We start from the raw sequence: 57,671 nt of genomic DNA on the forward strand, positions 1-57,671 counted from the left end.
ATATACTTTTGATGCGTTAATAGATTTTCCGGGACGAACTTTCGAAATCGAGAAAGTGATTCCGTATAGCAAAAATGAAATGAAAACGCAACTCGCCAATCAACAGGCAAATATTACTACACGAAATTTTCCGGACACGGTAGAAAACATTCGAAAAAAGTGGAAAATAAAAAATGGTGGAAATTTGTATTGTTTTTTTACAACTGATAAAAATGATAACAAAATAGTTTTAATTTGCAGAAAAATTATTTAAAAATGAAACCACTTATTACACTAACTTTTTTTTTATTAACCCTTACCGCGTTTGCTCAAAAACCATGTGAATACAGCGCAAATGTAAACGACTCGATTGGTACTTATAAAATAACCAACGAATATCTGATGAGCGAAAAATATTTTGGAGGCACGTTCAACTATGTTTTCTTTGCTCTGGCAAAAACGGATGGTATGCCAACCTTAAATTTACAGCTTATCCAGAAAAGTAAAGATTTTATAAAAGCGAATTGTTTTGACAAAAACTCAAAAGTCTTTTTGCAATTAGAAAACGGAAAAATAATAACACTTATCCATATCGACAGAGAAAGCTGTGGTACGCTTATTCATGACGACAAAGGTTTTGATAATCGTATAAATACCGGGATTTTTATGTTTATGAAAGAAAATTTCGAAGAGCTGAAAAAATCTCCTGTTGCCATTATGCGTATAAAATACCTGACTACTACAGAAGATTATATTGTAAAAAGAGAATTAACCTCTGAGTTAAACGGTAAAGTTTACAATCCGAATACGTATTTTATGGATAACATAAGATGTGTTGAATAATTATTCACAATTCCATTTTTGATTCGAGACTTTATCTTTTAAACCTGTTTTTAAATTATAATGCCACCACTCTGAATCAAATGAATTAAAGCCATTTTTTATCATTACTTTCTTCAGGTATTTTCTACTTGATTTTACATCGTTAGAAAGCATTGTATAATTATGACTGGCACGACTGCCAAAAAAGTCAAAAGGAGTTCCCATATCAACTTCTTTTCCATTAATATCAACTAACGAAATATCAACGGCTCCTCCTCTATTATGGATGGAGCCTTTTTTAGGATCTGCCACATATTGCGGATTCGAAACAATCTCCCACATTTTTTTCTGGATTGATAGTGGTCTGTAACAATCGTATAATTTTATTTTAAAACCTTTTTGCATAAAATCTTTATTGGCAGCTATTAAGGCCTGAACGGTTTTATAACGCAAGAGGCATTCTGCACAATCATATACTTTTGCTTTTAGAAAATTATCTTCGGTTGCATATTTCATATCGTAGATAAAATCATTACTGTAATCTCTTAAGTTTACAAAAGTCGTATCTGCAATTTCTTGATTTGCAGGGCTTGTATACATCTCATTTTGGGCTTTTGAAGAAACCAGCCAGAAAAGTGATACTATAAAAAATAAAGTTTTTGTGAATTGCATGTTGAGAGAGATTTTCTATAAAGTAAATATAGAAATAAAATAAGGATGCTAAAAAATAATAAAGAAATAAGATTTTCTCACTTATTCTAAATCTCTCCTGTCAGCATAATATTTTCTTTTACTCCTTTATTTTTTAACATTCTAAAGTGGGAACGAACTGCATGATAAAATGGATATGAAGTATACGGAAGATTATATTGCTGGGCATAACGCCGTATTATTGGCGTTATATAAGGGTAATACGTGTGCCCAACTCCTGGAAAAAGATGATGCGCGACATGATGCGTAAAACCTCCATATAAAAAATTGGCAAGTTTGCTGTTTGTGCTAAAATCTTTAGTCACAATCATTTGGTGCATTGCCCAGGTTGCCGAAAGATTTCCGTCATGATCTGTTTCGGGAAAGTGAGCATCTTCATCTACATGTGTAGATACAAGTGCAACAACGCCCAAAATACTTCCGCATAAATGCATCGCAAACCAAGCCGCTAAAATCACATACCAACGCTGATTTAGTGCAAACATTGGGATAAAAAGCAAATAAAACAGATTGATGATTTTTGCCGTAAACAACATAAAAATTTCCTTTTGGGGAATTTTGTCTACTACTTTTTTTACGTAATTATTTTTCCTGCCAAAAAAGTCTTTAAAGTCTCGTATATAAATCCAGTTTAAACTGTAAAACGGATAAATCAGCCACATATAAATATGCTGGTATTTGTGATAATTAAACAACGGACTATTGGGAAAAATCCTGATGATGTCACTTTGCTTAATGTCGATATCCCAATCCGGAACATTGGGATAAGCATGATGAAGATTGATATGCCGTCGTGTCCAGAGCCAGTGATTACCTCCAAAAAGTTCTAAAACATACATAAACCATTCGTTGTGTTTTGCTTTTTTGAAGAGTGCTCCATGTGCAGCATCATGAAATGCATTTATAAAAAGCATAATCATGGTGACACCACACAAAATATAAAAAAGGAATAATAACAGTGTGCTGTTTCCAAACAACAAAATGCAAGAATAAAATAGAAAGAAGAGCAATAAAAGCCCTAAAGACTTTATAATGTTGAATAGGTACAGGGATGAATTTTGTAAAATAGTTTCGTTCACTTCTGTGCGCATCTTTTTAAAAAAATCATCGGTACCGGCTTTGAGATAAACTGGTCGTTTTAATTTTTCCATAACAATTGTTGCTAGAAATTGGTACAACAAATTTAATAAAATTTCTTAAAACACAGAAAAACAAAATGTTACAAAATTCAACCTTGTGATAAATTCATTAATCCTGCTTGATAAAATATAATTTTTGCTCATAATTAGCAATCCTGATCAAAGCATTATAGATGTACCTTGTAACCAGAGCGCCGCCATCTGTATTAATTAAATCTATATCATCTTCGGGCGTGTGATATTGCGGATGTCCTCCTGTATGAAACCCCACAACCGATATACCGGATTTGTAAAACGAGACATGATCAGATCCACCCACTTCGCCAGCATGAATAACAGGATTTAGTCCGCTATTTTCGCCTAATTCCTTCATGAGCTCAACTCCACCCGGAAAAGTTCCGGCACCGCCCATGTATATTTGTTTTTCGGTATTTAATCGTCCAACCATATCCATGTTTAGCATTACTTTTACCGCTTCTTTTTGAACGGGCAAATGATTTACAAAATATTTAGAACCTATTAATCCTTCTTCTTCACCGCTAAACGAAATAAAAATGATGCTTCTTTTGGGTTTTAAACCGGATTTAGATAATTCCTGTACCATACAAAGTAAAGCCGAAACTCCGGAAGCATTATCATCTGCGCCATTATGAATTTCGACAGCTTCCTTTTTTTTGCTGCTCGATCCAATTCCGCCCCAACCCCAATGATCGTAATGCGCACCTATTACTATAAATTCGTTTTTGAGATCGGGATCTGAACCTTCAAGATATCCAATAACGTTTTGGGTTGAAACACTATCAGATTTCATTTTGTTTATTCCTTCTTTTACAAATACTTTAAAAGTCTGATCATAACTTTTGTTGAATTGTTTTAGTCCGTATTTTTTAAAATGGGTTCTAATATATGCTGCTGCTTCATTATTGCCTTTTGTACCCGGAAAACGTCCTTCCAGTTTATCTGATGAAAGATATTTATCGTGTTTATAAAAGGTTTTGGCGTTGATACCATCTTGGGCATTTGTAGTAATACAAGAAAATAGCACGCTTATAAAAAAGATTTTGAATGCTGAATATTGAAAAGATTTCATTTTTTATTGTCCAATAAATTAATTGAGTTTTATTTAAGTTCGAAAATTTTATCCATTAAGATCCATTTTTCTCCCGGTTTTGCCTCCGGTAAGGCTTGTTGAAATTTCCACATTAGGGTTTCCCATTCTTGTACTTTGGGATTTTTGGCATCTAATATTGACTTTTTTTCAAATGTAAAATCTGCATCTGCCTCTATAATCATAAACAAGCGATCTGCGAGATTATAGATTTCAAGAGAAATAATTCCTGCTTCTTTAATGCTTTCTTTGATTTCCGGCCAAACGTTCTGATGAAGCTTTATATATTCATGAATTAAATCAGGATCATTTTTTAAATCTAAAGTAAGGCAGTGTTTTTGCATAATTTCTTGTGTTTTATAGCTTCTAATTTTCAAATTAAAAGTTTTTTACACAAGTTAGGAATTATTTCAAAACATATTTACCTCATTCCTTCAATTCAAATGTTACATGCTTAATATATTTTCTGTTATAGGTATACAATACATGAATTTTATGATCTGAGGTTTCGATAATGGCAGGATAACTGAATTCGCCTTCGGTTTGGTTTTCGAGATCAAAAAGTTTTTTCCAGTCTGTACCATTTTTTGAATATTCTACATCTAATACATTTCGCCCATTAAACCAGTCTTTGCCTTGACGAAGGGGATTATTGACCAATAAAAAAGACTTTTTAGTCAATGCTACGGCATCGATTCCGGAATTAGAATTTACTACGTTGATACTGTCTGTGCGTTGCCAGGAGTTTCCGTTATCTGTAGACCAGCTCGAAATTATTTTGTTGTGTTTACTTCTGGACAACATCTGAATTTCATTTGCAGCATGAATAAGAAATGTGGGCTGGATAATCTCAAATTCTTTTTTGTCATCGATCTCTATTTTTTCCCATTTATCAGTTGCTTCTGTATATTTTTCTACATGAACTCTCCATTTGTTATCGCTGACACTTTCTGTGCTGCTGCCGCATAAAATAACTCCGGGAGTTGTTTCTACTGGTTTGTTTCGAATTGGTCCAAGTATATCTTTTGGAAGATATTTGGGAACGCTCCACGTATTTCCGTTATCTTTTGAAACGATCATTGCACCAAACCATTCTCTGGGATTTTTTCCAACCTTATAAAATAAATACAGTTGCTGGCTTTTACTTTTAAATAAAACCGGATTCCAACACGGCAAAGTATCTTTTTGAGTGATTAAGGGTTCTACAAGGTTTTTGGGCACGGACCATTTATTTTCTTTATATACAGAAAAATAAATCCCTACATCTTTTGCGCCTTCATATTTGCCTCCAAACCATGCCGCCATTAATTTATTGGGTTCAAGTTCTACTATTGTCGATGCGTGGCTGTTTATAGTTACTGGCTGATCTGTAATAAAATTTTGAGTGATATTAATGGCTTCCTGCTTTTTTGTCGAAGAACAGGAAACACATATTAAAGCTAATAAAAGTAACAGATATTTGAATTTTGAAATCATTGCAAAGGGTAAAAAATTAATAAAACACAACAAATTATTTTTTATTTAAACCAGCTTTATGTCCAATAATGGCATAGAATAAAATAAAAACATAGCAAGGCAGTAAGATCCAATATCCTTCTGTAGTTGCTTTTGCAGTAGCTGTAACATCGTTCATACCCTGAAGCAATAAATCTGCTTTGTTTAAATCTACAAATTTTCCGTATAATGGCGGAATTATCGCACCTCCAGAAATAGCCATAATCAATAATGCCGAAGCAGTTTTTGTAAACTTACCCAATCCTTTTAAGGTTAAAGGCCATATTGCCGGCCAAACCAGAGCATTTGCAATACCTAAAGCGGCAACAAATAAAATTGAAGTAAATCCGGTGGAAGCTACAATACAAAACGAAAGTAAAATTCCTAAAACTGCACTTGCGCGTAATGCCAGCGCCTGAGTAATATATTTTGGAATTAAAAATGCTCCTAAACCATACGTTATAACCATTGCCAATAAGGTAAATGTGGTGAAAAATTTAGCATCGCCAGCCGGAAAACCTAACGCAATACCATATGCAATAATAGTATCTCCTGCAATAACCTCAACACCCACATACATAAAAAGCGTTAAGACTCCCAACCATAAATGCGGGAACTGAAAAATACTTGTTTTAGTTGTTTCGCCTTCTTTAGCTTCGGCAATAGGTTCTGCTTCAACATCAGGCAAAGGTGCTTTTCTAATTAATATTCCTAAAATAAACAAAACCACAGCCATTGTTATATAAGGCGTTACAACGCTGTCTGCCATTGTATCTAGTAATTTTGCTTTTTCGACGGTAGTAACGACGCTTAATTTTTCTTTGATTTCATCGATTCCGGATAATAAGATAGATCCAAAAATAAGTGATCCCAAAGCACCCGCTATTTTGTTGCAAATTCCCATAATTGCAATTCGTTTTGCCGCACTGTCTATGGGGCCCAAAATAGTAATGTAAGGATTTGATGCTGTTTGCAATAAGGTCATTCCTGCACCCTGAATAAATATACCGGTCAAAAACATCCAATAGGTTCTTGCCTCAGCAGCCGGAATAAATATTAAAGCTCCAAAACCCATTATGAATAAGCCTAAGGACATTCCTTTTTTATAGCCAATTTTTGCCAGAATATACGATGCCGGCAATGCCATTACCACAAATGAAATATAAGATGCCGATGCCACTAAAAGTGACTGCGCAGATGTTAATTCGTTGATTGTTTTCATAAACGGAATCAAAGCGCCGTTGATCCAGGTTACAAAACCAAAAACAAAAAACAAACTCGCTATAATTAAAATTGGAATTAATGTTTTTTTCTTGTCAGAAGAAGGGGAAATAGTACTGCTAACCATAATTATTATATTTGATGATCCGGCAATTATGATATTGTCTTAAATAAAAATCAGTCTTGCCGTCCCTAATTAAAATGCTGTTTTAATTTGTTCTCTTTATTCTCTTTTCTCTTTTCTCTTTTCTGTAAAATCGTAATTATCATATAAAACAAAAGGAGAGTTACCTCTCCTTTTGTCAATTTAAGTAACGAACCTCTTTATCTTTACTTATCTTATTTTGTATCCCACCAAAGTTTTGTTCCTCCGGTATCAGGTCCTTTTAATTTTGTGATTCCATCAGTAACAGCATCTTTGTTAGAAGAATATTCATTTGTTGTATAAATAATTCTTTTCATCAGGCTTTTACCTACTCCCGCATCATTATTATCTGTATTAAGTGGTGCATAAATTACTTTAGCATCACTTCTGCGTAAGTCAGCCCAAGATTCCCATGATTCAGGAAAAATAGCTAAATACTTTTGAACTGCGATTTGTGTACGTTGACTAGTAACAGCAGCAGACCATGCAACAGGCAATTTAACCGGTATATCCTGCAAGTCTAAAGTTGGATAAACTGTTAAGATATTTGGTAAAGTTGGCAATGTATTTCCGGCAACATAAGCATTGATTGCCGCAGTATCAGTAATTCCCCATTGTCTTAGAGACAATCTGATACCTTCTTCGTATAAACTTTGAGCACTTCCGCCCATGTTCCATCCGTTCAATGCACCTTCGGCTCTGCTGAAATAGTTTTCAGAAGCCATGAATACCTCGATATTTTTAGTGTCACTAAGATTTCCTGCAGCACCATTACCCATGATGTCATTGTTAAAAGCAGAGAATTTAGTAGTTCCAAACTGATCTTCTAAACCTCCAACAGGCTGACCACGGTAAACACCAGTATCAATTTTAGCAAACCATTTTGCTAACCTTGGATCATTATATCCTACCAGGATACTTTCCATAGAAGCCGTCATAGTATATCCCCAACTGTTTACAATCATGTTTAAGTTGTTTGGCGTGATATTACTAGCTTTAAAGAAAGCTCCTTGCTCATTTGTTTGCATAACACCCGCAGCTACTGCAGCCTCGGCTTGTGCTTTTGCTTTCGCAGGTTCAATATCAGAAATTCTTAATGCCAAACGTAATCTTAAACTGTTTCCAAATACTTTCCAGTTCGCAACATTTCCTGCATACAAACGGTCATTTGGCTGAAATGAAGCAACTGTAGTTACAGCAGAACCACTAAGTGTAGCATTTGCCTCATCTAATAATTTAAAGAAATCTTCGTAAATGAATTCTACACTATCATAAGGTACTTTTTCTTTCTTGTTACCTGCTTCTGTGTACGGAATTGGCCCGTAAGCATCTACCATTTGGTTGTACATAAAAACTTTCCAGATTTTAAGAATTGCCAAAGCTTCAGCATTTCCTTCAGATGCTTTTACAGCATTGTTTAAAGCCGGAACAGCAACCGTGTAAAATCTTGTCCATCCACGTCCTTCGTAACCGTTAACGAATGCATTTCTTTCTGTACCATATCCACAATTTAAATAGTGAATAAAAGTAGAAGACAAAATACCTGTTGCAATACCCCAGGTTCCCTGGTCATCTACACCCGGTGAAGAGTAAGATCCGTTGTGAATTCCCGCATAAAGCGCAGATGCAAATGATGGTCCCGCCATTGTAGCATCTAACTGATCTTCTGTAAGCGAATTAGGATCAGTATTTATATGATCGAAGTCGCTTGTACAGCTTGATAAAATAGAAACTGCCATTAATGCAATTCCCAGTGTTTTTATTTTAAAACTATATTTCATGATGTCTCTTTTTTAATTAAAATCCGAATTTAACATTAACCCCATAATCTCTCGTTGAAGGAATGTTGAAAGATTCTATACCTTGTAAGTTTCCTGTACCAGCACCTGCTTCCGGATCAAAATATTTAGCTTTGTTCACAAAGAAGAATAAATTTCTTCCTACTAGTGAAAAGTCAATACTTGTAAAACCTGAACTGCCTAATACACGTTTTGGAAGAGAGTATCCAAAAACAAGTTCTCTTAATCTAATGTTTGTAGCATCATAAATAAAAGGTTCTGCAATAGGAGTTCTTTGTCCAATTGCTGTCCAGTATTGTTCTGCATTAATGCTTACGGTATTTTGAGTGTATGTTCCGCCGGCACCAGCAACAACACCATCAACAACGATACCGCCTTCTCTTCCTGCCAAAGTAACATCGCTAACCCCTAAACCTGCTTGTCTTGCCTGAGTGTATGAAATAACTTCACCACCAATTCTAAAATCAACAAGGAAGCTTAAAGAGAAATCTTTGTATTTAAAATTATTTTTTAAACCTGCAGTCCAGTCCGGGTTAAAGTTTCCTGCGCGAACATCAAAACTATTTGTTGCAAGGGGAATACCTGCGCTGTTTACGATAATTTTTCCGTCAGGAGATCTTTGGAAACCTTTAATATATAAATCTCCATATTCACCACCCTGAATAACTTTACTTCTTACCAATCTACCTTCACCAAGAACTAATTCTTCTCTTCCTCCATAAATAGATTTTACTTCAGATTTGTATGTTGCGTAGTTTGCAGTTACGTCCCACGAGAAGTTTTCTGTTTGAACAGGAGTTGCCGTAAGAACAACCTCGATACCTTTGTTTTGAATTTCTCCACCATTAACTACCGCTCTTGAAGTCGAAGAAGACTCTGGTGTATTAATGTAGAAAATCTGATCTTTTGTATTCGTCTGGAAATAAGTTACGTCTAATCCTAAACGATTTTTTAAGAATTTAAGCTCACCACCAAACTCAACAGAACTTGACATCTCTGGTCTTAAATTTGGATTTGCAGCTGTAGTTTGAGAATACAGCATACCACCATTACCACCAATATAAGATAATCTTGAACTTGTTTGGTAAGGATCTGTATCATTACCCACTTTTGCATAAGAACCTCTTAATTTTGCATAGCTAATAACTTCCGGAAGTGTAACCATATCAGAGATTACTCCTGATAAACCTACAGATGGATAAAAGAAAGATCTGTTTGCAGCCGGTAAAGTAGAAGACCAGTCATTTCTTGCCGTTAAGTCTAAGAATAAGTAGTTTCTAAAACCAATTTGTGAGAAACCATAAACAGAGTTAATTTGTTTCTCTGAAGCTGTAGATGTTGATTGTACAGTTGATACATTTGATAAGGCAAAAAAGTTTCTTTTACTTAAAACCCCGCCTGAATATAATGAAGAACTATTTTGTTGTAAGGTATTAGCACCGGCGTTAACCCCAATAGAGAAATCACCAAATTTCTCGTTATAAGAAAGTAAAGCATCCGTATTAAATTCGCTTACTGTTTCATAAGATTCGCTGTATGAACCCAGATTGTTATTAAAAGCTACAGTAGCATATCTGTTTCTAACATTCTTATTTGTCATTTGGTCTAAACCAGTTCTAACTTGTAAGCTTATAGTATTTGTAAAATCATATTTAAGAGAGGCAAGACCTATAAATCTGTTTCTTTTATCTTTACGAGCATCATCACGCAATGCAGACCAGAAAGGGTTTCCACCAGGAGATCCCGCTTCGTCTAAGAAATAGTTCATTTGTCTTTGTCCTGCAGCATCAAAATATTCAAAATCTTTATAGTCATTATATTTAATACTACGTGGCAATAAATAAGCAGATGTACCAATAGATTCCTCACCCGTTCTTAACAAGTTATCAATGTTTTGAACGATGTAGTTCGTTTTTACGTCTAATGATAATTTATCAGATATTTTACTTGTCAATCTTAAGTTAAGATTATGTCTGTCTAATTCGTTTCCTCCCACGATACCTTCAGCACGTGTATTTGTATAAGAGAAATAACCTTGTGCTTTTTCATTTCCTGTTGTTACAGTTAATGTATTTGCTAAGTTATATCCTGTTTTATAAAAATCGATAACGTTATTTGGCTGTGCACTATAACTAGATGTTGCAGGACCGGAATAATTAGGATTACGAACTAACTGCCATGCAGAAACCTGACTTCCGTCTAATTTACCTCCCCAGCTTGAGCTTGATGTTGGGTTGTAAGCTCCTAAAGTTCCTTGTCCGTATTCATTTTGTAAATTCATCAAATTATAAGCAGATGAAGCCATAAAGTTAGACGATAACGAAACCGAAGTTTTTCCTGCTTTACCTGATTTTGTAGTAATAACGATAACACCATTACTCGCTCTTGTACCATAAAGTGCTGCTGCAGATGGTCCTTTAAGAACTGTCATAGAAGCAATATCTTCCGGGTTAATGTTCGAAATACCATCAGGCTGTGTAGTTCCACCTGTATCGATATCCGGATTTGTATTTGTTGTTCCGTTACTAATTGGCACACCATCTACCACATACATCGGTTGGTTATTACCGGTAAGTGATCTGTTACCCCTTAAGGTAATTCTGGAAGAAGAACCAACCCCGTTTGAAGTTGTAGAAAAGTTAAGACCCGCAACTTTACCTGAAAGTGAGTTGGCAACGTTTAAGGATCTTGCTTCTGAAAGTTCGTCTACAGAAATGTTCTGAGCAGAATAGGTAATTGCTTTTTTCTCTCTTTTGATACCCAGAGCGGTTACAACTACTTCACCTAATTGTTGTGTAGCGGCACCTAAAGCGGCATTAATTGTTGTTTGCGTTCCTACGGCTATCTCTTTTGGAGCTGAGCCAACATAAGTGAAAACCAAAACTGCTGATTGATTTGGAACTGAGATACTGTACTTACCATCAAAATCTGATGATGCACTTGTCTTTGTTCCTTTAACCACAACATTTGCCCCCGGAATCGGAATTCCCGTTGAAGCATCTGTTATCGTTCCTTTTACTGTAGTTTGTGCTTGTAAGCTTTGGAATGCAAACAAACAAAACAGAAACAGTAATTTTAGTACGTCCTTAATCATATTAGTTGTTTTTTTAGAGTTAATAACATGTTAAACTTAAGAATACATTTTGTTAACAAAATATTATTTCGACAAATGACAATTTTGAAAAGGTGTTGGGTAAACTTTAACATTTAAAAACAACAAAAGGGTTTATTTTGTAATATAAACCCTCTTTATTTGAAGAAGTCACTCTTAATTAAATCTAACCAATTTATCGTTTTTTTAAAAGTATTCTTTGCTTAATACTTAAAACGCTAAACATTTTATTCGTTTTTACCAAATTACTGTAAAACCTTAAAATTCGTTTTTTGTAAATCAACGGAGTTTCCGCCTACCATCACTTCAAAATCTCCGGGTTCCACAACTCTTTTCATCTCGCGATTCCAAAGAGATAATTCATCTGGGGTTAACGTAAATTCTACTTTTTTAGTTTCTCCTTTTTTAATAAACAATCTCTTAAAACCTTTTAATGTTTTTCTTGGAGTTGTAACACTGCTGTAAACATCATTTATATACAACTGCACAACTTCGTCTCCGTCGAACTTACCAGTGTTTTTAACATCGATGCTTACTTTTAATTCTCCGTCGGTTTTGATTTCTTTCGCACTGATTGCAAGATTCGAATATTCGAAAGTGGTATAACTTAACCCGTAACCAAAGGTGTATAACGGATTTTCGCTTTCACTCACATATTTATGAATCGCAGATGGTTTTTGGTTATAATATATAGGTAGCTGTCCAACAGATTTAGGAACCGTAATTGGCAATCTTCCACCCGGATTATAATCTCCAAATAAAACATCGGCAACAGCCCTTCCTCCTGCTTCACCGGGAAACCAGCCTTCGATAAGTGCCGGAATGTTTTCGCTGATCCAGTTTGTAGAAAGCGGACGACCGTTTAATAAGACACAAACTACCGGAGTTCCTGTTTTCTGGATTGCTTCGATCAATTCCTGTTGCATTCCGTGTAAATCTAACGAGGCAACATCTCTGTTTTCTTCAACCAATTCATTTGATTCTCCTAAAACTACAATCGCAACATCTGCTTTTTTAGCAATGTCGATTGCAGGCTGAAAGTTTACTTTTTCCAGATTCCAACGCAAATGCGCTCTGGCTCCCCAGCCACCTTCCCACATCTCAATGCGGACTTTGTATTTTTTTCCTGCTTCGATATTTTTTGGCGTCGTAACCATACTTGTAGCACCTTTTGTCCAGTTGTCGATTACCAATTGATCGTCGACCCACATTCTGATTCCGTCATCAGAACTTAAACCCAACCAACCATCAAATGATTTTTCTGACTGAATATAACCTGTCCAGCGAATAGAGAAATCATCATCTGTAACTCCGTCACCGGGAGACCATGGCCAGTCAAATTCTAATTGATTGTCAATACGCGTTAATACCGGATTTCCTTCTACGTTTCTGTTATTGAAATATTCTCCTTTTAGTCCGTTTTGAGATCCGTCAGGCGTAAACAAAAATTTCGACGGAATAATTTGTCCTTTTACAATTAACGAAACACCTTCTTCATAAAGCACATTTGTTTTTGCGCCCGCAACTTGTTTAATTCCTTCAAGAACCGTTGTTCCTACTTTATTTTTTACAGTATATCCGCCCAATCTCGATGCATCAGCATTTGGTCCGATAACTGCAATAGTCTGAATGTCTTTTTTTAAAGGCAAAATGTTATTATCGTTTTTCAATAAAATCATCGATTTACGAGCTGCTTCAAGAGCAACATCCTGATTTTCTTTTGTATGAAAACGTTCTTTGATTAAGTTTTTATCTGTATATGGATTTTCGAATAATCCCAATAAAAATTTAAGTCTTAAAACTCCGCCCGCAGCACGGTCAATTTGCTCTATTGTCAGTTTCTTTTCATTTACTAGTTCAATGATACTTTGTTGCCAAAACTCATTAGTAAAATCATAAAACTGCATATCGACACCGGCAGCAACAGCTTCTCTAATGCTTTCTTTTGGAGAATTAGTTACATAATGAGTTGTTTGAAGGTATTTTATAGCCCCTAAATCTGAAACTACAATACCTTTAAATCCCCATTCTTTTCTTAAAACATCTGTTAGCAGCCCGTGATTTGCCGCACATGGAATTCCGTCTAATTCAGAATACGCACACATGGTTCCCAAAGCACCGCCTTTTCTAAATGCTTTTTCAAATGACGGAAGATGATCTTCGCGCGCTGAACGTTCTCCCACTAAAATTGGAGATGAATTTCCTCCTGCTTGCGGAATACCGTGAACAGCAAAGTGTTTTGGTTCTGAAATTATCGTACGATCTGATGTTAAATCATCGCCCTGCATTCCCTTAATCATTGCCAGACCAATCTCGCTGTTTAAATACGCATCTTCACCAAAAGTTTCAGCAACCCTTCCCCAACGTGGTTCGCGGCCAAGATCTAAATTTGGTCCTAAACCAAAATGAACCCCGTGTGCTCTGGCTTCTGTAGCAATTACTTTACCCACTTTGTCCATTACGCTGGTATCCCAGGTTGCGCCTAAACCTATGTTCATAGGGAAAGCCGTACTTCCGTCATCCAGATATCCGTGCAGCATCTCGCACATAATAAGTGCAGGAATTCCCCATTTGTTATTTTTAATTACTTCGCTCTGAAGATCATTAATCATTTTTGCCGAACGCGGATAAAGATCATGAATCGCTCCAATTCCTAAATTTCCAATTCTGGGACTTGATTTAGATTTCGAGAAATCTTCTTTTTCTTTAAAAAGTTCCCCTCTGTACATGTCCATTTGGCGCGCTTTTTCCTCCAGGCTCATTCGGCTTAACAAGTCTTTTACCCTTTCTTCTACAGGTAATTTCGAATCTTGATAAGGGTATTTCTTCTGCGCATAACTCTGGTTAAAAAAACCTACAGCCATTACGAGTATAATGGCTGTTTTTTTCATTCTTAATTGTAACATAGTTGTGTTGTTTTTAATTTTGAATCACTTTCATTGTTTTTCCATTCACAAAATCTTCGTGCGAAATAAAAAAGCTATTATGTGGTTTTCCGTTTACCTCAATCGAATTGATTTTCCCATCATTATTTTCTTGTCTTTCGATTACAATGCTTTCTTTTTTATAATATCTTAGATCTAATTTGATTGTAATTCTATGAAACATTGGCGTTGTAATGGTGTAAATTGGATCTCCCGGCGATATTGGATAAATCCCCATCATCGAATAAACCAACCAAGCCGACATTGTTCCGGTATCATCATTGCCCGGTAATCCTTTTGGTTTGTTCTGGAAATATTCCTGTACCAGTTTTTTAACCATTTCCTGACTTTTCCATTCTTGTCCTTTTACATAATTGAATAAATATGGATAAGCAATATCCGGTTCGTTTGCCATATCAAATTGTTTGAGATCAAATACTTTTTGTAACTGATCTGAGAAAACTTTATCGCCGCCCATTAATTTTATATATCCCCTCATATCATGCGGAACCATAAAAGCGTATTGCCAGGCATTACCTTCGATAAAACCAACATTTGTCTGGAAATTTGAACCTGCTTCAGGATCAAAAGGTTCATACCATTTTCCGTTAGCTGTTCTTGGTCGGAGTAATTTTAAATCCTTATCATACAATTTTTGGTAGGATAAGGAACGTTTTGCAAAACGCTTATAATCATCTTTTTCGCCCAATGCTTTCGCTAAAAGTGAAATGGCATAATCAGAAGTATTATATTCTAATGTTGTAGAAACCGGACCGGCATAATTAGTCGATAAATATCCTTTCTCGATATATTCTTTAAGTCCCGGACGCAACGGATTATCCTCTGTTTTATCTGCACCTTTCAACATTGCATAATAAGCTCTGTAAATATCAAAATCCTGAATTCCTTTTAAGCAAGCGTCAACTATAACAATACTTGCCGGATCTCCAACCATTGTAAATGTTTCAGTCGAATTTAATTCCCATTTGGGTAACCATCCGTTTTCATCATACATTTCCAACATGCTTTTTATCATATCAGATTGTTGCTTGGGATAAACCAAAGACGTTAACGGATGCATATTTCGATACGTATCCCACAATGAAAATACGGTATAACGTGTGCCATCTGTTTTACCAATTTTAGTTCTCTTGATTTCCGGATATTGTCCGTTATAATCATTTAAAATATTGGGATGAATTAACGTGTGATACAACGCCGTGTAAAAAATCGTTCTGTCATCATTTGAACCGCCTTCTACTAAAATCTTCGAAAGTTCTTCGTTCCATTCGTTATAGGTATCTTTATAAACGTCATCAAATGATTTTTTTCCGGTTTCTTTTTCTAAGTTTTCACGGGCATTTTCGATACTAACATAAGAGATTCCAACTTTAACTTCTACTGTTTCCTGTTTCTCGAATTTATAGGTAAAATAACTTCCAATACTATCGCCAACAACTGTTTTGATAGTGTTTTCCATCATTCTGGTTTTTCCGTTATAACCCATCCATTGTGCTTCAACACCATTGTATTTTGGTGTTTTTTTCCAAACTCCAAATTTGTCTGCAGGTTTAGAAAATTTAGCTACAAAATAAACGGGATAAGCATCTTCCGGACTATTATAACAAAATGAACCTACGCTTCGCATACCTTCAATCTCTGTTGATGAAACGACTTTTATCATCGCTCCTTCTTCATTGGTTAATCCTAAACCCAGGTTTAATAAGATATTCGATTGTCCTTTTGGGAAAGTGAATCTGCTTACGCCTACTCTTGTCGAAGCTGTAAATTCGCCTTTTACTTTATACTTGTCAATATTTACACTGTAAAAAGCTGCTTTTGCAATTTCATTCGAATAATTTGAACCGTATTTTAAATGATCGATTTCTACTTTTCCTGTTGTTGGCATTAGTAAAATAACGCCCAGTTCTGGACAGCCAACTCCACTTAAATTAACCTGACTAAATCCGGTTAAAAAATTATTTTCGTTTACGTAAGGATTCGACAACCATTGGCTATCTTTTTCCATTGGGGTATTTTTTTTCCCCGCCACATTAAACGGACTAATACTTGCCATACCTCGTGGTGCAATTGGCCCCGGAAAAGCAGCTCCATAATTAGATGTTCCAATAAACGGATTCACATAATCTACCGGACTCTGTTGCGCAAAAATACTTATGCTAAAAAACAGCATGTAAAAAATACATACTGTTTTAAGGGTTTTTGTTTTATTTAAAAACATAATAATTTCTATCTGTTAATAGCTTCAATTTTTAAAGTCCATGCCTCTTTACACGGCAAATTTTTTCTAAGGCTTTCCGGAATTATTACTTTAAATCCTTCTGCTTCTTTAGTCCATTTTAATGCCGTTTTAGAACCTAACATGGTAATTTTTGTTCCTTTTTTAGGATTAATCGATTTTACAACCACTTCTGCAGGAATTTTATCTTCGCCTTCTTTTGCTAAATAAAATGCGAATACATTTCCTGTTTTATTTTGTGTAAAACAAATGTTATTTTCTTTAAAAGGTTCGATTGGTTTCGTCTCATAAATTGCTGAACTGTTTACTTTCATCCAGTCTGCATAAGCTGCTAATAAATCATAAGCACCTTGCTGCCATTCACCTTCAGGACTTGGCGCAACGTTCAATAATAAGTTTCCGCCTTTTGCCACAATATCAACCAACATATGAATACCTTGTCTTCCGGTCATGTAGGTAGCATCTGGAGAATACGACCATCCGCCGCCAGACGTAATACAAGATTCCCAAGGATAAGGAAGCGTTTTTGCAGGAACACGACCTTCCGGTGTTAAGTAGTTTTGATTTTTACCGTGAACAGCTCTGTCAACTACAATTAATCCCGGTTGTTTTTGACGTGCTTTTACAACCAATTCATCCATTTTAGGATCCTGATCTACAACTCTGTGTTTGATAAAACCATTTTTAGATTCGTTTTCAGCAAACTTTTCATCGTAGTTTTCTTTTAGGTTTTGTTGGTCTCTTTTTCTAACCCATCCTCCGTCTAACCAAAGAATATCTACTTTACCGTAATTCGTTAGGATTTCTAAGATTTGGTTGTGCGTGAAATCAACATATTTCTGCCATTTTTCAGGATATAATGACGGATCATAATTTACGTTTCTGTCGAAAGGAGGAAAATAAGGATCCCAGTAATTTTCGTTATGCCAGTCCGGTTTAGAAAAATATGCTCCGGTTGAGATATTCTCTGCTCTAAAAGCATTAAAAACTTCTTTCAAAATATCTGCTTTTGGATCAACGCTGTAAGGACAATCTTTGTCTGTTACTTTATAATCAGAATATTTCGTGTCATACATATTAAATCCGTCATGGTGTTTTGTGGTAAAAACCATGTATTTCATTCCGGCTGCTTTTGCTGCTTTTGCCCATTTTACAGGATCAAATTTGGTTGGATTAAATGTTTTTTTCAATCCTTCATAATCCTTTACATATTGATTATAATTTGCAGGATTACTTCCTTTTTTGCGTTCGCACCATCCATAATCCTCCGGACAAATAGACCATGATTCTACAATTCCCCATTGGCTGTAAGTTCCCCAGTGCATCAACAATCCAAACTTCTTGCCTTGCCATTGTTCTAAATTTTTCAACACCAATGGATCCGTTTCCGGTACATAGCGCTCATCTTCATAAATGGCCTGCGAAAACATTTGAACTGAAAATAATATTGCTATTATGAATATTCCTCTTTTCATTTTTACTCTATTTTATGGTTTTTGTTTTGTTTTTTTTGTTTTTGGTTTGTTTTTTTGTTTGTTTTTATTTCAAATGGACTTCTCAAAGTTTGTCATTTCGACGAAGGAGAAATCTTCGCAAGAAACTCCTCAGCAGTTCGTCCATCTTTGTCGAGCTGCTAACGAAGATTTCTCCTTCGTCGAAATGACAATATTGTGCGTAATATTATGAGCGTAAAACTTGGTCGAGTTTCTCGTGTGATCCCTCGTTCCTCGGGATGACAAAATGCAGTTAATTCACTAAAATCTCATCTACAAACAACCACGAAGATTCTCCTTTTGGGCTTTTCTTCAGGTTAACGGCGATTACTTTTACGAATCTCGTATTTACTTTTACAAAATCAACTTTGAAATCTTTCAATTCAGATGTTACATTTGGGGCATATGGTCGTGAAATTTTCCCTACTTCCTGATATTTTATTCCGTCATTAGAAATCAGGACTTTGATTTTTACCGGAAAATTAACTCCTGAACCCTGACTTTCTAAAGTTCCCACAATTACCTGCTCAATACTTTCCTGTTTGCCCAGATCCACAACAACTTCCATATCATTAACCAACCATGCTTGCCATTGTCCGTCATGGAAATTTTTAGATCCCCTAATGGTATTGGCTAAAGTAAAAGGTCCGTCGCCTTTGTAATTATCATTAAATGGCGTTAGATAATTTACTTTATGTGCCACCGCTTTATGAAATATAATCGTATCTGTAAAGGTTTTACCAATTGGTTTTTCGTTTTGAAACAGAGACGCTTTTAAAACTGTTGTTCCGGTAAACTGAATTGGATTTATATATTTTAATGCATTTTGATCGATATTTTTATCCCCCAAAACATAACGGATATCCGGATTTGGGAATTCATTTTTTAAAGTGACATTGATTTGTTTTTTACCCAAATCTGCGCTTGAAGAAGCGGTAACCAGGTAAGCACTTTTCGCATAATTGATTCCCTGATAATCATAACGTTTCAACATTGGTGGTAATCTCGTCGTGAAATCATTCCAGTTTCGGCTTTCTTTCGAACTCCATAAAACCTCAGCCATTGCAGCCAATCTAGGAAAAATCATATATTCTGAATCCCTTGGTCCAGCAAGATGTTCTGCCCATAAATTAGCTTGTCCGCCCAGGACATGATTGGCTTCTACAGGTGACATTGTAGGCACAACCGGATCAAATTCGTACACTTTGTTTAATGGCGTATAACCATCAAAAGCCAAAGGTTCTTCGTTTTGTGGTCCCTGATAAAAATTAAAATAACAATGAGATTCCGGAGTCATAATCACATCGTGCCCCTGATCTGCTGCTTCAATTCCGCCTTTTGTGCCTCTCCAGCTCATAACGGTTGCTTCCGGAGCTAAACCTCCTTCGACAATTTCATCCCAGCCAATTACTTTTTTACCTTTAGAATTAATGTATTTTTCAATACGTTTTACAAAATAACTTTGCAATTCATTTGTGTTTTTTAAACCTAAATCCTTCATTCTTTTTTGGCAATGCGGACATTTATCCCAATTGGTTTTTGTGGCTTCATCTCCGCCAATATGAATGTATTTTGAAGGAAAAATTGTCATTACTTCGTCTAATACATTTTGCAAAAACTCAAACGTGTTTTCTTTTCCTGCGCAATAAATATCTGTAATAGGCCATAATCCGCCTGACGGAACGCCAATTCGCTGATCAAAACAAGCCAGTTCCGGATATGATGCAATTGCAGAACTTACGTGTGCCGGCATTTCGATTTCTGGAATTACTTCGATGTTTTTTGTTGCCGCGTATTTTACGATTTCTTTTAATTCTTCCTGAGTAAAAAAGCCTCCATAAGTTCCCTTTTCATCCGGATTTGTTGTTAGTCGTGCATTCCACGAAAGATTTTCCTGATCTACTCTCCAAGCACCCACTTCTGTAAGTTTTGGGTATTTTTTGATTTCGATTCTCCAGCCCTGGTCGTCTACTAAATGCAAATGCAAAACATTCATTTTATGCATTGCCAAACGATCGATTGTTGCCAGAATATAATTTTTATCAAAGAAATGACGTGATAAATCGAGCATTAAACCTCTCCATTTAAAACGCGGTTCATCTGTAATGGTAAAATTTGGAATCTGCCATTTTTCTGATGTTATGGCATATTTACTTTCAATAGCAACCGGAAGCAATTGCCTGATGGTTTCTAATCCGTAGATAAAACCGGCATTTCCGTTTGCTGTAATCGTAATATTAGCATTGTTTACTTCTAGTTTATAAGCTTCCTTATGAAAAGTTGGATCAGCCTTGAACTGAATAAAATTTCGCTGCGGTGCTTTTACTCCCAAAACGGGACTAAATCCTGCTGCAACCTGAAACTTACTGATTAAAGCATTCGAAATCTCTTTTTGAAAATCTGTATTGGCAACAAAAACAGTGTTTTTAGAAAACTCAAAAGTTCCTGTTTGCAGCAGCAATTGATTTGGTTTTGGGATAATTTGAATATCCTTTTCTGTATATGTTTTTTGACCATAACCCAAACTTAAAACAGTAAAGAAGATTAAGACAAATAGTGGTTTTAATGTTCTCATAATTATTATTTTAAAGAGGGTGTTATTTTAAATTGGTACTGATAATTTTTGTCTCTCAACAAGTATTTTTCCATTGGCCAGGCTTGCCAGCTGTCGATTCCGCCAACTCCCATTTGTTTCGAATCGATTTTTAAGCTTGTTAAATCTCTTTCTTTCAATTCGGCTGCGTGTCTCTGGTCTTTTTCCAATCCATCGTCTAAATCTTCATTTAAATAATGTAAAGCTGTGATTGCCAACAATTCATTAGACTGAACAGTTAATTTTAATTTATCGCTTGATAATTCTAAAAAGCGAACATCAGTTTTATTTCCGGTTTCCTGCGGACGGATATAGGGATAATATTGTTCTGAAACCGTTTGTGTGTAAAGTCCAACTTTTGAACTGTAATTTCTGTCGATGTAATTTTCGTGTGGTCCTCTTCCGTAATATGTCATATTGCTAAAATCTTTCTGAAGAATAATCTCCATTCCAAATCTTGGCAAAATAGGGTGTTCTTTTGTTTTATCCAAATTCAATTGCTCTGTTATGCTCAATTCTCCGTTACTGTTTATAGTATAATTTAACTCAATTGTAGAAGATGTTTGCGGTAAACTATAAGCAGATTTCACCACAATTAAATTTTCTTTTGTAGTCGTATAAGCCCAGCTTACAAGGGTTGGATGCTCTGTCGCTTCTTTCCACGCCACTAAATTTTTCTGAAAATTAGCTCCAAAATCATTGTCGTTTGGCGCTCTCCAAAGGTTTGGTCGCAATTGATAACCCTCTTTTATTATCGGAAGATTATTATAAGAATATCCACTAATAAATCCGGTCTTTTTATCGAAAGTAATTTCGGCTTTATCGCTTTTAAAAACCGTGCTGTTTACTTTTTTATCTACCGTAATTTTTGATGCACCATCGATTTTTATATCGTTTTTCCAAGATCCTTTATACGCTAATTGCTCTGTTGCGATTTCGAAACCTTTTGGTAAAAACGGCTCGTCTTGTTTTAACTGGTAGCTAATATTTATAAAAGCTTCCTGAAATTTTTTATCGCCTAATTTTATTGGCAAAGTATATGTTTTTGACTGCGTTGGATCTATTGCCAGATAATCGATAACTCCTGTATCTTGTGTAACGCCGTCCAGAATTAATTTCCAATGCAAGGTCACGTTGCTTAAATCTTTAAACGAAAATTCATTGTAAACTTTAATCGTCGCAGTTTCTTTATTTTCCCATGAAGTCAGGATATTTTGCATTACGTTTTTTACTTCAAAAGCATGCGGATTTGGTTTTCTGTCTACGGTAAATACTCCATTATTAACGAAGTTATTATCACTTTTTACATCTTTTGGTCCAAAATCTCCTCCGTACGCCAGAATTTTAGTTCCGTCAGGTTGTGTTTTATAAACCGACTGATCGATCATATCCCAAATAAATCCTCCCTGAAAATTTGGATATTTACGAATCACATCCCAATAATCTTTAAAATTCCCCATCGAATTCCCCATTGCATGCGCATATTCGCACTGAATGTAAGGTCTTGACGGATTTGGGTTTGCCAATATATATTCTTCCATTTTATTTGGCGAACTGTACATTGGGTCAATAATATCAGAATCCCATTCAAATTTCAAATCCTTTCCGTCCCAAGCTCCCGCAGTTGCTCTTTCGTACTGGATTGGTCTTGATTTATCACGGTTTTTAATCCACAAATAACCTCTGTAAAAATTGTAACCGTTTCCGGCTTCGTTCCCCATACTCCAGATAATGATCGAACTATGATTTTTATCTCTTTCGATCATACGCTGCATACGCTGAATGTGCGCCAACTCCCAATCTGGTTTATTGCCCAGTGTTTTGGTAATATCGTAACCCATTCCGTGTGATTCTATGTTGGCTTCATCAACCACATAAATACCATATTTATCACATAATTCATAAAAATATTCATCATTAGGATAATGCGACATTCTTACGGCATTGATATTAAATTGCTTCATGATTTTAATATCTTCTTCCATGCGTTCCCTGGAAATCGTTTGTCCGGTTACCGGATCGACTTCATGACGGTTTACTCCTTTTATATAAATCGCTTTTCCGTTTACTAAAAGTTGTCCGCCTTTTATTTCTACTTTTCTAAAACCAACATTTTGATTGATTACCTCAACAACAGTTCCTTTTTTATCTTTTAAAATAAAACTCACCTGATATAAATTCGGGATTTCTGCGCTCCATTTCTTCGGATTATTTACAGCAAAATCAAAAGTTTGTTTTTCGCTTAAAGCGGAAATAACTTTTGAGGTAATAATTTTATCACCATCTTTTAACTGAACGTCTAAAGTATAGGCCTCTTTTTTATTTAAATCAGAGAATTCAGTTGAGATTTTTAATGTTCCGTTTACGTAAGAAGCATCTAAATCCGGAATGATTTCATAATCTTTTAAATGTGTTTTATTTCTCGCTACTAAATAAGAATCTCTTGTAATACCGCTCATTCGCCACATATCCTGACATTCTAAATACGAACCGTCATTCCATTTCATGACTTGCAGCACAATAGTATTTTTGCCTGTTTTTACATATTTATTTAAGTTAAATTCAGACGGTAATTTTCCATCTTCGCCATATCCTACATAAACGCCATTTACCCAAACAGTAAGGTTTGATTTTGCCGTACCAACATGCAGAAAAATATCTTTTCCTTCCCACGATTTATCGATTGTAATTTCTCTTCTGTAAACTCCGGTTGGATTATATTTTGTGGGCACAAACGGTGGATTTGGCGCCATTAAATAATCAAAATCATAAGTCGTATTTACATAAACCGGATATCCGTAACCGTTTACATCCCAGCTTGCCGGAATTCTGAAATTATCCCAGGACTTATCATTAAAATTGCTTTTCTCGAAATCTTTTGGAAGAATACCGGGATTATCAACGTATTTAAATTTCCATGCTCCGTTTATATCCAGATAATTTTTAGACGCTCTCCATTCGTTTTTATTTGCCAATGCTTCATTTTCAAAAACATAATAGGCAGCATGCATGGGCTCTCTATTATCTTCATTGATTTTTTCGTTCTGCCAAAACGGAACTTTTTCCTGTGCATTAACAGATACTATTGCAGCAATTAATAAGGATAATATGGATATTATTTTTTTCATTCTTTATTTTTTTATTCTCTGTGTGTTTTTTTTTAAACACATAGAAACATAGATTTGAAACCTTAAAAAAGGCGTTTCACTTATTTAAACAAACATAGCTATGTGTTAAGAAACTAGTTTCTTTTTTTGATTCTTTTCTACACACAAAAAAACTATGTTTCTATGTGTTTAAGGCTACACGCAATTCAGTCTTTGTCAAAGCTTTGTCATTTCAACGGAGGAGAAATCTTCGCAAGTAGCTCCTTATAGTAACTCGCCAATCTTTGTAGAGTTTCTCACGAAGATTTCTCCTCCGTCGAAATGACAAAATCGTGCGTTATGTTATAAACTTAATTCAACTTTGTCAAAGTTTGTCATTTCGAGGAACGAGAAATCACATTGCTGAATCCTCACAGTTCGTTGCTCTCCGGATGTGATTTCTCGTTCCTCGAAATGACAAATATTGAGTTTTATTTATCCCACGACATTTTAAATTTTGCATCTTCCATTCTGTGTCCTTTTTCGTCATCAGAAACGGCGTAATTAAAACCCGATCTAAGACTGTAACCTGCATGTTCTCCGTTTTTATTCAAAGCAATAAATCCTACTTGCAGATATTCCATGTCTTTGTGTTTTTTATGTTTGTTGTAAATACGTTCTGTAATTTCTTTGCAGGCATCAAAAGGCGATTTTCCCTGACGCATTAATTCCACCACCATTGCGCTTCCTGCGGTTCTGATTACTGCTTCGCCTAGTCCGGTTGCAGCAGCAGCACCTACTTCGTTATCCAGAAAAAGACCCGCGCCGATGATTGGGGAGTCACCGACGCGACCGTGCATTTTCCATGCGGCTCCACTTGTGGTACAGCCTCCGGAAAGATTACCGTCTTGATCCAACATTAGCATGCTTATGGTATCGTGATTTTCTATATTGATGACTGGTTTATATTTTGAATCTTCCAGCCATTTTTTCCAGTCTTTTTCAGATTCCGGAGTTAGTAAATTTTCTTCTTTAAATCCTTCTGATAATGCAAATTGCAAAGCACCTTGTCCTGCCAGCATAACGTGCGGTGTGTTTTGAAGTACTCTTTTTGCAACCGAAATTGGATGCATAATACCTTGTAAAAAACAAACTGAACCGCAATTGCTATTGTGATCCATAATACAGGCATCAAGCGTAACTTTTCCTTCACGATCCGGATATCCGCCATAACCCACGCTGCGAACATTCGGGTCTGCTTCGGGAATTTTCATGCCGGCTTCTATCGCATCAAGAGCTGGTTTTCCGGCTTTTAGTTGTTTCCAGCTTTCCTGATTTGCAGGCAAACCATGATTCCATGTTGAAATAATAACAGGCTTTTTTATTTTCTTTGAAGAAAATTTTAAAACACCTTCTTTTTCATCTTCCTGATTTTTCGCAAATCCGCTAAGTCCCATAACAGAACTTACTGCTAATGTGCCTAAAGTTGCTTTTTTTATAAAATTTCTTCTGTTTGACATGCTGTTTACTTTTAATGGAATCTGATATTTTTTATTCTTTTTTACACATTTAAAACTATGTTTCTATGTGTTTAATTTCTATTTTAAAATCTGTCCTAATTTATTTTTAACACATAGGAACATAGTTTTAAAACTGCATAAAGGCGTTTCACTTGCATTAACAAACATAGCTATGTGTGGAAACTTGTTTCTTTCGTATTCTTTTTACAAATTTAAAACTATGTTTCTATGTGTTTAATCCTTATTTTAAACTTGCTTTTGTTTCTTTGATGGTTTTCAAATTACTGTCTGTCAAAGCATTTCCATCAAAGAAAGAAACACCAGTTGCTCCATTTGCTTTGGCAAGTAAAATAGCTTCTTTTAATTCTGCATCATTTTTTAATCCCGGAATATAAATTCCTGTATTGATTTTTGTTTTTTTATCTTCTAAATCAGCAACGCCTTGTTTTGTAGCGTATCCAACCCAGTCAATTTCTTCATTATAAAAACTATGGTAAATCATTGGATAAACTTCATCGATATTCCATTTATCCCAACGCTGGCGCACCATATGATCTGCCATTTCCGGATAAGGAAATACTGCTGCTGTTAACTGTTTGTTGTGTTTGTGTGCAATTTTATAAGCATCGTCAACAACTGCTTTTATGGCATTTAGCCTAAAGTTTTTCCACTCCATATCGATCGAAGTGTTGTGACTTGTTTTTGGGTTTTTGTGGTGGATTTTTTCGAATGCTTTCACACATTCATCACAATAGCAAAAATCGAATTGAGGTAATTCTGTATCCTGAACCAAGTTGTATTTTGGTAATAAACTTATTGGTAAAAAGATGTCCGGAAAACGAATATAATCTAAGTGTACACTTTCTACGCCTTCCACTTTTGCCAATTCTTCAACCAGGCCTAAAACATGTTCTCTGGATTCTTTTCTGGTTGGGCATAACCATTGGTAATAATCTACATAAGGGCGATTATCAAAACAAGATTTCCCTTCTTTGCTCACCTGGTACCATTCCGGATGTTTTAGTGCAACAGCATCATCCGGTCTGTTCATTGCCATAATCCAGGCGTGAACTTTCAGGCCTTCTTTTGTAGCTAGCGGTACTAATCTTTTTAAAAGTGCCGGATCTGTTTTGGTATTTATTAATACTTCATCGATTCCGCCGTCTTTGTATTTTTTAAATTCTTTTGAGTAATCTGCGTCTGATTTTTTGGGATCTGCCGTTGTCCAGACTCCAAATTTAAAATTGGTTTGTTCTTCTTTTTTAGCACACGAAAAAAGGATAAGTGCGAATAAAAAAAGTAATAGTTTTGGTAGTTTCATAGTGGTTTATTTTTGTATTATTTTGCCATCTTGCCTGATAATAAAGGTTTGATTAGAAAATGGGCTTTTTACTGAAATGTTATAGCCGGTTGTGTGATTTTCTAATACTGGTTTTAAAATTTTACCATCAACGCTGATATTTTCTTTGGTAAGAGCTGTTATTGATTTTGCCCAAACTTTATTTTTTTCGTAATATTCTTTTTGAAATCTGTACAAATTATAAAGTTCCCATTTTACTTTTTCGTCCTGCGGAATTGTAAAGTTGTCTTTGCCTTCTTTTGAAGAAAAATAAACATATCCCCATTTCTCCGGTTCATGCATATTGATGACGCCCATTGGCGACCAAACCCAATTGTACTCCGGCAAAAATTTTCCGTCAGCACCTTTTTTGCGTTCATAATTTCCGTTTGTAATGCTGTGCTGCCAGTTTACTCTCGAAAAATTGACACGCCAGAATTTATCTACAGGAACATTTTTGTCAAAATAAGACGTTTTATAAGATGCCCAGGGAATCGCCATTTCTAATACCCAACCCTGATCAATATCGTTGGGATTATTTAGCGTTCCGTTGATTTTTACAGCCGATTTTAGTCCTGGAATATTCCAGTCATTTAAAACAACATTATCATTTTCTCTGTAAGGTTTTGACAAAAATAAATCCCAGGCTGTATTTAAGGCATTAATTTCTAATTCATAATAGTTAAAAGTGTCGCTGTCAGGATCTATAAAAACTTCAAAATCGTTGTTGTAAAAAATAATGGTATCACGTTGTTTTAAATTTGCCCAAACATGCGGTTCTTCAATTTTTGCTAAAATATAAAAATTGGTTTCATCCCAGAGCATTTTTACTTTTGTTGCATATTTTGGTTTTATATTATTTTCTATATCTTCAAAAAGAGCAGTCCATTCTACTTTATCCCAGGAAGCATCATTTTCTTCTCCGTCGATTGCGATTGGAGTTGTGGTTTTTGCGGCAACATAAGTTTTAGGTACAATGGTTTTCTTCGATTGTGAGAAACCCACAATCGAAAGAAAGCCTAAAACTACTGTTAACCATTGAATTTTTAAACGCATGCTTTTTATTATAAACTATTATCTTTTGTAAACTGAATCACTTCGCTTAATTTACCAAATGCTAATGCTACAACAGTATCTGCTGCACCATAATAAACGGCTAATTTATCTTCTTCGATATCATGTAAGGCCGCGCAAGGGAAAACTACATTTGCTACGTCTCCTACTGTTTCATAAATTTCTGCCGGTCCTAATAAATACGGCTGTGTTCTGTATTTTACTTTATCCGGTGAATCTACGTCTAAAAGTGCTGATCCCATTGCGTAACGAAAACCGTTGCAGGTATTGATAACCCCGTGGTAAATCATTAACCAGCCATCTTCTGTTAAGATAGGAATTGGACCTGCTCCAACTTTGGTACATTGCCAGGCACTTTGCTCAAAAGGGGATGGTTTCATGACTAAACGATGTTCTCCCCAATATTTCATATCCGGACTGTAACTGATCCAGATATCGCCAAAAGGCGTATGACCGTTATCACTTGGACGGCTTAACATGGCGTATTTTCCGTTTATTTTTTGAGGGAATAAAACCCCGTTTCTGTTGAAAGGCAAAAAGGCATTTTCGCACTGAAAAAACTCTTTAAAATCAAACGTATATCCAATACCAATTGTTGGTCCGTTGTACCCGTTACACCAGGTAATCCAGTAACGATCTTCGATAAAAACAACACGAGGATCATATTTATAAGCTGATTCGATCATTTCTGTATTTCCGGATTGCATTACGATTGGTTCATGATTGATATCCCAATCGATTCCGTTTTTACTGAAACCGGCAAAAATATTCATTTGTACCGCTTTGTTATCACATCTGAAAACACCCGCATATCCGTCTCCAAAAGGAACTACAGCACTATTAAAAATACTGTTTGATGATGGAATTGCATATCTCTCGATAATAGGATTTTCAGAATATCTCCACATTACGTCATTGCTGTTTTCGGGTCTGTCTTGCCAAGGAATACTACTCATTTTGTTTGTTTTTATTATAATTTGTTTTTTTTGTCTAAGCTTTGTCTTTTTAAACACATAGAATCATAGTCTTGTAAACCGCTTAAAAAAGGCGTTTCACTTTACATTAACAATCATAGCTATGTGTGAGAAACCAGTTTCTTTTTATATTCTTTTTTTTCAATTTTGTCATCCTGACGGAGGAAGGATCACATTAGAAACTCCGCCATCTAAGTCGTCAATCTTTGTCGAGCTACGCGTGTGATCCTTCCTCCGTCAGGATGACAAACTTGGTGTAAACTTTGACAAAGTTTTCGCGCATTAAAAATTTTCTAATTGACTAATTATCTAATTATCTAATCTTCTAATTATCTAATCTTCTATTTTTCGAACTTTATCTAACCACGTAAACTTCAATATTGTTGTTGTCACTAAAAAGACTATTAAAGCTGCAAGTGCTTTTGGATAATCTCTGATGATAAAAAATATGGGCAATAAAATCATACTGGACTGCCAAACAATTCCGATTACGCAATTTAGCATATCCTTCCAGAAATCATTGTTTTTTTCGAAAGTCTGATCTTCGATTTTTAATGTTTTGTAAACCGGACTCCACCAACCCCAAGGTCTTACATTGGTGTAGAATGATTTCAGGACTTCGATATCTGTTGGTTTACTTAAGAATGTTCCTAAAAGACAACCCAAAATAGAGAATCCAAATATCATTGGAAACAGGTAAATTGCCTGCACTTGTGATAACTCGTATAAAAATGAACCTTCTGATAAGCTTCCTTTTGCCTGACCTAAAGCAAATTGTAAAGAAGCGACGATTAATCCGGCGAACATTCCCCAGAAATAACCCCAGCCATTAAATCTCCACCAAATCCATTTTAAGAAATTTGCTGCGACATAACCTCCATATAAAGCACTTGTAATCCAAAGTGTTAAGGAATTTATAGAGTCTGCAAAAAATCCCATAAAAACGCCCAGACCCACAACCAGAAAAGAAGAAATCTGACTCACTTTTATGTAATGCTGGTTTGTAGCAACAGGTTTGAAGTATTTTTTATAAATATCGTTTACAATATAAGCCGGTCCTGCGTTTACAAAAGCAGAGAATCCAGACATAAATGCGGCTAATAATCCTGCAAGAAGAATTCCTTTTATCCCAACCGGAATATATAAATTGACCACTTTTGGCATTAGCAATTCCAGATCCGCACCTGTTAAACCTGTGTTGGCGTTTAACTCTGGTGCTAAGTTTACCAGAGCAATTACGACGATTCCGGTTATTAATAAATACCTTGGAATGAACAAAATCAAATTGGTAAACCCACTCATATAAGCGGCTTCTTTTACAGATTTTGTAGAAAGAATTCTTTGTAAATCATAACTTGGCGTTGGTCCTGCAATACTGGCAAAAAAACCTTTGAATAAAGTCATCCCGATAAAAGCGCCAAACATTTTGTATCCTTCAGAATCTATTAAATTATTAAAGGTCTGAAATTTATCACTCCACTGAGTTTCAAACTGCCAGCCAAAGAAAACATTCTTCCATTCTTCGGTAATTACAGAATTTATCTGAAGATCTGTATAATTGATAAAAGCGTATCCGGCAATCAGGACACCGGCAATAATCATAATTAAATATTGTACAACCTCTGTGGCAACTACAGAAAACATTCCGCCTTTTACGGTATAAATTGTAGTTAACAAAATGATTATTAAGGCATAAGAACGTTCAGAAGTCAATAAAATTAAATCGCCATAATGAAGCGTTAAATCCCACGGAAGAATAATGGTTACAAATTTTCCGATTCCTTCAAAAAAGTAGGCGATGAAACCAATGGTAGAAATTATGGCAAAAATGGCTACTATAATATGTGATGCTTTTCCGGCTCTGTCACTCCCAAAACGGGTTAAAATCCACTCAGAACCTGTCATTACTTTTGATCTTCTGATCCAGACTGCGAGGAACATCATTACAAAAATCTGATTCCATATAGGCCAAAGCCACATAAACATAAAACTTTTTACTCCGTATAGAAATAGTACGCCAATCATCCAGGAAGTTCCTGAAACGTCAAACATTCCTGATCCGTTGCTCAGTCCTAAAAAATACCACTTGATTGTTTTTCCTCCAAGAAAATAATCATCTAATCCTTTTGATGCTTTTCTTGAAATCCAAATTCCTATTCCTACTGAGAGCAGAATGTAAGCTACGATTATCGATACGTCAATTATATCCATTAATTTTTTGTTTGTTGGTTAGTTACGGTTTGTTTTTATTTTTGTTTTCGTTTTTATTTTTTTGTTCCCCAGTTTTTATTTGGCTGCGATCCCATTACAAAATGTAAAATGCCGCCTTTTAATATTTGCTGGTGTGTGATTACTGTTTTATCAAAAGCAACTCCGTTTAAGGTTGCTGACTGGATATAAAAGTTTTTATCTGAAACATTTTCTGCTTCGATTACAAATGATTTTCCTCCTTCGAGATTAATTTTTGCTTTTTCGAAAATCGGACTTCCAATTTCATATTCTCCAGAAGCCGGATTCATAGGATATAATCCCATTGAACTGAAAACGTACCAAGCCGACATTTGTCCGCAATCTTCGTTTCCGCTTAATCCGTTTGGTGTTGTATTGTATTGCGTATCCAGAATATGACGCACCCAATATTGCGTTCTCCAGGGTTGATTCGCATGATTGAACATGTATGCAATATGATGACTTGGCTCGTTGCCGTGTGCATATTGACCAATTAATCCGGAGATATCTGCTGAAACATTGTTTCCTGTAATTTCTGAACTTTCGGTAAATAACTGCTCTAAACGTTTTGTGAATATTTCATTGTTTCCGTGTAATGAAATAAAATCATCTACATTATGAGGCACAAACCAACTGTGCTGCCATGCATTTCCCTCTGTATAATCTGTATGTTCTCTGTGGTTGGAATGTTTGGGATCAAAAGGTTCGTTCCATGATTTTCCATCTTCAGATTTTCCTCTCATGAATCCTGTCTTTGCATCAAATAAATGCTGATAGGCTTTTGAGCGGTTTAGAAAAAACTGATAATCGTCATTTTTACCCAATGCTTTTGCCATTTGCGCCACACACCAATCGTCGTAGGCATATTCTAATGTTATGGTAACAGATTCGTCTAATAAATTATACGGAATGTAACCGTATTTTTTGTAGAAATTCAATCCGCGTTCGTCCTGCATCATTGTAGTTTTCATAGCTTGATAAGCTTTTTCGGCATCAAAACCTTTGATTCCTTTTTGGTATGCATCTACAATTACAGGAATCGAGTGATATCCTGTCATCGTATTGGTTTCGTTTGCGTAGAGCGTCCAGACCGGTAATATTTTTTTTGTATCGTAATAGGCTAACATTGAGTTCACAATATCAGCTGTTTTGTCCGGAGCCAAAAGGGTCAATAAAGGATTTTCTGCCCTAAAAGTATCCCATAGTGATAAGGTCGAGTAAGCGGTATAACCTTTTGCGGTAGCAATTTGATTATCCTCTTTTCTAAACTGACCGTTTTTATCACTATAGGTTACAGGGGCAACTTGAGCGTGGAACATTGCGGTATAGAAAATGGTCTTCAATGAATCTACTTGGGTTTCGACTTCAATTTTGCTTAGAGCAGTATTCCAAATTGTGGCTGCTTTAATTTTTGTATTGTCGAAAGTAGATTTTTCGTTGTCTAAATTATTTTTGGCATTAGCCACACTTACAGATGATAAGGCTACTTTTATAAATAACTGATTACTGTTATTAGCTTCAAAAAATAATTGAGCTGTTGTGTTTTCTCCTTCGGCTTTATTGGCTGTAACAATTTGTTTATTGGCTAATAAAACAGATTCTGAAATAGGTTTTGAAAATTTGGCTACAAAAAATACTTTCTGATTTTTTGCCCAGCCTGTACTATAACGATATCCGCTAATCGTATATTGATCTTCGATTGTAAGTCCGGTTTTTAGCGCTTTATCCCAATTAATGGCAAATCCCAGATCAATGATTACAGATTGTTTATCATTGTTTGCAAAGGTGTATTTATGAAATGCGGTGCGTTGTGAAGAAGTTAATTCTACATTGATTTTAGGATCTTCAAGAAAAACCTGGTAAGAGCCCGGTGTTGCTTTTTCGTTAACATGACTGTATTTTGATTTATAAGGTAATTGATCGCGTGAGGTTGTTGTTTTTGTTAAGTCCAGTTTTTTATTGGTGGGCATGAATAAAATGTCTGCTAAATCTCCAATTCCGGTTCCGCTTAGATGTAAATGACTAAATCCTAATACTATAGAATCTGAGTAGTGATATCCGGAACACCAATCCCAGTTCGAAATACCGTTATCAGGACTTACCTGCAACATCCCAAAAGGAACAGTTGCTCCGGGATAAGTATGCCCGTGTCCGCCAGTGCCAATAAAAGGATCTACATGATTAACAAAAATATTTGCTTGACTATTATTTTTGTATGTCTTTATTTTACAACTTGCAATCAAAATTGCAAATAAGACGAGCAGGGTAAAATTCTTCATATAAAACAAACCTTAATTTAACTTTAAATTTAGATAAATTAGATTTTTATTAAAAGTAATTTAGACGGACGACATATAAACTAGGATAAACATCAAAAAAAGTCACAAAACACATCATTATTATGAATTTCAATTCCAGCAAACTATATCGCATACCATTGCATTATCACATCCTATTTTGGCTAACTTACTTTTTATTTAATACATTTCGTTGGGGAAGCTATTTCAACGATTACCTCTATTCCTTAAAAACAAACTTATTGGGGTTTCCTATTCACATGACGTTGTGTTATCTCAATATCCTGATATTTATGCCTTATTTGGTGTATCGCAAAAAATATCTTTTATATGTACTTGCGGTTTTGTCGTCGATATTTGTAATGGTTATTTTAAAATTTAATCTTACCTATTTATTCATAACGCATAATGTCTGGCCGGAAGGACCTGAAATTATCAATAAACTAACCCTTAATTATACGATCGATATGATGATGGGCGAACTTTATGTAATTACTTTTGTTACTGCAATTAAGATTACTTTAGACTTCCTGAAGGAACAAAAAAGGGTTACGGATCTTGAAAAATCTCAGCTGGAAACGGAATTGCTTTTCCTGAAATCTCAAATTTCTCCGCATTTTTTCTTTAATACACTGAACAATATTTATTCTTTATCTGTAGAAAAATCGAATAAAACGCCTAAAATAGTTCTCAAACTTTCTGAGCTAATGCGTTATATGTTATATGATACAAAAAGCAAAAGACAAACTCTGGAGAATGAAATTCTATGTATTCAGAATTATCTTGATTTGGAAAGAATTAGAAACGATGATCGATTAGAAGTTAATATGTCGATTTCCGGTGATATTCATGACAAGGAAATTTCTCCTATAATATTATTGACTTTTATCGAAAACGCATTTAAACACGGTGTTAACAAAAACACGGGAAAAGTCACGATTAACATTAACTTTAAGATTAAAGATGATTACCTGCATTTCACGATTTCAAACCCGATGGCAGAAATTACGCACCACAAGGATAATTTTAACAAGTCAAGTGGTATAGGCATCGAGAATGTTAAAAAAAGATTAGAATTAGGTTATAATAAAAATGACTATAAGCTTTCATTTAAGAATAAAAACAATATTTTTGTCGTAAAGCTTGTGATTAAAGTATCCTAACACAAGTTTTCTTCGTATATAGATTTACCTGCTAAACTATTTTGCTCAAAGAACTAAGACTTTAGAAATGAAAATAAATTGTTTGATTATAGATGATGAGCCATTGGCAATTAATGTTATTAAAAATTATTTAGAACCAATAGAAAATTTCGAGGTCATAAATACTTTTAGTAACCCGATTGAGGGTTTAAATTTTTTAAAAAACAATACGGTTGACGTAATTTTCCTTGATATTAATATGCCGGTTCTTGATGGTATTAATTTTATAAAAAGTCTCGAAAATCCGCCAATCCTTATTATTACAAGTGCTTACAGCCAATTTGCGATAGAAACTTATGAGTTGGATGTTTTAGATTATCTGGTAAAACCTATCGAGTTTCCCAGATTAATGAAAACCCTGAATAAGATTAGCAAAAGGCTCGAAAATAAAACTAATGTACCGCACGAAAACAATACAGAAAGTCCGTTTATTTTTGTGAAAATCGATAAGAAAAGAATGAAAAAGATTTTCTTTAATGAAATTCTGGTTATCGAAAGCTTAAAAGATTACTTAAAAATAAACACGTTAACGGGCAAATATATTATTCACAGTACATTATCTGATTTCACAGATTTATTACCGGAACGAAATTTTTTAAGAATACACCGATCTTACACTATTGCAATTGACAAAATTGATGCTGTTGAAGGAAACAGCATAGAAATTGAAGGTCTTAGATATGTAATTGGCAGATCGTATATCGATCACGTGAAACAAAGGATTTTGAATTCTTCGATTTAGAAAATTTACTTTAAAAATTATAAAAAATCGTTTGTTATCCTGAACAAAGTCGAATGTAAACCCGACAGGTTTTTAAAACCTGCCGGGTTTGTCATTTTTCATTGGATTAAAATCCGTCTTCACAAAAGATTGACGAATTCTATGCGGAGCTTCTTGTGCAATCCCTCGTTCCTCGGGATGACAAATTGTGGTGGAAATTTGAAAAGATTGTGGTTAAACTTCTAACATTTAACTTTTTTTATAAAAACAAAAAAATGCAGCCTAACCAGGGCTGCATTTTCAAAAAACTTGGTAACTAACCAAATAAACCACATGAAATAGTTTATTATATTTTTAAAATATATTTTCTAGAAGAAATATCGTTTAAAAGCTTCTATAGCAGAGTAATCTGCCAATCCTAAAGCGTGATATTTTTCTGCTGTTAATCGGTTTCTGTCTTCTACTCTTACCCAGAATTCACGGCTGTCATCACCTTGAAACATTACTCCGTCTTTTTGAGACTGGTGATAAAAAATAGCGTGACGTTTTTTAAGCACCTGATCAGGACTCATAGGAACTGCCATTTCGATTTGGTAAGATTCCCATTCATGCCACGCACCTCTGTACAACCAAACCCAGCAATCATCCATAAAACTTTTATGTTTTAATCGTTTCAGGGCTTCAAACAGACTATCCAAACAAACTTTGTGAGTTCCGTGCGGATCTGCTAAATCTCCTGCTGCATAAATCTGATGTGGTTTTATCCTTTCGATAATATCACACATAATTTGAATATCAGCCTCTCCAAGGTTATTTTTCTTAACTGTTCCAGTTTCATAAAATGGTAAATCTAAAAAGTTAACATTAGAATCCGGCACACCTAAATATCTCGTTGCAGCAACAGATTCACTTCTTCTTATCAATCCTTTAAGTCTTCTAACTTCTAATGAATCAATATCATTTGCCTTTTTATTCTTTAAAAAGTTTATGATATTTTCTGACTCTTCAGAATTTTTATTTAATGCTTTCGAAATTTCAGCAAATTTTAAAGCTTCTTCATTAGAAACTGCAATGTTTCCAGAAGTTTGATACGCAATATGCACATCATGACCTTGTTCTACAAGCCTGTCAAAAGTTCCTCCCATCGAAATAACATCATCATCCGGATGCGGACTAAAAATGATAATTCTTTTTCTTTCTGGAGTTGCACGTTCCGGTCTGTAAGTATCATCTGCGTTTGGTTTCCCTCCTGGCCATCCTGTAATGGTTTGCTGCATTTTATTAAACATTTTTATGTTTAAATCGTATGCAGTTCCTTCTTCTGTCAAAAGACTTGACATTCCGTTGTCGTTATAATCCTTATCTGTTAGTTTCAGGAAAGGTTTTTTTGTTAATTCGCTTAACCAGGCAACGGCTTTCAGTTTTAATTCTTCTGTCCAGATTACGGATTTAACCAACCAAGGCGTTTTTACTCTCGTTAATTCCGATGAAGCTTCAGTGTCTAAAACAAATGTTGTGTTGTTGTGCTGTTGTAAATACGTTGCCGGAACACGAGGAGAAATTTCGCCTTCGATTGTTTTTTTTATGATTTCAGCCTTGCTGATTCCCCATCCTAAAAGCACAATTCTTTTGGCATTTTTTACCGTACCAATTCCCATTGTGATTGCTTTTCTGGGTACATTATCGATTCCTAAAAATGATGATGCGGCATCTTGTCGTGTTAAATGATCCAGGGTAATGCTTCGTGTTGCAGAATTAACGTGAGATCCCGGTTCGTTAAAACCAATATGTCCTGTTCTTCCTATTCCTAAAAGCTGAAAATCTAATCCGCCATAGGCTTTAATCTTCATTTCGTAATCGATACAATATTGTTGTAAGTCTTCATTACTGATGTTTCCGTCAGGAATATTAACGTTTTGAGGCAAAATATCAACATGATTAAAAAGATGCTCATGCATAAAGTACCAATAACTCTGAATATTGTTTTTATCCATTGGATAATATTCATCTAAATTGAAGGTTACAACATTTGCAAAACTCAAACCTTCTTCTTTATGTAATCGCACTAATTCTTCGTAAACTTTTACCGGAGATGATCCGGTTGCTAATCCTAAAACACAAGGTTCGTTTAACTCTTCTTTTCTCTGAATTATATTGGCTATTTCCTGAGCCACTAAAATTGAAGCTTCCTGAGACGAATCAAAAATCACATTATGAATCTTCTCAAAACGGGTTTCCTCAAACTTTCCAGCTTCTTTAAAATTTATACTTTCTTTAATCATTTGTGTGTTGTTGTGATTATTTGATATAAAATTAAATATTACATAATGTAAATAAATCAAAAATTCGACTAATAACCTTTAACCTTCGCTAGAAAACATAATTCGAAACTTTAAGAAAAAAGATCACAAATTAAAAGCAGTTATAGTGTTTCAATTACATTTATTTCTGCAATCGAAACCGTCGATCCCTTCCCTACTGCTGACTTGGCAACAAAACGAATATATCTTGCTTTATCTTTTTTGAATGTCTTTACCTGCTCGATTGGATTGTTTTTTATATTCGAAAATTCTCCCTGAGATTGTAAAATCCATTTTACATTATCAACGCTGGTGTAGAATTCATAATTAGAGATTAAATTGAGATTATTCCCAACTTGCTGCGGCACATAAGTGAAGCCGTTTATAGTCGAAATAGTTCCCATATCGATTGTTATTTCTTGCGGAAGTTTATTAGACTCACCTCCAAAACTCCAGTCTGTATTTGGATTTCCATCAATAATTCGGTTTGCTGAATTTAAGTCGCCACTCGAAACCGTTACTATTTTCCAATTTTCTTTAGAAGCACCGTATTTTGAAGTTTTTACTGCGCTGCTAATATTTTCATCAGCGTTAATTGCAACTGCTTTAATCACAACCGCTTTATTGTGCTGGAATTCTCCTTTATATAATGTGCTCTTTTTTGTTGGATTACTTCCGTCAAGGGTATAATAAACCGGATTTCCTTCTTCGGATTTCATGGTGACATTCCCGTTTTTATCGCGCTGAATTTCAGGCATGCGTACAAAAGTTGTCGCATTATAAGCCTGAATATTCGAAATAACAACACTCGCTTTAGAATCCGTAATATTTATTCTAAGAGCCGATGCCGTAACTCTGTCAATTCTTAAAATTCTTTTGTAACCAATAGTTGTTTCCGTTGCAACCGTTTTCCAAATTCCGTTTACTTGAGCTTCAACAGTAAAAGCTTTAACACGTTGTCCTAATGTTATATATTCCTGAAGCAGAATACGGTTTAAAGCCGTTGGCTTATTAAATTCAAAAACTATCGAAGCTGTTTTTGCACTATCATCCGTCGCCCAATACGTATTTTTATTTCCGTCAGTTACATTTTTTGTTCCAAATTCAGCGTTGTTTCCTCTTATATTATCAGCTGAGATTTTACTGCCTGCTAATAATTCTGTTTTAAAATCTTGCCTGATTGTCGAAACTAATTCTTTTAATCTTGCCTCATCATTTTCATGAACCAAACCTCTTTTATCCACCGGAAGATTGAGCAGTAAAGTCGCATTACGTCCTATTGATTCATAATAAATATCGACCATTTCGTCCAGCGATCGTACTTTATCATCTTCAACAGCATGATAAAACCATCCCGGTCTTATCGAAACATCTGCTTCACCGGGAACCCATTTTTCTCCATCTTCATGACCGGACACAAACTCTGTATAATGTACTTTTCCTGCCAGTTCATCTTTCTGGCGTAGAACACTCCAGTTTGTTTTTCCTGCGCGGCCTTCTTCATTTCCAATCCATCTTGCTTCTGATGGTCCAACGCCCCAAACCAACGTTTTTGGTGCTGTATTGTAAATTAATTTATAGGTTTCGTCCCAGTTGTAATATTCAAGCGTATTTATTTTTCTGGTTTCATTTGCACCGCCATAATATCCGTCACCGCCATTAGCGCCGTCAAACCACATTTCGAAAACATCACCGTAGTTTGTCAACAATTCTTTTAGCTGATTTCTAAAATAGGTAACATATTCTGGTTTGCCATAATCTGCGCGGCTTCTGTCCCAAGGCGAAAGGTATAACCCTAACTTTAAACCATATTCCTTGCAAGCGGCAGCCAATTCTTTTACAAGATCACCTTTACCCTTTGCCCACGGAGAATTTTTAACCGATCGCTCTGTATAAGCAGATGGCCACAAGCAAAATCCGTCGTGATGTTTTGCAACTAAAATGATGCCTTTCATACCAGCCGCTTTAACAACTCTCGCCCATTGCCTTACATCCAGATTGGTTGGATTAAACAGTTCCGGAGATTCATCGCCGTAACCCCATTCTTTGTTTGTAAATGTATTTAAGGAAAAATGTACGAAAGCATAAAACTCCATTTCCTGCCAGTCAACTTGTTTTTGAGTAGGCAACGGACCAAATGGCTTGGGAGATTTTGCCAATTCCTGCGAAGACATTGGGTTTATGAAACAGAAAAAACTCAGTAATAAAAAAATATTTTTCATCTGGACTTTAAATAATTCGGTTTGAAGGTTAACTACCGCATAAATTTAAAATAAATGAATCTTCTATTTGATACTATTTCGACCAACAACATTTTTAAAAGAGTATTGGTTATGATTATAAACTTATTAGAGACATTTTTAGATGCTTTGCTATTACACAAAACAAAAAAAGCCACTTTAAGTAAAGTAGCTTTTGATGTAAATTATATGGTAAAGTTTAAAAAATCCCCATATTTTCAGGTTTAATTGTAAATCCTATACGTACCATACTTTTATGTTCCTGATAATCTATTAAACTTTCTGTGTAACCCACAAACCATTGCAGCGTGAGATAATAATTCTCGCTTTTGTACGGTCGCCAGTTTACTTGCGTTTGCAATGATCCGTAATTGATAAGACCGCTTCCTTTCCTGAAAAGAATATCGGCACTCCATCGTCCGGGTTGTATTTGATAGGTTGCACTTGCTTCACCGTATCCTACATATTTTGTCAGCCCAGGATTATCTTCTTTATCAACAAGCGGAATCCATCCTCGTAATCCCACAATCCATCGCGGAGAAATTTGAGATTTTAATGAAAAAGCAAGCATATTCCAGGTTCTGGAATAAATAGAATCTCTTCCGTTTGACTCGTGTTCCAGGGAGATTGTTCCGTAAGTTAATCTGTTTCCTTTTAAATAAAATGGACGAACGATAGCTACTCCGGGATTAAAATTAATTTCAGAGAATGGTTTTGAGCTTGCATAAATATCCCAAAAAGCTTTTTGAGTATACATTAAATACGGGAAAAATCCGCCCCATAACGGTTTTGAATTCAATCGAAGTTTAAAACTTACCTGATATTTGACATCTGCATTATCACGCGTAATATCTGTATTTATGGGTACGCCGGTTAAAAAATAATTGTCTTTATGAACCGAGAAACTAGGTTCTTTTAACAGCGAATCTGCGGCACGGAAATTTTTTTTAGTCTCTAAAATTTGCGAATTTGATTTGATTGAAAATAAAATTAAAAAAATCAGAAGATATTTGAACTGCATTTATAAGAATTAAATTGAGATTATTTTGAGCTTTAAAAATAAATGTACCTCATTTGAATGAACCAAATTGACTCAATAAAAAACAGGATTAACCCAATAAAATAATAGCGATAAAAGGTCTTTTTAAAGCTTGACATTTACATCTCTTTTCTACTCTACAAATATTATTTTTTTTGAACAAAAAGAAAGTTTGAATGAATTTACTTTCAAACAAAACTAAGGTTATTTTATATCAGGAATTGCTGATTTTTGACTAAAAAGCGTATCAGCAGCAAAAAAAATAAATTCAGGTACGCATTGCGGATAATTAAATAGAACGATATCTATAATTTTGCAAAAAATCCACAAGAAGGGATTTCCAAAACCTAATTAAAATAAATACTATGTCTGATTTTTTAAAACAATTTGGAGAGGATCTCAAAAAAAATGTACCAGGTTTTATTGCCGTTTCTGTTGCTGAAATCAAAAGCGGAATGTCATATTATTCACAATCTGCTTTAAGTGATTTCGATCCGGAATTAGCTTCTGCATTTAATCTTGAAGTAGTTAAAGCAAAGATGAATGCGATAAAAGCACTAAACTTAAACGGTCAGGTTATTGACAATGTTATGATTACGCTTACTTCTCAAATTCATATTATTGATGTTTCTGATAATGGCGAATATTTTATTTATTTAGCAGTAGATTCAACCAGAGCTAATTTGGGTATGACAAAATCTATTCTTAATAAATACAAAAAAGAAATAGTAGAAAAACTGTAATTGTAATTTTTTCTTATAATTCTACGAAGAGAATATTCTATTTGAATATTCTCTTTTTTAATTTAATCTAATTTGTAACCCAGATTAATTTATATTTATTCCCGAAATGAAATTTTAACAATGGAATTAAGGGAGTACTTCGAAAAATATCCGAATGAAGAAACCTGCATTGAAGAATTAAAAAACAAGCGTCTTCAAAATGGTTTGGTCTGCAGGAAATGCCAGCACAATCTACATTCTTTCAGAAGAGTAGATTTAAAGTTTCAATGCAAAAAATGCGGCAACAGACTCAGTCTTCGATCTGGTACTGTGATGGAAAACTCAAACTTACCCATTAAATACTGGATGATTTGTATCGAATTAATGACGCTTTCCAAAAGAAAATTCTCCATATTACAAATGCAATATCTTCTGGGACACAAACGATACGAACCGATCTGGTTAATGGTTCAAAAAATTCGTTTGGTCATGCAAAACAGGGATCAAAAATATACTTTACGAGCATATTCTGAGTTTGATGCTGAGTTTCTTAACGAAATTGAAAAACTAACTTATTTAAAAAAACAAAAATCAGAGTGATTGAAATGCATTTAGATTTCAAATCGTTTTTGTTACTGTAATTTTTTATCTTTTTTTTCCGGATAACTTCACAATGCGATCCTTTCAAAAGCTAAAACACCAAATAAAATTGCTGTTTTTTGTGTCTTATATACTCCATTTTCTTCCTTCAAAAATGAACCGGAATAAATCTTAATGCGCCAAAAACTGGCACTTTCGCAATTAATTTATTATCTTGTAATACCTAATTTTCTTTTACACTATTAATAGTGCGAAATTTTATTTGTCAAAAATATAAATCCATAAAACCTGTTTTATGAAAAAAATCCTTCTATTATTATTCCTTACATGCTTGTTTATTTCATGTGAAAACAAAAAAGAACTTGAACTTCAAGAATTTGAAAAAGCTTTAAATTTAAGAGAACAAAAAATAACCGAAAAAGAGTCTGATTATAAAGCGCTGCTTTCGTTTCGCGACAGTATTTATGCCCTGAAAGATACCGTAAAGGATATTACCTCATCGATAAAAGAATGGCCCGATAACATTGAGGGAATCTGGAACAGTAAAATGTTGTGCAGGGAATCGAACTGCAGTAAATATGTAATTGGAGATCAGCGTAATGAAACCTGGCAGTTTGTATCAGATTCTACAGGAATTTATACGAATGTTTTAAATAACAAAAAGCTTACACGTGTGTTTCAGGCAAAATATGTTGATGATAAAATACTGCTTGAATTTAAAACCGACAGTATTTCGAAAAATAGTGTAAAAATGAATGTGGTTCTTGACGATATCAAAAATAATGTTATCAAAGGTACACAGACTATAACGGGACAGGATAATTGTACTGCAAGATTTTCAGTAGAACTTACTCTTCCTCAAAAAAAATAATATATGTTACTAAGTATACAACACGTTAGCTTGCCTATAGAAGATCCGCTGTTAAAATTCCTGATTGAATTAATTATAATTTTATGCATTCCGCTTTTGTTGAATAAAATAAAAGTACCGCATCTTTTAGGTCTTATTATCGCCGGAGCTGTAATTGGCCCTAACGGATTTAATGTACTGGCAAGGGACAGCAGCATAGTAGTAACAGGGACTACAGGACTTCTCTATATCATGTTTTTGGCTGGACTTGAGATTGATATGGGCGATTTTAAAAAAAATAAATGGAAGAGTATTACTTTTTCCCTCTACACTTTTACAGTACCATTTGTACTGGGGCTTATTGGCGGTTATTATATATTACATTTTTCAGTTTTAACCTCAGTTCTTTTCGCCAGCTTATTTTCGTCTCATACTCTTATCGTATATCCTATGGTAAGCAAACTTGGAATCGCTAAAAAACTGGCCGTTAATATTACCGTGGGCGGAACGATGATTACAGATGTACTTTCTCTGGTCGTATTGGCAGTTGTCGTAGGAATGTCGCAAGGAGAAGTAGGAACTTCATTCTGGGTAAAATTATCCGTTTCTATGATGGTGTTTGCTTTGATCGTTTTACTTGTTTTTCCTATAATTGCGCGTTGGTTTTTTAAGAATGTCGAAGATAAAATTTCGCAGTATATATTTGTTATTGTCATGATATATCTTGCGGCTTTACTGGCAGAATTAGCCGGAATTGAAGCCATTATTGGGGCTTTCTTTGCAGGTCTTGCCTTAAACCGACTTATACCACATACTTCTTCGCTGATGAACCGCGTAGAATTTGTGGGAAATGCGATTTTTATTCCCTTTTTTCTTATTAGTGTGGGTATGCTTATCGATTTTAATGCTTTTATACAGAGTTGGGAAACTTTGGGCGTAGCGTCAATTATGCTTATCGCTTCTATAGGAGGAAAATATGCCGCAGCAATTTTAACAAAAAAAACATTCAGGCTTACTAATGATGAGGGTACACTTATTTTTGGGATGAGCGCCGCGTCTGCAGCTGCAACATTAGCATCTGTGATGGTTGGGTACAATATTATTTTATCTGAAAATGATGCGGGAGAACCAATCCGTCTTTTAAACGAACATGTGCTTAACGGAAGTATTTTACTGATATTGGTTTCTTGTACGATTTCATCATTCGTTTCAATGGCAAGTGCGCAAAGAATAGCGGATTCTGATAAAGAAGAAACTGTCGCCGGAACTAGTCACGAAAAAGAAAATATTCTGATGGCTATAAACCACGAACATACTGTTGAAAAAATAGTTAATCTTGGTTTGCTTATAAAAACACAAAGTAATAAAGATGGCTTATTTGCCGTAAATATCATCAATGAAGATAAGAGCGAATCATCCTCAAAAAATGCAGAAAAATTACTGGGTGACGCTGTAAATATGGCCGCCGGAGCAGATGTAAAACTAAATCCGATTACCCGACATGATAATGATGTAATATCCGGAATAAACAATGTTGTAAAAGAACAAAGTATTACGGATCTAATTATTGGATTAGAGGAAGATAAAGGTTTTTCGTCTTCATTTACCTATAATCTTTATAATGGCTATTTGCGCAACAAAGAAATAAATGTTATCATATATCATGCGGTTCAACCCGTTGCTACAATAAAAAAATATGCCGTGCTTATCCCTGCAAATGCAGAACGTGAGCCTGGTTTTTTTCATTCTTTATTAAGAGTTTGGAATATAGGTAAAAACTCAGGGGCTAAAATGAGCTTTTATGCCAATGAAAAAACAACTGAAATTTTAAAAAGTATCATTAAAAAAGCAAATATTGAAGCCGTTTTTAATACTGTAACTATCTGGCAGGAAGCTCAGGAAGCGGCCTGTAATTTAGAAAAAGACGAAGGTTTAATTCTTTTAATGGCAGACAGAGGCATGCATTCTTATTTTTCGCAAATGCAAAATGTCCCAGAAATTTTAAATAAAAACCTGAACAACAATAATTATATTCTGATTTATCCTTTTTCGAAAATTGATAAAACCGTTACCGAAAAAAGAGCTGTAAGCAATCATGATGATTTTGCAGATATTGGAAAAATTATCGGACGAATTTTTAAATAAATTAAGTACTTCAGCCTTTGCTAAAATAGAAAAAAACACAAAAGAGACAAACAAATATAAAATAACAACAGCCCAAAAGTAACGGAATGAATCGTGTACTTTTGGCAAAAATTATACTAATACAAATATCAATTAAATTTAAAATGCAGGAAATTAATACAACCGAAAAAGGAATTAAATTATATCGCAATTCAAAAAAAACAAAAAAACTATTATTAACGTCTTTAGGAGTCTGCATTATTTTGCTCGTTGTCATTCTTTATAGTGTTGGAATATTTGATAATGTACTAAAGATCAAACCCCTTGTATTTTCGGGCGCAGCGTTTTTAATCATGCTGATTCTTTTATTAAAAAGCGTTATGGGTTTAAAAGATAAAAGCCCGCTAATTGAGTTAAATAAGCAAACCTTTTATGGAAAAACTACTCCAATTTCAAAATCTTTTGGCATTGTAAACTGGGAAGATGTAGCTGACATTCAATCACAAAAAACCGGAGGCGATACTTTGGTTATTGTTACTATCAACAATCCTAAAAAATACGAAGGAAGACTTTCAAAAATGCTTTGGAATATGGCATATAGCAAAGAAACCAATCAATTAACTTTAATGTATTCTGCTTCTGAAATTGATATTGATTCTAATGAACTTTTCAATTTATTTAACAAATCCTGGAAAGAAAGTACTTCATTAAACTAATAAAAAATTCAATACTAAAATCCTTCAAATCAGACCGCTTTTTAACGTTGTCTGATATTAGAAATATAATTTGATGAATATAAAAAGATCAGAACTCAAGAAGATTCTTCAAAAAGTAGAAGATAAAAATTTATCTTTCCGTGTTTTTGATTTAGAAAAAGAAGCTGTAAAAACGTATCAGCAACCGCATAAAAACGATCACTTTTTTATTATAATTGTAGAAACCGGAAAAGTTGAAATACAAATCGAAGACAAAATTCATTTTCTTAAAGCAGGAAAAATTTCTATTATTTTTCCGGAGCAAATTTGTTTTATATCTAATTTCAGTGATGATTTGACCGGTAAAATAATTTTATTCGAAGAGGTATTATTTTGTTCTGATATATTAAAAAATGAATTAAGTCCTTATAATGTAAATCTTTCTGCAAACCTTAATTGTACAGCACTTCCTGACCCAGAATTTGAAGAAGCAATTACTCTTGTAAAAAGCATTCAGAATATTTATAATAAACCCAGTCTTGTCAAAAAAGAGCAAGCCCGCTTTTACATCAAAGTTTTTTTATTGGGACTTATAGAATCCGTTCATGGACAACATCCTGTATTGCATCAAAAAACAAATCAGCATGTTTATATTGGTTTTAAAAAACTATTAAATCAACAATATCGAAGTGAGCGAACTGTACAGTATTATGCTTCGCAACTTTCGATCAGTCCAAAAAAACTCAATGAAATAACAAAAAAACATTGTGGTGAAACTGCTATAAATGCCATTCATAATCGGATATTGACAGAAATTAAACGCCAATTATTATTCTCTGATCTCTCACACAAAGAAATCTCTTTCGATTTGGGATTTAGTTCTCCATCAGCCCTGAATAAATTTGTACGCGCAAAACTCAAAGAGACTCCTACGGAACTTCAGCAGGAATTGGCGCAAATTTATACCGCATAGTCTTGTTTGTATAACATCCTGCCCTGGCTTCACATCTAACTTTGCATCAATAATTAAATACTATTAAAGATGAGCAAATTATTTGTTGCAGGAGAAGTTTTCCATGGTCCCGGAAGCCTTGAAGAATTAAAAAACATAAAAGGTAAAAAAGCTTTTGTCGTAACCGGCGGAAGTTCTATGAAAAAAAGCGGAACGCTGGACAAAGCTCTGGCATTTTTGAACGAAGCAGGAATAGAAACTTTTGTATTTGATGGTGTCGAAGAAGATCCGTCATCAGCAACCAGTTTTAAAGGTGCAGAAGCCATGCGCGAGTTTCAGCCAGACTGGATCGTAGGTATTGGCGGATGTTCTGCAATTGATGCTGCAAAAACAATGTGGATTTTCTATGAACACCCAAATACTGAATTTGATTCACTTATTAAACCTTTTAACGTACCAACACTTAGAAATAAAGCAAAATTTATTGCAATTCCTTCTACTAGCGGAACTGGAACTGAAACAACAGGTTTGGCTGTAATTACAGATCGCGAAAAAGGAGTAAAATACCCAATTGTATCGTATGAATTAACGCCGGATATCGCCATAATCGATGGAGAAATTTGTGCTTCAATGCCAGCTCACGTAACATCGAATACAGGATTAGATGCTTTAACACATTGTGTAGAAGCTTATGTTTCTAATATTGATGATAATTTTGCTGATGTATTAGCAAAAGGCGGATTACAAATTGTTTTTGATAATCTGGAAGAAGCAGTTAAAAACCCATTAAATATTACAGCACGTCAAAACATGCACGATGCTTCATTCATGGGAGGTTTGGCTTTTAATAATGCGTGGTTAGGTATTGTTCACTCGTTATCTCATCAGGTTGGTGCATTATATGGCATCCCGCATGGTTGTGCAAACGCAATTTTCCTTCCTAACGTTATTCGCTATAATGCTGTGGCTACTACTAAATTTCCATCGTTAGCAAAAGTAATCGGACTTGAAACAGCCGAAGAATTGGCGCAGGAAATTGAAGGATTAAGAAAAAGAGTCAACAATATTTCTTCTATAAAAGAGTTTGGAATTTCAAAAGAAGACTGGATAAAAAACCTGGATTACATTGCAAACAATGCATTAATTGATCCATGTACCGGTTTTAACCCAAGAGTAACAAATCTGGAAGATCTAAAAGACATTTATAATGCTTGTTACGAAGGTATTGTTTATACAAATGAAGCAGTAGTTTTAAACTAATTCTGACAAACAGAGATCAAAAAAGCCAGACATTTTTCAATGTCTGGCTTTTTTTAGTAATAGCGAATAAAATTATCTCCTTAAGATAAAAACGAAGTACCAAATCGCTCAAAATGGCACGTATACCCATTTGGATGTTTGATAAGATAATCCTGATGATAGTTTTCAGCAGTCCAAAATTTAGTAAAAGGCTCCAGGGTTGTAACAACTTTACCGGGCCATTTTGCCGATTGATCGACGATCTGAATTACTTCATCAGCAATTTGTTTTTCTTCTTCATCTTGAATAAAAATAGCTGATCTGTAACTTGAACCTCTGTCATTTCCTTGCTTGTCTACCGTAGTTGGATCATGCATTCTGAAAAAGTAATCTAACAGTTCTTTAAAAGAGGTTTGTTCAGGATCATACGTAATTTCGATTCCTTCAGCATGTCCCGGATGGTTTTCGTAAGTTGGATTTTCATTGTTTCCGCCAATGTACCCAACCTCAGTATCTTTTACCCCCGGACGTACACGAAACAGCTCTTCCATGCCCCAAAAACACCCGCCGGCTATATAAGCTTTTTTTAAATTTTCCATATATTTTATTTTTAAAATCAATTATTCAGCTACATTCTTCAAAGACATTTAATAGCTGAAAATGTTTATTCTTAGACAATCATCTCAAGTTTAGATGGTATTATATAGTACTAATATAGATATTTCTTAGAGAATTATACCTGTTTAAAGTGTTATTTGAATTGATTTATACCTTAACAAATTGATAATCTACAGTTTTTGAACCGTCTTAAATTATGTAATAAATTAAAAAAAAGGGTTTATATAATCCTTTATTTAGCTCTATTAACTTGTCAGTTCATTAATCATTCCGTTAAAAATAAAACCATGAAAAGGCAAAACAGAATACCAATATAGTTTACCCAATATTCCCTTAGGCTTGAAGGTTGCTGCCTGATACAAGGTATTATTAAAAATTTTAAATTCCAGCCATGCTTCACCGGGCAATCTCATTTCGGCATATAAAATTAACTTTCCCTGCTCCTTATTTGCATATACCACACGCCAAAAATCAAGAACATCTCCTGCATGAATCTCATGTTTACTCGTTCTCCCGCGTCTGGCACCTACGCCTCCAAAAATCTTATCGATAAAGCCGCGCAGACTCCATAACCAGTCTCCATAATACCATCCGGTTTCTCCGCCAATAGACCAAATTTTAGAAATAGTAGAATTCCTGTCAATGATCTTTCTTTTTCTTCTGTCAATAAAACAATCTTTTTTAGGTACCTTGAGATAATAAGCGACACTACCTTTAAACTGTCCGCTGATTTGTGAATCTTTCCAGCTCGAAGCAACTGCATCTTCATCAATCTTTATATGCGCTCTTTGCAATGCCTGATTGTAACTCATTGGCTTGACATTTAATAAGTCATTAATTCTATTGTCACTGCAAACGACTTCTACTTTCATACTGCTTACTAACGCCGAAGCCAGTTTAAAAGAAGTCGAAGTAATAAAATACAGCCAGTATGAGGACAATTTAGGCGTCATAACCGGTAGTGTATAAATATATCTTTTCAGTTTTTTTGCCTCGGCAAACTGCAGCAACATCTCTTTATAGGTAAGAATATCCGGACCACCAATATCAAAATTTTCGTTATACGTTTTAGGATTTAGCAATGATCGTATTAAAAATTCTAAAACATCTGCAATAGCAATAGGCTGACATCTTGTATTAAGCCATTTTGGTGTAATCATTACAGGCAATTTATGAACAAGATCACGTATAATTTCAAAAGAAGCACTTCCGGAACCTACAATAATTCCCGCTCTTAAAGTGGTAGTTGCTGTTTTACCCGTTTTTAGAATTTCTTCTACGGCTTTTCTGGAAGTTAAATGTTTAGACAGCGATTTGTCATTGACAATTCCGCTTAAATAAATAATTTGTTTGGCTTTTGTCTGGTTTATTTTGTCTTTAAAATAATTAGCCGAAATACTTTCAAGCTCATCATAATTTGCCGCACCGGACATGGAATGAATTAAATAATAAGCAGCATCGATATCATCAGGAATCTTTACTAAACTTTGCGGATCTAAAAAATCAACCTCAATAAGCTGTATGTTTTTTGCCTCTTTTTCAGGATAATAAAACCTGTTTTTATCCCTTACGCAACAAATTACTTCATGCCCCTGTTCAAGCAATAAAGGTAAAAGCCTTTTGCCTATATATCCTGTTGCGCCTGTTAATAGAATTTTCATTTTTTATTGCTTATATTTTAAAACTAACCAAACCATAATCCATTTGAAAAATCTGACCTGAAATTGATCCTGCCGCTTTAGAAATAAGATAATCTGCCATTTGGGCAACTTCATCAGGTTTTAAATAATTTTTAAGCGGATGACGCTCTATCATATTTTCTTTCATACGGTCATTTCGCAAAATCGAAGCAGATAATGTAGTTTCAGTAATAGTTGGTGCAATGGCATTAATGCGAATTACAGCAGCCAACTCTGCGCCCAATGATTTTACAAGACCTTCTACTCCACCTTTTGCAACAGCAATACTGGCATGAAAAGGCATTCCTAATTTTACTGCAACCGTACTAAAAAGAACAATCGACGGATTTGTACTTCTTTTTAAAACTGGCAGATAATGCTGTATAACTTTTATAGCGCCAATAACATTAATCTCAAAATCGTTTCTGAAATCATCAATACTCAAACTCAAAATAGGTTTTAGGTTTATAGATCCCGGACAATAAATAAGAGAATCGATATTTTCAATTTCAGGAAGATTATCACTCAAAACATTTAGCGAATAATGAATTAAATTAGGATGGGTAATTTCAGGAGCTGTCCTGCTGATGTTATAAACCTGCTTAGTTTCTAATTGCTGCAGCAATATTGCACTGCCAATCCCTTTGCTGCCTCCAATAATTAATACTTTTTCCATTTTATTTATTTAGATTAAAGGTCCGTTTCTTTATCGTACTTAATAATAAGAGCATTTACACCTTAAAGATAGTGATTGTTTAACTTTTATTGGATAACATTAAACAAAATAAATCTAATTAATTACCTTAGCAGTATTGTAGAAATTTTTTTAGTCCAAAAAGCTTATTGGTATGAACACAAAACAAAGTAATTTTTCTGTCCTTGAACTGGATCGTATAATTGAAATGGCATGGGAAGACAGAACCACTTTTGATGCTATAAAATTTCAATTTAATTTGACCGAAGCCGATGTAAAGGCTTTAATGAAAAAAGAATTGAAATTTAGCAGTTATAAATTATGGCGTAAACGTGTTGAGAACTGCAAAACAAAACATGCAGCAAAACGTCCTGCCGAAATCAATCGTTTTAAATGCAACAGACAGCGTGCAATTTCTAACAATAAAATTTCAAAACGCAGCTAAAAATGAACTGAATCGTAGTGATTCAAAATCAGTCTAATTTTTTTGGAAATAAAGATAATTAGTTGTGTTACCTGTATTACGCAATCGTATTTGCGAATTATTAAATTCAAATAATGCCCAACTATTATTTAATTTACTGAGCAATCCTGAACTAAAATTTAGTTGCAATGTCCTAACATTATACTGCAATGTAGTTTCCCACTGACCTGTTTCTGAAACTGCCCCTTTTGTTGCCACTACTGATTTATCACTTTTAAATAAAAATGAATATCCTGCATAAGACAATGTTTTTTCTGAACCATCAAAAAAATAAGGAATCTCCCAGGAACCATTTGTTATGGTCTGCGCAAAATCAAGTGTTGCAATGTTATTTTCAGGACAATAATCAATAGCATATTTGATTGCATTTTCAAACTCTGAATTGTTCTGAATAGATTTTATCTGATTATTATAATCTGCTATCGAAATAGGATATTTTAAAGAAATATATTCACTTGATTTTAAATTCTTTATAAAATTAAAGAATGCCTGATCGCTAATTATTGATTGAGAACTTGCAATTTGATTAGCACTGTTATACGTATTTATCGTGATAGGATAATTGATCTTTAACCCATTTATTTTCGATAAAAGATCCGGATAAAGATTCCAATAGGCAATTAAAGAATCAAAATCAGCCTGATTTGGAATCAATTTTTCGATATAATTATAATACACCATTGTTACCGGAAAATTTATAGTAACAATATCATCATCATAAGTACTTGCATTAATATTATCTATTACTTTTTGATAATCTGCTGCGGTATTAAGTGCGATTTGGTTGTTGTTAACAATAACGGTATAAGGGAGTTTAATGGTACAATAACTAGAACCATCGATAAAATTATCCTGCACAGTCTGAACCATTGCGACTCTTTGCAAGTACGTGGTAAGAGGCGAAACATTAGTAATTGTTCCTGGTGCGTTATTACTTTGCTCGTCTATTTCGCTTTGACAAGAGAGTAAGAGCAGAACAACTGCCAGTGATAAATATTTTTTCAAACTGAACATATTTATATTTTTACAAAGGTAATAAAATTAAAAGAAAATGGTTTTTAATAAATTCGACATCAAGGTTGTTGATCATTTTCCTTGATACTAAATTAACAAAATACAATAGCATTTTATACTCTATAAAACAATCAGCTTTACTTTTACCCTACTTAAATTAAAAACAAATACTTTTACATCGTATAAATCGAAATCCAAATGCCACTTAAAAACCAATCAAATACTTGTGATGAAATAATTTTTTCCTCTTTTTTTAAAAGTCACATAAAAGCACTTAGGAATTTTCTTTTTTACAAATTTGGCAATATTGACCAGGCAGATGATCTGGCGCAGGAAGCCTTTGTAAAACTTTGGCAAAACTGTGCTTCGGTACCAATAGAAAAAGCAAAGTCTTATATTTATACTGTTGCCAATAATAGCAGTCTCAACGAAATTGCGCACCAGAAAGTAGTCTTGAAATATGAAAAAAACTTCACAGGTTTGGATAAAACAAATGAAAGCCCGGAATATCTTCTGGAGGAAAAACAGTTTCAGACCAAACTTTTGAAAGCCATTGAAAATTTAAACGAAAAACAGCGCATTGCTTTTTTGATGCACAGAATTGATGGAAAAAAATACAGCGAAATTGCCTTAGACTTAAATATTAGCGTAAAGGCAGTCGAAAAACGCATTCATCTGGCTTTGTTAAGTCTGCGTAAAGAAATTGATTTATAAAAGTAGGGTAAACTTAGTTCTAATTGTTTTAATAATATAGTACCACAAAATGAAAGAAAATCGCTTATTAGCAAAATGGCTCAACGATGATTTATCTCCGGATGAATTAGCTGAATTTGAGGCTAGCCCCGATTTTGAGAAATACCAAAAGATAAAGAATTACACCAAACATTTACAAATAGATGATCTGGATGAAAATACTATGCTGTCTAACATTTTGAGTCAGAAGAAAATGACGCCAAAAGTGGTTCCTTTATACAAAAAATGGATGTTTCGAGCCGCAGCAATATTTGTGTTAGCGCTTGGAATAACCTTTGTGATGAAATTTTTTGTACCGCAAACGCAAACAGCAGATTTTGGAGAAAGAACCACTTTTTCGTTACCCGATAATTCTGAAGTTGTGTTAAACTCAGGTTCTGAGATCAACTACAAAAAATGGAACTGGGACAACAACAGGCATCTGGAACTAGAAGGTGAAGCGTATTTTAGAGTCGCTAAAGGACGACGCTTTGAAGTGCAGACTGATCTGGGAAAAGTGACGGTTTTGGGAACTCAATTTAACGTTAAAGCCAGAAAAAACAGGTTTGATGTGGTGTGTTACGAAGGACGTGTAAAAGTGAATTATAGCAACACTCAAATTGTATTAACGCACGGTCAAAGTGTTCGTTTTGAAAACGGAAAGCAAGTTAAAATGAGTGTAAATTCGCTGAAACCGGAATGGATCGACAATCAAATATGTTTTAATAAAGAAAACATCAGAACGTTATTAGACGAAGTAGAAAGGCAATATAATGTTAAGATCGAATTGAATTCGAAAGATACAATTTCGTTATTTACAGGAAAATTGCCCGCTAAAGACCTGGATACTGCTTTGCAGATTATTAGTACAACCTATCATTTAGAGGCCAAAAAAGTCTCAAAAAATAAAATAATATTTGACGAAAAATAAATGCTGTTCCCCAAATCATTTCATTTTTTGTTTTTCACATTTTTCTTTATCCTGAACCTTTTTGCACAGGACAAAGGAAAAGTTATGCCCTTAAAGAAAATCATAAATGATATTGAAGAACAACATCAGGTTAGCTTTAATTATACCGAGGAAAATATTGCCGGACTGGAATTAAACCCTCCAAAAAAATCACTTACGCTTGACCAAAAACTACAATATCTGGCGAAGAAAACCAATTTGTCTTTTGAAAACATAGGCAATAAATTTATTAATATTTACAAGAAGGACAATCAATCTCCAAAAATCTGCGGATACGTCATTTCGAGTTCTGATAAAAAACCTATTGAAAACGCTAATATTACAAGTAATCAAATTCAGGTTACAACGGATTCAAACGGTTATTTTGAGTTTAAGAAAGAAGATAAAAACACTTTTTTAATTAGTCATATCGGTTTTATAGCCAAAAGAATTACTGCAGTCAACACAGATTCTAAAAATTGCCTTCAAATTCTATTAGACCCAGAGATTACTGCCCTTGAAGAAATTAAAGCCAGTGCTATTTTGGCTTTCGGAATCTCAAAAAACACAGACGGATCTTTTGAGATTAAGCCCAAGAAATTTGGTATTCTGCCAGGACTTATCGAACCTGATGCTTTGCAAACAATGCAACAAATTCCGGGTGTAAACAGTCTTGATGAAAGCGTTTCGAGCATCAATGTTCGCGGTGGTACGCACGATCAGAATTTGTTTTTATGGAACGGGATCCGAATGTTTCAAACCGGACACTTTTTTGGTTTAATATCAGTCTTTAATCCCAATTTAGCCCATACTATTTCTATATATAAAAACGGAAGTTCTGCTTTTTACGGAGAAAGTGTATCGAGTGTAGTTGCCATTTCTTCTACGCCGGAAACAACAGAAAAGAATTCTTTTAGCGCCGGAATAAATATGATTAATGCTGATATTTACGGGAAGTATAATCTTTCGAAAAAAAGTTATATCGAAATTTCAGCCCGAAAATCGATCACTGATTTTGCAGAAACTCCTACCTACAAAGAATATTTCGACAAAGTGTTTCAAAATACTACCATCACTGACTTTTCGCAAACCCAAAATGTAGATTATCGAAGTGATAAAAAATTTGGTTTTTATGATGCGACCCTTAAATACGCTCAAAAAATAGGAAATAAAGATCAAATAATTCTTGATTTAATAACCATTAAAGACAATTTGGAAGTTTTTCAAAGTGCGACTGCATACAGCATCATAAGATCGGAAAATAATGTCTTGCGCCAGCAAAATTATGGTGGAAATTTGTCCTGGAAAAGAAACTGGAATTCTTTTAATACCACTAAAGTGAATGTCTATAACTCGTCTTATGAACTTCTGGCAAATCAAAAAAATACTTATGAAAACCAACTCGTTATTCAGGAAAATGCGGTGAATAATAATGGTTTTAATTTAGAAAATAATCATATTATTAGCTCTAAATTTAGCTTAAACGATGGTTATCAATATAATGAAATGGGCATTACAAATTTAGAAAAGGTACAAAATCCTGATTTCTATCGCAAAGTAAAAGACGTTTTGAGAACTCATGCTTTAATTTTGGAAGGAAAATATAACGACACACTTTCCAGAACCTATTTTAAAGTTGGAACCCGAATTAATTACATTGAAAAGTTTAAAAAATATATTGTTGAACCCCGAATTCAATTCAATTACGGAATCAGTAAAAGCTTAAATTTAGAATTGCTGGGCGAGTTGAAAAGTCAAAATTCTCAGCAGATTATTGATTTGCAAAAAGATTATTTTGGTATTGAAAAAAGACGCTGGATTATATCAGACAACAATACAATTCCTATTCAAAGAAGCAAACAACTATCCTTAAACTTATTTTATAAAAAGAATGACTGGTTGTTGGATGTCGAAAATTTCTATAAAAAAGTAACCGGAATTACCACTTCGAGTCAGGGTTTTCAGAATCAGTTAGAGTTTGTTCGAACCACTGGCGATTATGAAATTTGGGGAGCAGAAATGCTTGTTCAAAAAAAAATGAATCACTTTCTGACTTGGTTAAGTTATACTTATAATCATAATAATTATCATTTTTCTAATTATGAATTTCCTGTTTTCCCTAATAACTTTGAGTTAATGCATAGTGTTTCATGGGCGGGAATTTATGAGAAAAACAATTTTAAAATTGCTTTGGGAACAAAATGGACTTCCGGCCGTCCAAAAACTACTCCAGACATCTCACAAATTGACCTTAATAATCCTGTATTGGTTTACAATAAACCCAATAGCAACAATTTACATGTTTTTTCACAGGTCAACATTTCCTCAACTTATAAATGGGAAACCGAAAATGGAATTCAATACAAATTAGGGATTTCCATTTTAAATATCCTAAACAGGAAAAATGAAATCAGCGAATATTATAGGGTAAGTACTATAACAAATTCTATTGAAGAAGTAGAAACGTTTGCACTGCAAAGAACTCCAAACATGAGCTTTAGAGTTTCATTCTAAGATTATTTTACACGGATGATACAATCCTATATTCCTTCTTTTTATTTCTTTTATAAAATATCAATTCTTTGGTAGGGTAATCTACTATAAGGCTGTTTTACTATTGAATCCCTTCAAACAATAAAAAATGGCTTCCTTAAAAAAATTGATACTTTATTCTTATGACAGTTCGTAACCTACTATAGAAAAACGAAATCCTCATTAAAATAGATATTTATTGATATCTAAATCAAACAATACAATGCTTTACGATTCCTGTAAAGCATGTTTTTTCCCTTTCTATAAAATTAATCTAATCAAAAAGACAATGAAATTAAAACAAATTAAACTCGTTTTAGCTGCTCTTGTAGCAACTACATTTTTCGCTGGTTGCAGTAGTGATAATAATGACAATAGTACTCCTACTACTCCAGAATTAAAAACAGAAGTTAATCTTTCTACGAGTGCAACATTAGGCTCTTATTTAACAGATAAAAGCGGAAGATCTTTATATGTTTTCGCAACAGATGCAAACGGACAAGTTTCTTGTACAGGCGGTTGTGAAGCTTTATGGCCTGCTTTTGTAGTAGATAATCTAACTGCTGATAAATTAGGTTCAGGATTAACATTGGCGGATTTTAGTACTGTAAACACTGCATCTGGCAAAAAACAAGTAACCTACAAAGGTTGGCCACTGTATTATTATGCACCAGTTTCAGGAGACGACGGATATGGCAACGCAGGCAAAAATGTACCTGAAGCTGCCGGTAAAACAACCGGAGACGGTGTTGGCGGTATTTGGTTTATAGCAAAACCAGATTATTCGATTATGCTGGTAAGAAGTCAGCTTACAGGACATGACGGAAAAAACTACAAGTCTGATTATACTGTTGGTGATGGTTTGACTACCTATTTTACAGATGCTAAAGGTTTGACATTATACACTTTCAAAAATGATAATTTCAAGAAAAACAATTTCACAAAAGCAGACTTTTCTAATAATGG

At 34.5% G+C, this 57,671-nt stretch carries 42 protein-coding genes and 1 pseudogene (2 of these 43 cut by a window edge); 17 read left to right on the forward strand and 26 right to left on the reverse strand.

Going from position 1 to position 57,671, the window contains the following annotated elements; genetic code table 11:
- Window positions 1–253 carry the final stretch of a THUMP-like domain-containing protein gene (locus tag ASF10_RS12905; RefSeq protein ID WP_056249848.1) on the forward strand. Its footprint begins 929 nt before the window's first position, so the window shows 253 of its 1,182 coding nt (coding positions 930–1,182); the start codon falls outside the window, past its left edge; it ends in the stop codon at window positions 251–253.
- Between the two features lie 2 nt (window positions 254–255).
- Window positions 256–822: a hypothetical protein gene (locus tag ASF10_RS12910; protein WP_056250384.1), complete on the forward strand. Its 567-nt coding sequence runs from the start codon at window positions 256–258 to the stop codon at window positions 820–822.
- On the opposite strand, the gene ASF10_RS12915 is transcribed toward ASF10_RS12910, so the two are convergent.
- The 19 genes from ASF10_RS12915 to ASF10_RS13010 form a co-directional block, all read right to left on the reverse strand.
- Window positions 823–1,473, reverse strand: coding sequence for a M15 family metallopeptidase (locus ASF10_RS12915; protein WP_056249851.1), 651 nt, complete (start codon window positions 1,471–1,473; stop codon window positions 823–825). It abuts the gene before it with no gap.
- A gap of 86 nt (window positions 1,474–1,559) precedes the next feature.
- Window positions 1,560–2,663: a fatty acid desaturase family protein gene (locus tag ASF10_RS12920; RefSeq protein WP_056249854.1), complete on the reverse strand. Its 1,104-nt coding sequence runs from the start codon at window positions 2,661–2,663 to the stop codon at window positions 1,560–1,562.
- Between the two features lie 97 nt (window positions 2,664–2,760).
- Complete coding sequence (locus ASF10_RS12925; RefSeq protein WP_056249856.1) at window positions 2,761–3,741, reverse strand: M20/M25/M40 family metallo-hydrolase; 981 nt, start codon at window positions 3,739–3,741, stop codon at window positions 2,761–2,763.
- Between the two features lie 29 nt (window positions 3,742–3,770).
- A complete protein-coding gene (locus ASF10_RS12930; protein WP_056249859.1) occupies window positions 3,771–4,103 on the reverse strand; it encodes an L-rhamnose mutarotase in 333 nt (110 codons plus the stop codon).
- 82 nt (window positions 4,104–4,185) lie between these two features.
- Window positions 4,186–5,235 carry a sialidase family protein gene (locus ASF10_RS12935; protein WP_056249863.1) on the reverse strand — a complete coding sequence of 350 codons (1,050 nt, stop codon included), beginning with the start codon at window positions 5,233–5,235 and terminating at the stop codon, window positions 4,186–4,188.
- A gap of 34 nt (window positions 5,236–5,269) precedes the next feature.
- The gene (locus ASF10_RS12940) at window positions 5,270–6,601 is read right to left on the reverse strand and encodes a sugar MFS transporter (protein ID WP_056249866.1); all 1,332 of its coding nucleotides are present in this window, start codon (window positions 6,599–6,601) and stop codon (window positions 5,270–5,272) included.
- A 212-nt stretch (window positions 6,602–6,813) separates the two neighbouring features.
- A complete protein-coding gene (locus ASF10_RS12945; RefSeq protein ID WP_056249868.1) occupies window positions 6,814–8,400 on the reverse strand; it encodes a SusD/RagB family nutrient-binding outer membrane lipoprotein in 1,587 nt (528 codons plus the stop codon).
- A gap of 16 nt (window positions 8,401–8,416) precedes the next feature.
- Window positions 8,417–11,512: a SusC/RagA family TonB-linked outer membrane protein gene (locus tag ASF10_RS12950; protein WP_056249870.1), complete on the reverse strand. Its 3,096-nt coding sequence runs from the start codon at window positions 11,510–11,512 to the stop codon at window positions 8,417–8,419.
- Between the two features lie 263 nt (window positions 11,513–11,775).
- A complete protein-coding gene (locus tag ASF10_RS12955) occupies window positions 11,776–14,436 on the reverse strand; it encodes a glycoside hydrolase family 3 C-terminal domain-containing protein (protein WP_056249872.1) in 2,661 nt (886 codons plus the stop codon).
- A 13-nt stretch (window positions 14,437–14,449) separates the two neighbouring features.
- Window positions 14,450–16,696, reverse strand: coding sequence for a GH92 family glycosyl hydrolase (locus tag ASF10_RS12960; protein ID WP_056249874.1), 2,247 nt, complete (start codon window positions 16,694–16,696; stop codon window positions 14,450–14,452).
- 8 nt (window positions 16,697–16,704) lie between these two features.
- A complete protein-coding gene (locus tag ASF10_RS12965) occupies window positions 16,705–18,189 on the reverse strand; it encodes an alpha-L-fucosidase (protein ID WP_056249877.1) in 1,485 nt (494 codons plus the stop codon).
- 271 nt (window positions 18,190–18,460) lie between these two features.
- Window positions 18,461–20,782, reverse strand: a complete 2,322-nt coding sequence (locus ASF10_RS12975; protein ID WP_056249882.1) for a family 20 glycosylhydrolase — start codon at window positions 20,780–20,782, stop codon at window positions 18,461–18,463.
- Between the two features lie 5 nt (window positions 20,783–20,787).
- Complete coding sequence (locus ASF10_RS12980; RefSeq protein WP_056249885.1) at window positions 20,788–23,928, reverse strand: glycoside hydrolase family 2 TIM barrel-domain containing protein; 3,141 nt, start codon at window positions 23,926–23,928, stop codon at window positions 20,788–20,790.
- A 449-nt stretch (window positions 23,929–24,377) separates the two neighbouring features.
- Window positions 24,378–25,406, reverse strand: coding sequence for an isoaspartyl peptidase/L-asparaginase family protein (locus ASF10_RS12985; protein WP_056249887.1), 1,029 nt, complete (start codon window positions 25,404–25,406; stop codon window positions 24,378–24,380).
- A gap of 241 nt (window positions 25,407–25,647) precedes the next feature.
- Entirely contained in the window at window positions 25,648–26,727 is a 1,080-nt protein-coding gene (locus ASF10_RS12990) for a putative glycoside hydrolase (RefSeq protein ID WP_056249888.1), read from the reverse strand.
- A 6-nt stretch (window positions 26,728–26,733) separates the two neighbouring features.
- On the reverse strand, window positions 26,734–27,801 hold the full coding sequence (locus ASF10_RS12995) for a carbohydrate-binding family 9-like protein (protein WP_056249892.1): 1,068 nt from the start codon (window positions 27,799–27,801) through the stop codon (window positions 26,734–26,736).
- Window positions 27,802–27,809: 8 nt separating this feature from the next.
- Window positions 27,810–28,775, reverse strand: coding sequence for a glycoside hydrolase family 130 protein (locus tag ASF10_RS13000; RefSeq protein ID WP_056250386.1), 966 nt, complete (start codon window positions 28,773–28,775; stop codon window positions 27,810–27,812).
- Window positions 28,776–29,126: 351 nt separating this feature from the next.
- Window positions 29,127–31,004 carry a sodium:solute symporter family protein gene (locus tag ASF10_RS13005; protein ID WP_056249895.1) on the reverse strand — a complete coding sequence of 626 codons (1,878 nt, stop codon included), beginning with the start codon at window positions 31,002–31,004 and terminating at the stop codon, window positions 29,127–29,129.
- A 53-nt stretch (window positions 31,005–31,057) separates the two neighbouring features.
- Window positions 31,058–33,301 carry a GH92 family glycosyl hydrolase gene (locus ASF10_RS13010; RefSeq protein ID WP_056249899.1) on the reverse strand — a complete coding sequence of 748 codons (2,244 nt, stop codon included), beginning with the start codon at window positions 33,299–33,301 and terminating at the stop codon, window positions 31,058–31,060.
- Window positions 33,302–33,423: 122 nt separating this feature from the next.
- Here ASF10_RS13010 and ASF10_RS13015 point away from each other — a divergent pair, with 122 nt between their 5' ends.
- Window positions 33,424–34,482 (forward strand): sensor histidine kinase, encoded by a 1,059-nt coding sequence (locus ASF10_RS13015; protein ID WP_056249901.1) that lies wholly within the window; start codon window positions 33,424–33,426, stop codon window positions 34,480–34,482.
- A 67-nt stretch (window positions 34,483–34,549) separates the two neighbouring features.
- The gene (locus ASF10_RS13020) at window positions 34,550–35,263 is read left to right on the forward strand and encodes a LytR/AlgR family response regulator transcription factor (protein WP_056249904.1); all 714 of its coding nucleotides are present in this window, start codon (window positions 34,550–34,552) and stop codon (window positions 35,261–35,263) included.
- A 347-nt stretch (window positions 35,264–35,610) separates the two neighbouring features.
- On the opposite strand, the gene nagB is transcribed toward ASF10_RS13020, so the two are convergent.
- Together nagB and ASF10_RS13030 are read right to left on the reverse strand one after the other, a co-directional pair.
- Window positions 35,611–37,524, reverse strand: coding sequence for a glucosamine-6-phosphate deaminase (gene nagB, locus ASF10_RS13025; protein ID WP_056249907.1), 1,914 nt, complete (start codon window positions 37,522–37,524; stop codon window positions 35,611–35,613).
- Between the two features lie 140 nt (window positions 37,525–37,664).
- Complete coding sequence (locus tag ASF10_RS13030) at window positions 37,665–39,764, reverse strand: alpha-L-fucosidase (protein ID WP_056249909.1); 2,100 nt, start codon at window positions 39,762–39,764, stop codon at window positions 37,665–37,667.
- A gap of 54 nt (window positions 39,765–39,818) precedes the next feature.
- Between ASF10_RS13030 and ASF10_RS13035 the strand changes: the two genes are divergently transcribed.
- On the forward strand, window positions 39,819–40,010 hold the full coding sequence (locus tag ASF10_RS13035; protein WP_056249912.1) for a hypothetical protein: 192 nt from the start codon (window positions 39,819–39,821) through the stop codon (window positions 40,008–40,010).
- Here the strand turns inward: ASF10_RS13035 and ASF10_RS13040 are convergent.
- The gene (locus ASF10_RS13040; RefSeq protein WP_056249915.1) at window positions 39,982–40,803 is read right to left on the reverse strand and encodes a phospholipase A; all 822 of its coding nucleotides are present in this window, start codon (window positions 40,801–40,803) and stop codon (window positions 39,982–39,984) included. The two genes, ASF10_RS13035 and ASF10_RS13040, sit on opposite strands and share 29 nt — an antisense overlap.
- Window positions 40,804–41,186: 383 nt before the next feature.
- Here ASF10_RS13040 and ASF10_RS13045 point away from each other — a divergent pair, with 383 nt between their 5' ends.
- The 7 genes and pseudogenes from ASF10_RS13045 to ASF10_RS13075 all read left to right on the forward strand — a co-directional run bounded on the left by ASF10_RS13045 (window position 41,187) and on the right by ASF10_RS13075 (window position 48,024).
- Entirely contained in the window at window positions 41,187–41,564 is a 378-nt protein-coding gene (locus ASF10_RS13045) for a hypothetical protein (protein ID WP_056249918.1), read from the forward strand.
- Window positions 41,565–41,675: 111 nt separating this feature from the next.
- Window positions 41,676–42,140: pseudogene (locus ASF10_RS13050) on the forward strand (transposase); the annotation flags it as partial.
- A 298-nt stretch (window positions 42,141–42,438) separates the two neighbouring features.
- Window positions 42,439–43,014 carry a hypothetical protein gene (locus tag ASF10_RS13055; protein WP_056249923.1) on the forward strand — a complete coding sequence of 192 codons (576 nt, stop codon included), beginning with the start codon at window positions 42,439–42,441 and terminating at the stop codon, window positions 43,012–43,014.
- 3 nt (window positions 43,015–43,017) lie between these two features.
- Entirely contained in the window at window positions 43,018–45,138 is a 2,121-nt protein-coding gene (locus tag ASF10_RS13060) for a cation:proton antiporter (RefSeq protein WP_056249925.1), read from the forward strand.
- Window positions 45,139–45,224: 86 nt separating this feature from the next.
- Window positions 45,225–45,833, forward strand: coding sequence for an STM3941 family protein (locus ASF10_RS13065; RefSeq protein ID WP_131726537.1), 609 nt, complete (start codon window positions 45,225–45,227; stop codon window positions 45,831–45,833).
- A 73-nt stretch (window positions 45,834–45,906) separates the two neighbouring features.
- Window positions 45,907–46,785, forward strand: a complete 879-nt coding sequence (locus ASF10_RS13070) for an AraC family transcriptional regulator (protein ID WP_056249930.1) — start codon at window positions 45,907–45,909, stop codon at window positions 46,783–46,785.
- 69 nt (window positions 46,786–46,854) lie between these two features.
- Window positions 46,855–48,024: an iron-containing alcohol dehydrogenase gene (locus ASF10_RS13075; protein WP_056249933.1), complete on the forward strand. Its 1,170-nt coding sequence runs from the start codon at window positions 46,855–46,857 to the stop codon at window positions 48,022–48,024.
- 80 nt (window positions 48,025–48,104) lie between these two features.
- Here ASF10_RS13075 and msrA read toward each other — a convergent pair whose 3' ends face one another.
- The 3 genes from msrA to ASF10_RS13090 form a co-directional block, all read right to left on the reverse strand.
- Window positions 48,105–48,602 (reverse strand): peptide-methionine (S)-S-oxide reductase MsrA, encoded by a 498-nt coding sequence (msrA, locus tag ASF10_RS13080; protein WP_056250387.1) that lies wholly within the window; start codon window positions 48,600–48,602, stop codon window positions 48,105–48,107.
- A gap of 264 nt (window positions 48,603–48,866) precedes the next feature.
- Window positions 48,867–50,282, reverse strand: coding sequence for an SDR family oxidoreductase (locus ASF10_RS13085; RefSeq protein ID WP_056249935.1), 1,416 nt, complete (start codon window positions 50,280–50,282; stop codon window positions 48,867–48,869).
- A gap of 10 nt (window positions 50,283–50,292) precedes the next feature.
- A complete protein-coding gene (locus ASF10_RS13090) occupies window positions 50,293–50,976 on the reverse strand; it encodes an SDR family NAD(P)-dependent oxidoreductase (RefSeq protein ID WP_056249938.1) in 684 nt (227 codons plus the stop codon).
- A gap of 172 nt (window positions 50,977–51,148) precedes the next feature.
- On the opposite strand from ASF10_RS13090, the gene ASF10_RS13095 reads away from it, so the two are divergent.
- Window positions 51,149–51,439, forward strand: coding sequence for a TIGR03643 family protein (locus ASF10_RS13095; protein WP_056249941.1), 291 nt, complete (start codon window positions 51,149–51,151; stop codon window positions 51,437–51,439).
- A gap of 33 nt (window positions 51,440–51,472) precedes the next feature.
- Here the strand turns inward: ASF10_RS13095 and ASF10_RS13100 are convergent, their stop codons facing one another.
- Window positions 51,473–52,492: a hypothetical protein gene (locus tag ASF10_RS13100; protein ID WP_056249943.1), complete on the reverse strand. Its 1,020-nt coding sequence runs from the start codon at window positions 52,490–52,492 to the stop codon at window positions 51,473–51,475.
- A gap of 198 nt (window positions 52,493–52,690) precedes the next feature.
- On the opposite strand from ASF10_RS13100, the gene ASF10_RS13105 reads away from it, so the two are divergent.
- The 4 genes from ASF10_RS13105 to ASF10_RS13120 form a co-directional block, all read left to right on the forward strand.
- Window positions 52,691–53,206 (forward strand): RNA polymerase sigma factor, encoded by a 516-nt coding sequence (locus ASF10_RS13105; protein WP_056249946.1) that lies wholly within the window; start codon window positions 52,691–52,693, stop codon window positions 53,204–53,206.
- Between the two features lie 49 nt (window positions 53,207–53,255).
- Window positions 53,256–54,155, forward strand: a complete 900-nt coding sequence (locus tag ASF10_RS13110) for a FecR family protein (protein WP_056249949.1) — start codon at window positions 53,256–53,258, stop codon at window positions 54,153–54,155.
- 27 nt (window positions 54,156–54,182) lie between these two features.
- Window positions 54,183–56,687 carry a TonB-dependent receptor gene (locus tag ASF10_RS13115; RefSeq protein ID WP_241774952.1) on the forward strand — a complete coding sequence of 835 codons (2,505 nt, stop codon included), beginning with the start codon at window positions 54,183–54,185 and terminating at the stop codon, window positions 56,685–56,687.
- Between the two features lie 307 nt (window positions 56,688–56,994).
- On the forward strand, window positions 56,995–57,671 hold the 5' portion of the coding sequence (locus ASF10_RS13120; protein WP_056249953.1) for a hypothetical protein. It continues 226 nt past the right edge of the window; 677 of the gene's 903 nt are visible here — the first part of the coding sequence; the start codon lies at window positions 56,995–56,997; its stop codon lies beyond the right edge, outside the window.

The sequence above is a fragment of the Flavobacterium sp. Leaf82 genome, assembly GCF_001422725.1.
GTDB lineage: Bacteria > Bacteroidota > Bacteroidia > Flavobacteriales > Flavobacteriaceae > Flavobacterium.

Coding starts and splice junctions, on each gene's coding strand:
- ASF10_RS12910 (WP_056250384.1), top strand. CDS start 256: ATGAAACCACTTATTACACTAACTTTTTTTTTATTAACCCTTACCGCG.
- ASF10_RS12915 (WP_056249851.1), bottom strand. CDS start 1,473: ATGCAATTCACAAAAACTTTATTTTTTATAGTATCACTTTTCTGGCTG.
- ASF10_RS12920 (WP_056249854.1), bottom strand. CDS start 2,663: ATGGAAAAATTAAAACGACCAGTTTATCTCAAAGCCGGTACCGATGAT.
- ASF10_RS12925 (WP_056249856.1), bottom strand. CDS start 3,741: ATGAAATCTTTTCAATATTCAGCATTCAAAATCTTTTTTATAAGCGTG.
- ASF10_RS12930 (WP_056249859.1), bottom strand. CDS start 4,103: ATGCAAAAACACTGCCTTACTTTAGATTTAAAAAATGATCCTGATTTA.
- ASF10_RS12935 (WP_056249863.1), bottom strand. CDS start 5,235: ATGATTTCAAAATTCAAATATCTGTTACTTTTATTAGCTTTAATATGT.
- ASF10_RS12940 (WP_056249866.1), bottom strand. CDS start 6,601: ATGGTTAGCAGTACTATTTCCCCTTCTTCTGACAAGAAAAAAACATTA.
- ASF10_RS12945 (WP_056249868.1), bottom strand. CDS start 8,400: ATGAAATATAGTTTTAAAATAAAAACACTGGGAATTGCATTAATGGCA.
- ASF10_RS12950 (WP_056249870.1), bottom strand. CDS start 11,512: ATGATTAAGGACGTACTAAAATTACTGTTTCTGTTTTGTTTGTTTGCA.
- ASF10_RS12955 (WP_056249872.1), bottom strand. CDS start 14,436: ATGTTACAATTAAGAATGAAAAAAACAGCCATTATACTCGTAATGGCT.
- ASF10_RS12960 (WP_056249874.1), bottom strand. CDS start 16,696: ATGTTTTTAAATAAAACAAAAACCCTTAAAACAGTATGTATTTTTTAC.
- ASF10_RS12965 (WP_056249877.1), bottom strand. CDS start 18,189: ATGAAAAGAGGAATATTCATAATAGCAATATTATTTTCAGTTCAAATG.
- ASF10_RS12975 (WP_056249882.1), bottom strand. CDS start 20,782: ATGAGAACATTAAAACCACTATTTGTCTTAATCTTCTTTACTGTTTTA.
- ASF10_RS12980 (WP_056249885.1), bottom strand. CDS start 23,928: ATGAAAAAAATAATATCCATATTATCCTTATTAATTGCTGCAATAGTA.
- ASF10_RS12985 (WP_056249887.1), bottom strand. CDS start 25,406: ATGTCAAACAGAAGAAATTTTATAAAAAAAGCAACTTTAGGCACATTA.
- ASF10_RS12990 (WP_056249888.1), bottom strand. CDS start 26,727: ATGAAACTACCAAAACTATTACTTTTTTTATTCGCACTTATCCTTTTT.
- ASF10_RS12995 (WP_056249892.1), bottom strand. CDS start 27,801: ATGCGTTTAAAAATTCAATGGTTAACAGTAGTTTTAGGCTTTCTTTCG.
- ASF10_RS13000 (WP_056250386.1), bottom strand. CDS start 28,775: ATGAGTAGTATTCCTTGGCAAGACAGACCCGAAAACAGCAATGACGTA.
- ASF10_RS13005 (WP_056249895.1), bottom strand. CDS start 31,004: ATGGATATAATTGACGTATCGATAATCGTAGCTTACATTCTGCTCTCA.
- ASF10_RS13010 (WP_056249899.1), bottom strand. CDS start 33,301: ATGAAGAATTTTACCCTGCTCGTCTTATTTGCAATTTTGATTGCAAGT.
- ASF10_RS13015 (WP_056249901.1), top strand. CDS start 33,424: ATGAATTTCAATTCCAGCAAACTATATCGCATACCATTGCATTATCAC.
- ASF10_RS13020 (WP_056249904.1), top strand. CDS start 34,550: ATGAAAATAAATTGTTTGATTATAGATGATGAGCCATTGGCAATTAAT.
- nagB (WP_056249907.1), bottom strand. CDS start 37,524: ATGATTAAAGAAAGTATAAATTTTAAAGAAGCTGGAAAGTTTGAGGAA.
- ASF10_RS13030 (WP_056249909.1), bottom strand. CDS start 39,764: ATGAAAAATATTTTTTTATTACTGAGTTTTTTCTGTTTCATAAACCCA.
- ASF10_RS13035 (WP_056249912.1), top strand. CDS start 39,819: ATGAATCTTCTATTTGATACTATTTCGACCAACAACATTTTTAAAAGA.
- ASF10_RS13040 (WP_056249915.1), bottom strand. CDS start 40,803: ATGCAGTTCAAATATCTTCTGATTTTTTTAATTTTATTTTCAATCAAA.
- ASF10_RS13045 (WP_056249918.1), top strand. CDS start 41,187: ATGTCTGATTTTTTAAAACAATTTGGAGAGGATCTCAAAAAAAATGTA.
- ASF10_RS13055 (WP_056249923.1), top strand. CDS start 42,439: ATGAAAAAAATCCTTCTATTATTATTCCTTACATGCTTGTTTATTTCA.
- ASF10_RS13060 (WP_056249925.1), top strand. CDS start 43,018: ATGTTACTAAGTATACAACACGTTAGCTTGCCTATAGAAGATCCGCTG.
- ASF10_RS13065 (WP_131726537.1), top strand. CDS start 45,225: ATGAATCGTGTACTTTTGGCAAAAATTATACTAATACAAATATCAATT.
- ASF10_RS13070 (WP_056249930.1), top strand. CDS start 45,907: ATGAATATAAAAAGATCAGAACTCAAGAAGATTCTTCAAAAAGTAGAA.
- ASF10_RS13075 (WP_056249933.1), top strand. CDS start 46,855: ATGAGCAAATTATTTGTTGCAGGAGAAGTTTTCCATGGTCCCGGAAGC.
- msrA (WP_056250387.1), bottom strand. CDS start 48,602: ATGGAAAATTTAAAAAAAGCTTATATAGCCGGCGGGTGTTTTTGGGGC.
- ASF10_RS13085 (WP_056249935.1), bottom strand. CDS start 50,282: ATGAAAATTCTATTAACAGGCGCAACAGGATATATAGGCAAAAGGCTT.
- ASF10_RS13090 (WP_056249938.1), bottom strand. CDS start 50,976: ATGGAAAAAGTATTAATTATTGGAGGCAGCAAAGGGATTGGCAGTGCA.
- ASF10_RS13095 (WP_056249941.1), top strand. CDS start 51,149: ATGAACACAAAACAAAGTAATTTTTCTGTCCTTGAACTGGATCGTATA.
- ASF10_RS13100 (WP_056249943.1), bottom strand. CDS start 52,492: ATGTTCAGTTTGAAAAAATATTTATCACTGGCAGTTGTTCTGCTCTTA.
- ASF10_RS13105 (WP_056249946.1), top strand. CDS start 52,691: ATGCCACTTAAAAACCAATCAAATACTTGTGATGAAATAATTTTTTCC.
- ASF10_RS13110 (WP_056249949.1), top strand. CDS start 53,256: ATGAAAGAAAATCGCTTATTAGCAAAATGGCTCAACGATGATTTATCT.